Source organism: Arthrobacter tecti, from assembly GCF_054511355.1.
The window spans coordinates 1-46,415 of record NZ_JBTNCT010000026.1 but is presented as its reverse complement, the minus strand read 5'-3'; the positions used below and the strand labels follow the sequence as shown (position 1 = coordinate 46,415).

Genomic DNA, 46,415 nt, shown 5'->3' with positions numbered 1-46,415 from the left:
GTCCTTTCGAGTGGGATGTGAGAGTTTCCTCGAAGGACCCACGGTGACCGCGCCCCGTTCGGGCGGTACCGGTCACCAGCGGGCGTTACACCACTCTAAGGGGCACTACTCATACTCCGTCCCGGTCACCTCAGCCACCGGCCTGAACTTCCCGCCGCTCTTGTTGGAGCGTTCGATACGGTAAGACGTGGCATCTCGTGCTGGCAGCCACTTCAGCGACGGATTACCGTTGACGTTTTCCACGACGAGGCCCTGAACTGCCGCGAGAGGGACGCCCGCCTTGAGAGCTGCGTTGACGGATCCGGAAGCCGGCCCCAGACCGCTGGGGTTCTGGCCACGGACAGAGTATGTATACGTCTTCCCCAGGTCCAAGTCCAGGTCGATGTAGGCCGGTCCATTCTGCTGAGACAGTTCCTGGGGCGTCCCACCGTCCGCCGTCCGGCTTACAACGTAGCTCTCCGCGCCCTCCACCGGGCTCCAGGAGAGTTCCACATAGTTTCGCCCCTCTACCGTTTTGACGCCCGACGGGGCGACGGTCACAGGCGGAGGAGGAGTGGACACCCTGATGGCGTCGGCCATGATGTGCAGCGCCGGGCCACCGGTGGTGCCGGGCACGTCTGCTACCCGCAATTCAACGAACTCGTCGCTGCTTCCGTTGAAGGTCAGTGGACCGCGACCCAGCTGGCGCCACTGCCCACCGGATAGGCGGTGGTCGAGCGTGAACTCGGAGACCGTGCCAGCGTGGTGTACGCGGTACTTCACCTCGGGGGCGCGGTCCGCTCGTCCGTCCGGCAACCAAACGCCGACGATGTACTCGCCGGCGGCCGGCACTTCAAACCGCCAGCGAGCGACTCTCGAGGCGGCCGAGTGGACCGAGCGGTTAGTGGTCCGGTAGTTGGAGCCGTAATAGTTAGCGGCGAAGGAGGATGTAGCCCAGGTCCCCGTTATCTCGGCCTGCGGGTTGTCAACGATTATCTCGACATTCTCTGCTGCCGTGTTCATGCCTGCTCCGTCCAGAATTCGATCGAGTATGCCGGGACCTCAAGAGTGAGTGTCGCGCCGGTCGTGACACCAAGGTCTCCAGCCTCAAGGTCGTGGGCGTATCGGCTACCAGCAAACCCGGATTCGACACCCGTCTCGACCTTGAAGGTGTAGGGCTGAGCGGTGCGGTTGGTGACAACAAAGGTGCGCTGACCGTTGGGAGCGATCCAGGCCATGATCCGGTGATCACCGCTCACTGTCGGCTCATCCACCTCAACCCGTACCGAGTCCCACGGCATGTGCCGAAGGAAGCCGGCCAGTCCGTTCCAGTTCATCGGATTCCAGGTCCAGTGGCCCTTCGGCAAGTCGGGGAACTCGGAGAAATCGTCGTCGTCCCATGGCCGCCAGAACCCGAGTGAATACCCTACGCCTTCGGCGTTGTAGGTGGGCTTCAGCGCGTGCAGCCACACCCAGGTCGGCGAATCATGAAACACCATCCAGTTCATGATGGACTGCGCGGTGTTTACGGTGCACCACTTCGGGTCCGGCCAGGAGAAGTACTCAAATTCGTTGTTGTAGACAGCTCGGCTTTCCGTCTCCTCGCTGTAGTTGCTACGGCCAGGCAGCAGCTCGTTGGTGTTGGTACCGATTCGGTGCCAGGTCCACCCATCGACAAGGGCCAACGCATCCTTGTCCGCACGGATTTCCTCGCTGCCATAGCCGAACTGGCCACTCCAGCTATTGGCGTGGATGCGCACGTGAGGGAAGTTCTCACGTATGCGGCTGGCAACCGTGCGAAACGCGTTGTAGTACAGGTCCGCCGTGTAGGAGCAGGTTGAGTACGGCTGCTCCTGTGGTGGTTCGTTCTGCAGACCCCACCAGGACACGGGAAGATTGTGATCCTCGAGGTACCGCACGTCCTGAACAAGCGCATCAGCGAACTCGGAAAGGAAGTCCTGATCGCCGCTCTTGAGCGTCCCCCGGATGTAGGAGTCGGTGGTCTTCCACGCCGGGGTAGGCGACCAGTACTCCGCCATAATGCTCTCGGTTTTGCCGTGCTTGACCATTTCAGCGAGCTCATCCATCTGCTCGGGCCAGCGACCGATGACGTTCTTCTTGTCCTCGGTCAATCCGCGCAGGTATAGACCGAGGGCGAGACGGCAGTAACGGAAACCGCGGTCACCGCCGGCGCGAAGCATCTCGTTGTAGAAACGATGACGCTCGGAATTGACCAGATCGTGCGGAACAGATGTCTGCGCTTCAGGGAGTCCGTTGTTTCCTGAGCCGATGGAATCGCTCTGAATTTCGTAACCGAGGCCGAGGATAGTTTGCCGATACCGCTTCCATTGGATGCTGAACGCGTCACCCTCAGCAGCTCGGACGGGCCGATAGGGGCCGGATAGCACTAATGCGGAGGCCCCCGCTGTGCCTACTGCGCCGCCGACAAACGCGCGGCGACTCACGGTGCTTCTCATAACTGCTTGCTCTTCATTGGGCATACGAAGACGATAGACGGAATACGAAATACGCACAATGGGTTCGTCTTATATTTCTCGGATTCTTCTCGCGTCGTTCTGGCGTTCACCGGAGAACGGGGTGTGAAGACAGAAAGGGAGGGCGTGGAACGCATCTCGCATTCCACACCCTCCATCCGAACCGATAGACCTAGCGGTCCAGAGAGGTCCAGTTCACCTGCCAGGAGCTGAGAACTGCAGCTCCATTCGCGTTCACGGCCCGAACGATGTAATGGCCCTCCCTCGGCGCTTGCCGGTCCACGAACTCGGTCCCCGTCACCTCGCCGACTGTCCTGAACTTTCCGCCGCTCTTGTTGGCGCGCTCAATGCGATAGGACGTCGCGTCATGAGCTGCCCTCCACTTTAGCGAGGGGTTGCCACCGACGTTCTCGAGCACCAGCGCTTGAACCGCCTCCAGCGGAACCCCTTTGACTGGGCTGGCTGTTATGGGAGTGGACTGGGGCCCGACTCCTACTCCATTGATCCCCGCAACCCGATAGGCGTAGGTCTGACCTTGCGCAATGTCCAGGTCCAGGTATCCCTTCGCACTGGACTCACGCAGATCCTCGAATTCGCCGCCGCCTGCCTTCCTGCTTAGGACGTAGGAGTCGGCACCTGCCAACTCGTTCCAGTACAGCTCGATGTAGTTCCTGCCCGTCCGGCTGCGGAGGCCGGAGGGTGCGGAGGTCAACGGTGGCGGCGGCGTAGCGACACGGGCGGCATCGGCCATGATGTGGCCGCCGCTGACGACGTCAGCAACGCGCAGTTCGAGGTACTCTTCGCTCCCGCCGCTGAAGGTCAAGGGCCCTCGCCCCAGTTGCCGCCAGCGGCCGCCCTTCTGGCGGTGATCGAGCGTGAATTCAGAAACCTTGCCCGCATGGTGGAGCCGGTAAGGCACAACGTCGGCCCGGTCGCCCTGCCCATCGGGCAGCCATACCCCAACGACGTACTCCCCCGCAGCCGGCACGGTGAAGCGCCAGCGAACAACGCGCGGTTGCTCCGAGAAGGTACTGCGCCGGGTGGTCCGGTAGTTCGTGCCGTAGTAATTCGCGGCAAAGGATGACGTTGACCACGTACCCGTAATTTCCGCCTGCGGGTTATCGACAATGATTTCCACATCGTTCTGGGTGGTCACTGGCGCCTCGCTCTCTACTGATGTGGTGTTCATGCCTGCTCCGTCCAGAATTCGATTGAGTAGGCCGGCACTTCAATGCTGAGAGTCGACCCTGCTTTGGCGTCCAGCGCATCGGCATTGATGTTGTGCGCATAGCGGCTTCCAACGAAGGAAGCTCCGTCTCCTACCTCGACGGAATAGGTGTACGGCGTGTCGGTGCGGTTGGTGATAACGAAAGTCCGGTTGCCGTTAGGTGCAACCCACGCCATGATCCGGTGGTCGCCGTGCAATTCCGGCTCATCGACCTCAACACGAACTGAATCCCACGGCATATGCCGCAAGAAACCGGACAGGCCGTTCCAGTTCATGTAGTTCCAGTCCCAGTGACCCTTCTTGATATCCGGGAACTGCTCGAAATTGTCGTCATCATACGGACGCCAGAAGCCCAGCGAGTAACCCGTTGCTTCGGAGTTGTAGGTGGGCTTCAGCGCGTGCAGCCAGACCCAGGTGGGCGAGTCCTGGAAAACCATCCAGTTCATGATCGACTGGGCCGTGTTCACGGTCCGCCACTGCGTATCCCCGGGACTCCAGGGCTGGTACTCAAACTCGTTGTTATAGACAGCGCGGTCTTCGCTCTCACGCTGCATGTCGTTATTCATCTGGTAGTTGCTGTCATACCCGATATGGTGGTGAGTCCAGCTATCCACCGTTGCCAGCGCACCCTCATCGGCACGAATTTGGTCGCAGCCGACGCCGAACTGCCCGTTGAGGCTGTTGGCATGAATCCTGACATCGGGGAAGGCTTCCCGGATTCGCGTGGCCGTCGTGCGGTAAGCGTGGTAGTACATATCCGGGGTGAAGCTGGCCCCGGAGTAGCCGTCGCCAACGATGTTCGGTTCGTTCTGAAGGCCCCACCAAGAAACGGGGCAACCGTGATCCTCCAGATAGTGCACGTCCTGGACAAGCGCGTCGGCAAACTCAGAAAGGTATGCCTGGTCATCACTCTTGATCGTGCCACGCAGGTAGGAATTCGTGGTCTTCCAGGCGGGAGCGGGAGACCAGTATTCGACCATCATGCCTTCGGTCTTGCCGTGCTTCATCATCTCAGCCAGCTCGTCCATCTGCTCTGGCCAGCGACCGATGATGTTTTTCTTGTCCTCAGTCAGTCCCCGAAGGTAAAGACCCATCGCCAGACGGCAGTAGCGGAATCCACGGTCCCCGCCGGCGCGAAGCATCTCGTTGTAGAAGCGATGGCGTTCGGACTTTACAAGGTCATGAGGCACCGATGTGTTCTCATCAGGCAAGCTACTGTTGCCCGATCCGATGGAGTCGCTCTGAATCTCGAACCCGAGACCAAGGATGGTCTGGCGCTGTCGTTTCCACTGGACGACGTAGGAGTCGCCTTCTGCGGCATAGACCGGCGTGTGAGGTCCGGATAGCACAAGGGCTGCTGCCCCCGCTGTGCCTATTGAGCCACCGACAAAAGCACGGCGACTGACGGGATTACTCAGTAAGGTTTGCTCTTCATTGGGCATGACAAAGACGATATATGGAATACGAAATACTTACAAGGGTTTTGCAGGAAATGAAGAATTTGGTCTGGATGTGACTCACAAATGGTGCGGCGTCGTCGTTCCGGGGAAAGCGTGAACCTCGTAAAGCAAGACTGCGAACGCCTGTTTCGCCCGCAAGCACTTCAGAGACGAGTCAGCTCTGCACGGTCGACGAGTTGAGCCCGAGCAACGCACGGGATGAGTCTCGAAGCGTGCCCGCTCCCGTGAGGAGGTTCGCTCCGCCGTCGACGACCAGTTCACTGCCGGTGATCCTTCTGGCGGCGGGGCTGATCAGGAAATCCACGGCGGCAGCGATGTCTGCCGGCTCTACGAGCTGCCGGAGGGGAGTAGCGTCGGCAATGCGCGACCGGTCTTCCGGGTCTGACCGCGACCGTGTGTGTTCGGTCTCCGTCCACCCGGGGACCACCAGGTTGGCGCGGATGCCGCGATGACCGTACTCGGCTGCGACCTGCTTCACCAGTGCCGTGACACCGGCCTTCGCGGCGCCGTAAGCGGGGAAGCCGGGGATGGGGTTAGCCGCATGCACTGACCCAAGGATGCACAGAGCGCCGCCCTCATCGCCGAAGCAACGCAGAGATTCGCGCATGAGCAGGAACGTTGAGGTAAGGCACGAATCAAGGCACTGTGACCATTCTTCGGTGCTGAGCGACTCGAGGGATCCGCCGCTCGTGGTTCCGGCCGCGTTAACAACCGCGTTGAGCGTGCAGCCCTCGGTCAACTGGGCGAATGCCGCCTCAACGTCCGCCGCATCAGCCAGATCAGCCGCCCTGAAGCGGGTCGAACCGCCGAGTTCTTCCTGCAACGCTGCAAGTCCGTCAGCGTTCAGGTCGAGAAGCCCGAGGGAGTAGTTGGGGGCAAGTTGCCGCGCGATTTGCTGCCCGATGGAGCCTGCGGCTCCCGCGAGAATAACGAACGGCTTCTGCACCCCCAACTCCTCCTGATCGGAACTACTACTCCACAAAGTACGTCCTGACGATGTCCCAGTCGAGTTCAATACCAAGCCCGGGTCCCGTGGGAACCGCCAGCGATCCGTCCGTCATGCGGAACGGCTCAGTGGTGATGGTATCCCGCAACGGGTTCGGCAGCTGGTTGTACTCGTAGATCCGGAAGTTCGGGATAGCCGCGGAGAGATGAAGCGCCGCGGCCACACCGATCGCCGACCCGACTCCATGTGGGGCCACATCCACGTGGAACGTGCCCGCGAGTGCGGCAATCTTCACACTTTCGGTCAGACCACCCGCGCGTGCCAGGTTCGGCATGATGACATCGACGGCCCCGGCTGTCAGGAAGTCACGGAAGTCGTACCTGGTGAAGAGCGTCTCGCCGTTGACCAGCGTCATCGGCAGGGCATTCCGGAGCCGCTGATACCCGGCGATGTCGTCGACCTGCAGCGGCTCCTCGAACCAGGTGATACCCAGTTCAGTGAGCGCGTGGCCAACCCGAAGCGCCACATCAGAGGTGTAGGCACAGTTCAGGTCGACCAGCAGCTCAACCTCCGGACCGATCGCTTCCCGCACCGCACGGGCGTGTGCGACGTCGGTTTTCAACCCGCGGCCAAGCTTCAGTTTGAGTGCGTTGAAGCCGTTGGAGACAAACTTCAGGGCTGCTTCGGCGGACTGTGCCGGATCTTCCAGCATCGGCACCGGGCTGGCGTACACCGGAACGGTCCGGCGGTGGGGGCCGCCAAGCAGTTCGTACACCGGCCGCCCGAGGGCTTTACCCTTTGCGTCCCACAGTGCAAGGTCGATGCCGGCGAGGGCCTCAAGGAAGAATCCCCTAAGGTGCCCCCCGCCGCTCATCGAGCCGAACACCTTGGACCACACGTAGTCATTCGCCAGCACGCTTTCTCCGATGAGGAGCGGCGCGATGATGTCGCGGACAACCTGGGTAGTTACCTTCGGACTGGGAAGGCCGTAGCACTCACCGATTCCTTCGATGCCGGAACTAGTCCGGATCCGGATCAGTGTGGAGAACTGGCCCGAACGCTTCAGGGTACGGTGACTCGCAGCAGGGTGAACGAGCCACTCCGGAACTTCCTGGCCGGGGTAGAGATTCTGAAAGGAAGCCGTGAGCGGTATCGCTTCGACGGAAACGATGACGTGATCCCGGGAAAGCGCATCGCTCGCCTCAAGCAGCGCTGTATTTTCTAGTGACATCAGCCGACCAACGCCTGCATTTCTTCCGCAGCAGCATCAAGGGCATCCTGAGGGCTGGACTGACCCGTAAGCGCCGCCTGAATCTGCGTCGCCAGGATCGACTCCATCTGCGCATAGTTCTCAAACTGCCACAGCGGGTTTGGCTCCGCGCTGTTGGTGATGGATTCCTGCCAGGCGGTGCTGTAGGCGTCCTCGGCGAAGGCTGGATCTTCGAGTGCTTCTTCGACCGTGGGAGCCGAGCCGATCTGCTCGTAGCGGGTCAGGGCGATTTCCGGGTCGCTGCTTACGTAGCTGGCGAAGTCGGCTGCGGTCTGAACGGAGCCATTGTCGAAGACCACCAGCAGGCCGCCCCAGGTCAGCGACTGGGGAGTGTCGCCTTCCTCCACGACTGGCCGTGCCACGGGAACTGTAGCTTCGGCCAGGGCGGGATCTGAAGCCTGGTCCTTGATCGTGCCGCGCACCTGGTTTGCGTCGTCGAAGAAAGCGGTCATTTCCTGTGCGAAGAGCGTGCGTGCCTCAGGCCGTCCAACGTTGAGGCTGATGAGCTCGTCGTCAAGCAGGCCTTTGAGCCAGGTGAGGGCTTCAACTGCGCCTTCGTCGTTGACCGCAATGGTCTCGCCGTCGACAATCTTGGATCCGAAGGTCTTGAACCACGGGATGAAGTCCTTGACCTGCTCCGGCTTGGTGGCCAGAGCGTAAGGAACATAGTCAGGTCCCAGTTCATCCACCGCGCGCAGCGCTGCTTCGAACTCTTCGACGGTTACGGGAGCCTCGGAGACGCCGGCTTCCTCGAGCAGGGCGCTGTTCGAAACCAGGCCGATGGATCCTGTGTACCAGGGCAGGCCGAGCTGCTTGCCGTCAACTTGGCCGGTCTTCAGGGCAGCTTCGGTGTAGCCCGCACCTTCGACATAGCTGCTCAGGTCCACGAGGTTTCCAAGCTGTGCGAAGGAATTCAGATCAGCGATGTCAACCTGTGCAACACCGGCGATGTCGTTGCTCCTGGAGCGCAGGAGAACCTGGTTCCGGTATTCGGCGAACGGGTAGGAGGAGAAATCCACTGAGATGTCTTTGCCCTCGGTGAAGCTTTGCGCTTCATCCTCAAGCAGGGGCTTCTGGGCCTCTTCACCGTAGTACCAGCTGGTGAATGAGAAATCCTGATACTCGGCTTCTGCATCCGGGCTCGGAGCCGAAGCCTCGCCGGAGCCTCCACCGCAGGCGGCGAGCATCATGACGGAGAGTGCCGCGGTTGCGACTACCCCAATTTTCTTTGCCTTGCGGGCAGCTGTGAAATCGCTGCTCTTCTTTGATAGCGACATTGCGTTTCCTTTCGGTTGTTGTTAACCCTTGACCGCGCCCGAGCTAAGTCCCGCGACGAAGTATTTTTGTAGAGAGAGGAAGACGATGATGATCGGGATCGAAGCAACGAATGCCGCTGCCATCAATTCGGGCCACCGATTGCTGAATTCACTGAGGTAGGTGTTGACGAGGCCAGGAGGAAGCGTTCGGGTCATGTCGCCTGAAAGGGTCAGGGCGAATACGAAGTCGTTCCATCCGCGGATGAATGCGAAGAGACCGGCCGCGATCAGGCCCGGTGTCATCAGGGGCATGAGGATCTGGTGGATGATGGTCCACTGACTTGCGCCGTCGATCTTCGCGGCCTCGATAATCTCATCGGGAATATTGTCAAAGACACCCTTGATCATCCAGATACACAGCGGAAGCGTGAAGGTGGTGAACGCTATGATCAACGCCGGGTAGGTATTCAGCAATCCCAGCGAGCTGAAAAGCCCGTACATCGTGATGAGCAGCAGGATGTGGGGGAAGAGCTGCGAAGCCAGGATGATGAACATGAACGACTTGCGGCCGCGGTACTTGAACTTCGAGAAGGAGTACGCGCAGTACATGCCGATGAACACGCTGGCCACGGCTGTGATCGAAGAGACCAGGAAGCTGTTGCCCACGAACTTGAGCAGCTGGCCGCTTTCGAAGATGGTGCCGTAATGCTCGAACGTTATGTCGGTCGGTAGGAAGCGGGGCGGGAAAGCGAAGACGGCGTCGTTTTCCCTCACGCTCGTCACCACGAGCCAGTAGACCGGCGCGAGGGCGAAGAGTGTGATGAGAGTCAGCGAGATGCGGCGCAACCAGCTGATCGTTTTGGATTCACCGGTTGGGCTTCTACGTTTCCTGGAGGGTGGCTTTCCTACGGCCGTTCCGGGAGTGGTCCTTTCATCCTTCGCAGACGTTCCCTTAAGTGCTGCAGGCGAACTCATGCTGCACCCTCCGATCGATTCAGGTAGATGAAGACGGGCGGCAGGAGCAGGACCAGCCAGAGTGCCCCGATGGCGCCGGCCATGCCGAGGTCAAAGCCCTTGAATGCCATTTCATAAACGGCGAGTGAAAACGTTGTTGTGGCACCTGCGGGACCGCCGCCGGTCAGGACGTAGATGATGTCGAAGTGTTGGAAGTTCCAGATGAACTCCAGGAGAACCACGACAGAAGCGACGGGCCGAAGCCCTGGCCAGGTGATGTGCCGGAAGCGTTGCCAGGCATTCGCGCCGTCAACCCTTCCCGCCTCGCCGAGTTCTCCGGGAAAAGACTGCAGCGCGGCAAGGATCATGACCATCATCCAGGGGAATGTCGCCCAGGTTCGCGCGACCACGGCCGCGGTCATTGCGCCCGGGCCGGTGTCCAGCCAACCGATATTCTCGGAGATGAAGCCCGAGGCACGAAGCGCACCGTTGAGGACTCCGTAGTTGGCATCGAAGATCCAGAGCCACAGGAAGGAAACGACGACGCCGGGCAGGACCCACGGGAACAGAAGGACCGAACGCAGGGCTGAACGCCCGCGCATCTTCTGGTTGAGGCCAAGGGCAGCGATCAATCCAATCAGAAAAGGGGCCACGGTTGCCGGCAGGGCGAAAGTCAACGTTGTGACGGTGAGGGGCCACAGACTGTTGGTGAATGCTTCCCTAAGGTTCTCCAACCCGACGAATTCACCGGTTCCGGTAAGAAGGCTGGAGTCGAAGAATGCCTCAGTCAATGCGCGGATCAACGGATAAATGATGACCGCCAGCAGAAGCATGGCAGCGGGGACGGTCAGCAGGAACGGAAACAAGCCCGAATGACTCTTCCGTGGTGCTGGTCGTGTGGTTATGGTCGTCACTGACCTATCCTCTTTCCGTATGGGTGATTGCGTCTACGGTATACGATCTACCTTAGATGTCAAGATGTGGCATGATGTGGGTAACAAAGTTTGAGAGGGGACTTCATGAACTCCGTTGCTACAGGTGGGCCGCTCCTGGTCGAGACCAAAGCTTCGCTGGTGCGCAGCCGCATCGAGTCAGCAATTGTCAGCGGCGCGTTGAAGCCGGGCGACCGCATTGTGGTGGATGAGATCGCACGGGACCTTGGTATCAGCAAAATTCCAGTACGTGAAGCCCTGTTCAGTCTCCAATCTGCCGGTTTGGTGGTACAGACCCCGCATGCGGGCGTGAGGGTTGCGCCTCTGAAGCTTCGGGAGCTTCGTGCCGTGTATTTGCTTCGGGAGGAGACGGAAACACTCGTGGCCCGACTGGCAGCCGGCGCCATTACTCCCCGGGCAATCAAAGCTCTGCAGACAACTAACGATCAGATGGGCGAGTGTCTGCAGCGCGGCGAAATCGAGTCGCTCGCTGACTTGAACACGGAGTTTCATTTGCTGATTGCGAGAGCAACAACCTATGAATCGCTGGTTGAAGCGGTAACGGACTCCTTGCGCAAGGTGCGGCGTTATCGCGCAGTCGTATCGCGTCTGGCTACAGACTGGACCGCCGCCGTCAGCGAACATAACGAAGTCATCGAGGCGCTCAAGACCGGCGATCCCGACATTGCGGGTGCTGCCGTCCGCGCCCACGTCCAGAACCAGAGACAGATTGAGCTCGCGATCGAGTTAGCCAAGGAAGAAGCAAGTGCGCTCCAGTCCTGAGGTAATCACCATCGGGGAAACGATGGTTCTCGTTTCCCCTGCCTGTCCCGTCCCGTTGGCATCAGCCGAAGAGTTTCGACTTGATTGCGGTGGCGCTGAATCTACTGTCGCGCTGTACCTGGCGGAGGGCGGGCACAGTGTGGCATGGGTGTCCAGGCTCGGCTCCGGTCCCCTCGGGCAGCGGATTCTTGATCTTCTAAACCGCCACAATGTGGAGACACAATGGGTTGCAATCGATGATGGCGCGCCAACCGGCGTCTACTTTAAGGACCCGACTCCAAGCGGCAGTACCGTTCATTACTACCGTTCAGGATCTGCCGCATCTCGCATGACTCCAGCCGTTCTGGATGGGCTTCCACTCGATCAGGCCAACATCGTCCACTTCTCGGGTATAACACCCGCGCTCTCCGGTTCCTGTCGTGGGCTTGCCGACACAGTGACGACGACGATGGCCGGCCATCCGGGGCTGCTCTCCTTCGACGTCAACTATCGGCCGGGCCTATGGTCGATCGAAGACGCCGCCGATGTTCTTCTTAGGTATGCAGGCAGCGCGGACATCTGCTTTGTTGGTCGGGACGAGGCCGAACGCCTCTGGGGTACAACCACAGCCGAAGCGGTCCGCGAACTACTGCCACAACCTGCCCGCCTGGTCGTCAAGGACGGGGCGGTGGGCGCTACTGAGTTCAGTGCAAGCGGAGCTTGTTTCGTGCCCACCCCTGCCGTTGACGTCGTCGAGGAAGTCGGGGCCGGCGATGCTTTCGCCGCCGGGTACTTGTCCGGCGTGCTCACTGGCCGGGACAGCGAAGGCTGCCTCTCGCAGGGACACCGCTTTGCCGCCCGCGCCCTGACTACCACCGGCGACTTCAAACCACTCACAGTGAACGGAACTTTTCGATGACACTCACCTTCGATGAGCTCTTCTCTACGAAGCCGGTCATGGCCATCCTGCGTGGTTTCGGCCCGGACCTCACACTGGAGTTAGCGCGCAAAGCGTGGGACTTGGGTATCGACTGCGTCGAGATACCGATTCAGAGTCGCCAAGATTTGCAGGCCCTGCGCCAAGTGGCCGAAGCGGCCCAGGGCCACGGCCGGGTAGTGGGCGCCGGGACCGTCATCAGTGTAAAGCTCGTCGAACAAGCGCGACAGGCGGGCGCCGCATTCACTGTAAGCCCTGGACTCGACCTCGCAGTGGTTGAGGCGTCCGCGTCAATGGGCATGCCTTCGTTACCGGGCGTCGCGACACCAACAGACATCCAGATTGCGGCCCAGCACGGCCTGCGATGGGTCAAGGCTTTCCCTGCCTCAGTTCTCGGTGTCGGTTGGTTCCGTGCTATTCGTGGACCATTCCCGCAATTGAAGCTGGTCGCCACGGGAGGAATTGATGCACGGAACGCGCGCACCTATCTTGATGCAGGAGCCGACGTGGTCTCAGTCGGCTCTGCGCTCTCCGATCCTGAACAGTTGCCGCTCTTGGCGGAACTGACGGCTGGCACCGCACGCTGAATCAGCTGCTGATATGGTTCTACGCCCGCACCGCGCGGCACTTCGCGTAACGTCCGGCCGCGGGGTGTCGCTTCGCACCTCAATATGTCGCTCCACCCGTGGGCTCGGATCAGTTTCCGTAACGTTCACGAAATCGTTGACCGTATTTAGTATTCCATCTACTGTCTACTTATGCCCAAAGAAGAGCACACATTCCTGAGTAATCCCGTTGGCCGCCGTGCCTTCGTCGGTGGCAGTCTCGGCACCGCAGGTGCCGCTGCCATGGTTCTCGCAAGTCCGTCCCGGCCGGTACAGGCCGCTGAAGGCGACTCCTACGTTGTTCAGTGGAAACGGCACCGGCAAACTATCCTTGGGCTCGGCTACGAGATCCAGAGTGACTCGATCGGGTCGGGCAATAATGGCCTGCCCGACGCCCAGACATCTGTCCCGCATGACCTGGTGAAACCCGAGCGCCATCGCTTCTACAATGAGATGCTGCGGGCCGGAGGTGATCGGGGGTTCAGGTACTGCCGGCTTGCCATGGGCCTGTATTTGAGGGGCCTCTCTGAGGACGGCAAGAACATCGTCGGGCGTTGGCCGGAACAGATGTCTGAACTGGCCGAGATGGTCAAGCACGGCAAGACCGAAAGCATGATGGTCGAGTACTGGTCGCCCGCACCGCACTGGAAGTCCAACGACTCCTACATCGGCGGTACGTTGAAGAGCGGCGACCAGGGATTCCTCTCCGAGTTCGCTGACGCACTGGTTGGTGACGTGGAATTCCTGGAGCGCAACAACCTGCCGGTGTCATGGTGGGGTCTGCAGAACGAGCCCGAGTACTCCACTCCCTATAGCTCCTGCGTGTATGGAGATGATCTTTATTACAACGCCTTCCGTACGGCAGCCAGCCGGCTCCGGTCGCAGTTCCCCGGAATCCGCACCCACGTCAACAGCAATTACGGGCATACCGGTCCGGGCGGTGAGATGATCCTTGAGGATCCCGCAACACTTTCCCTGACGGATGCGTGGACCTGGCACCGAATCGGCTTCGACTCCAATGACCAGATCAACAAGGACTTCAGGGACGGGGCCGGACCTCGTGCCGCCTTCAGCAACGAGTTCGAGTATCAGCCGTGGAGTCCGGGAGACACGCAGTGGCGGACGGTCAACACGGCGCAGTCCATCATGAACTGGATGGTCTTCCAGGATTCACCGACGTGGGTCTGGCTGCATGCCTTGAAGCCCACGTACAACTCCGAGGCCACCGGCTACTCGCTTGGCTTCTGGCGCCCGTGGGACGACGACAATTTCGAGCAGTTCCCTGATATCAAAAAGGGTCACTGGGCCTGGAACGACATGAACTGGAACGGCCTGTCCGGGTTCCTGCGGAATATGCCGTGGGATTCCGTTCGCGTGGAGGTCGATGAGCCGGAAATCAACGGAGAGCACAGAATCATGGCGTGGCTTGCACCCAATGGCAAGCGCACCTTCGTGGTCACAAACCGAAGCGACCAGCCCTATACCTTCCAGGTGGACGTCGGGGAACGCGCAATGTTCAAGGGCAGCCGCTATGCACACGACCTGAACGCAGTTCGCGTCGGCGAGCAGCAAGGCCCTGCGCTCAGCCTTGACGTACCGGCATACTCGATCGAATTCTGGACGGAGTAACAATGACCACCACAATCCCAGAGACCACAGCCACGGCTGATGGAGATGTCGAGATCATCGTCGACAATCTTCAGGCCGATATCACAGGCGGCGCCTGGCGTACCTCCACGTTCCAGCCGAACTACTACGGCTCGAACTACCACTTCACTGACCGATCGGCTTTCTCGGCGACGTCCCGCGTTGCCCGGTGGCGTTTCAACGTTCCTGCTGCAGGGGAATATGTGGTCAGTGCCTGGCTGCCAAATGGAAGCGGGGACCGGGCGCCCGCAGTCAAGTATCGTGTCCACCACGGAGGGCAGATTTCTGAGTTCACCTTAGACCACCGCGAAAGCGGGGGCCGCTGGCGTCCGCTCGGAGGCCTGCTTCAGTTCGACGGCTCAGACAACGAGTTTGTCGAGCTACGGGTTGCGGATGTGCCGGGAGACCTTGGTGGCCCCACGACCTACATTCATGTAGACGCTGTCAAAGTTGCAACGCCTCCACCGCCCGTGAACACCGCTCCTTCCAATCTTGCTGTAGCCGAAGGACGCAACTACCTCGAGATCTCCTGGGACGCACTGGAAGACGCCGAAACCTACATCCTCAGCAGGTCGGTCGACGGCGGACAGACCGAAGTGGTCGCCGAAACGCCCAGCAGTGCTTACCTCGACCTCGACGTTCTGGTCGGCAAAACGTACACATACACAATCCGGGGTGTGAACGTCGTCGGTGACGGACCGGAATCGTCAGCGCTGAATGCTGCGCTCACTCCCGGTGCGCCGTTACAGGCAGTCCAGGGGCTCGCCATCTCCAACGCCGACCGGCGCCCCGTCCTTACCTGGGACGCAGCACGCGACGCGACAGCGTACCAAATCGAGCGAGCCAACAGGAGTGGCGGAAGGTACAGGGTGATCGGGGAGACAAGCGGCACCGAATGGGTCGATAGGTCCCGCCCGAGGGAAGCCTTCTACATCGTACGGTCCTTGAACCAGCACGGAGCTGCTGAGCTCAGCTCCTGGCAGGTGAGCTGGAACTGGGAGCTCAGCTAGCCCACTTCATCTCACTAGTGCCGGAAATGTTGAATGCGTCGATCATTCAACATTTCCGGCACCAGTAAATCAATTCGGCGATGATTGGCTGAACCACCAGCTATCGGGAGGCACAGTCCGGCGCAGACCCCGTTCGGAAGAAGCGGTGGCCGCTCTCACCACTCGATGCTGTCGAAGCTCTCCCGCAGCTTCAGTCCCCTCGTCGGATTGAGCAACTCCATCCAGGCAACCCGGCCGAGGAGATGCGCGCGGAAGTCGTGATGGCCCGAGCGGTTCTGGGACTCCGGTCCGTGCCGCACGCAGTTGTGCAGGATTGCCTTCAACCGTTCGTACTCCGGACGGCTCGCGTTGGCGCGTTCGTTGACCACGATTCCGGTGACCGTCTGGCGCACGCTCGAACCACGGACTCGCGTCTTGTGCACATTCACCAGGTGGCCTTCCGCTTCGATGATGCGCGTCGCGCCGCGCACGAAAGCATCCGCCCGGCGCGCCAGCTGGTCACCGCCGCTGAACGCGAGGTCATCGGCGTAGCGGGTGTACACCGCGCCGGCCGCGGTGGCCCAGCCTTGCAGCCGGAAGTCCAGTCTCCGCACGGCGAGGTTGGCAAGCGCAGGCGACGACGGCGCCCCCTGGGGAAGGTGCGGAAGCGCAAGTGCCCGGCGGAGTTCGAACCGTTCGCCCACGGCGCCTCCAGCGGGCGCGTTGCGCGCAATTCCCGGCGGCACCGAATGCGTGCAGAGCCCGGTCAGCGCGTGCGCCACCGGTTCGGCGAACCCGGCCTCACGGAAGATGCCATACACCCGTCCGGCGCGTACCCGCGTGAAGAACGTTGCCAGGTCCAGGTTGATTACAACCCTGGCGCCCTCATGGAAACGAGCTCCGGTTGCGGCGCTCCTTCCGGGCAGGAATCCGTGCGCCGCGCTGTGGACGCTTATGCCCTCAAGGATCCCGCGGAGCACAGTCCGCTGGAGCTCACGGAGCCTTGGTCTTGGGACTTCCAGCAACCGTGGCATCCTGCCCGGGCGTGACCGCCACTCGTACCGGTAGTGGTGCAGCCTTTTCGAGTGGGCACGACGGTTCCAGTGCCGGGTGTCCGCGAACCAGTCGAGTTCGCCTGGAGGGAGGCGAAGCAGCCGGGCAAGGTCGGAAAGGTCATTTAGGCCGCGCGGCGCCCGAACCGGGGTTGGCGCGAAGTGCGCAATCCGGATCGGGACGCCGTTTTTGGTCGCCCGGGCAACCGCGGCCCGGAAGGAGTCATTAAGTACGACGACGGCGGCCAGTTCCCGAGGCGCGTCAACTGGCGGTTGCCGGTAGAACCGCAGCACCTCCGTGGCCACCGGACCCAACCAACGTCGGCGTGCGCCGAGAACCTCGGCACCGGCCGCCAGGAGTCCGTTCTTCGACCAGTCACCCGTCGCGAGGAACGCGTGGGCGAGCGCGGTTGCAATCGCAACCGGGCTGGGGTGGGGCGTCCGTGCGAGGACGCGGGCGCCCGCCGTCGTCGTCATGATGTCCCCTCGCTCCCCCGTGTAAGGACGGTGACCCCGGACGACCTGTCTCTCCGTTCGGGTGCCTGACTGCGCGAAGCGCAGCGTCGCACCTGAGGCGCTCTGTGTGAGGTCTATCTGCGTCCCCCGGGGTAGCCCCGGAGAGGATGGAACACCGCGTGCGCCATCCGCCTCGTTTAGGGCCACCGCCCACGCTCACGCTAACGGATTGCGTCCTGCATAGGAACCTTTGTGCTCCGGGTGGACGACGCACGGCGGCGCGGATGCCTGAACTTAAGGACACTCCGAACCTGTACCGAAGTACAACAGCGCAAGTCGCAGCCCTCCGTAATGTCAATGGTGTCAAGAGAAACAAATGATCGCGAGGAGGGGAAATGCTTGGTCTTCAGTTACACGGTGTAAGCCGTAGCTTTGGCGGCCGTGAGGTTCTGCAGGACGTAGACCTGAATGTTGCACGCGGCGAAATCGTCGGTTTCATTGGCGGCAATGGTGCAGGTAAAACGACCACGATGCGACTTATCCTGGGGCTTCTTACCGCCTCACGTGGACACATCACGTGGGATGATGCACCCATTACCGCGGAGAACCGGCGCGCCATCGGCTATATGCCGGAGGAACGCGGTTTGTACCCTGAGATGACCGTCCATGATCAGCTCGTGCATTTCGCCCTCCTGGAGGGCAAATCCCTTCCCAGCGCCCGCGAAGTAGCTGCCGAATTGATTGATGCACTGGGACTCAGGGGCCGTGATCAGTCACCTGTTCAAGATCTCTCGCTCGGCAACCAGCAGCGAGTACAGCTCGGCGTCGCTCTGGTGGGGAATCCAGCGCTCCTGGTTCTTGACGAGCCGTTTTCCGGGCTCGACCCGCTGGCCGTGGAGACCATGGCCGATCTGATCCGCAAGCAAGCTGAGCGTGGCGTCGGAGTCCTATTTTCGTCGCACCAACTGGAACTGGTCGAACGCATTTGCGACCGCGTCTGTGTGCTCGACCACGGCCGGGTGGTCGCCAGCGGACGCGTCGACGATCTTCAGGGCGATTCCTCGTCTCGCTGGCGTCTGACGTTCTCCCAGGACGTCAGCGAGAACTTCGCCGCGGAGCTTTCGATCATCCCAGGCATCGTGCCCGCTCCCGTTCAGGACGATCCCAAATCGATCATGATTGCCATCGACGGGCGTGGACACGATATCCCGGCAAATGTTCTGCAGGCTGCGATCCGACGAGGTGGTCTCCGCAGTATCGAGCACATCCAGCGATCGCTGGCGAGCATTCTCACCGAACGGCTTGATGCCCGTTCTCTGAGCGAGGCAGACCCGGCCACTATGAACACGCCCCAGCTCTCAAGTATTGGAGGAGCACGATGACTCTCACCGCCACACGTACCACCGCACATGCTTCAACATCATCCGTCGATGCCGGTGCTGCCGGCATAATCATTCGACGCGAACTCCTAACTCGCCTCAGGAACCGCACCATTATCGTTGCTACTGCGGTACTGGCGGTCCTGGCCGGGATCGGCGCCGGCGTTGGGGGATGGTTTCTGGTCGATGCCCGCCAAGGCAGCACACTGGCGATCGACACGCAGATCCTCTTCGCTACTGCCATGATTTCTGCGCTCCTTGCCGCGCTGGTGTATTCGTCACAAAGCCTCGCCTCAGGAGTCGTGGAGGAAAAATCCTCCCGCATCGTCGAGATTCTCCTGACCAAGATCGGCGTCGCACCGCTCCTGGCAGGAAAGATGATCGGAGTCGGTCTCGTCACCTTCATGCAGCTTCTGGTCATCGGAGGAGCCGTGGCCGGCGGATTCACTGTCGTCGATGGGTGGTCCATTCTTGAGGTGCAACTCGGCCCGAGCCTGCTGTGGTTCCTGATCTGGTTCCTGCAGGGCTTCATGGTCTTCGCGACCCTCAGCACGCTGCTCGCGTCCACTGTGTCTCGCCAGGAAGATCTCGGAACGGCATCAACGCCGCTTTCGGTCCTTCAAATGGCATTACTGGTCATCGCGCTATACCTAGTGCCCCAATACCTCGAGAGCACCTGGGTACAAGTGCTCTCCTTCGTCCCACTGTTCTCGTCCTATCTGATGCCCATGAGATTCGCACTCGACGGCGTCACCACGGTCGAGATGGTGATCGCTGCAATCATCGCGGCAGTTGCAGTGCCAGTCCTGTTCCGCCTCACGACGCGGATCTACCGGAATAACGCTCTGCGCACCGGATCGCGGGTCTCATTCCGCCAGTCCATCACGTCCGACAACAACACCTGAGTCCATTCAGTAACAACCGAAAGGCCATCACCATGAACACCCACCACTCCTCGAAGACCGCAAGCGACAGCAATGTCAAGAAGCACCTCAAGAACGCGGCACTCCTTATCGTCGGCATTGTTATCGCGTACGCCGTCGTGACGCTGTTCTCCTAATCCCTTCCTCCCACATCAACAGAATTGAGTCCGTCATGACGCTCACGGCAATTCGCCCTAAGTGGCACACTGACCCAGCACTTCGGCGGGTGGTCGACGCTACAGTCGAGCTGCTTGCCACGCGAGGGCAGCACGAAGGCGTTACCGAGATCGCGCCTCCCGGCTTTGCAGGCCGCAACGGTGCGTGGATCATGACGCTCGACTCGGGTAAGCGGGTCTTCGCGAAGCAGATCTCGTTGGATAAAGCCGGTTCCACAGCGTTCGATCGGTCAATCCAGTTCGCATCTTTCGCGCAAATGCATCCACAACACGCCGCCGCCAGCGCACGGCTGATCGCAAGCGACGCAGAACACTCCCTGCTCGTCTTCGAGTACTGCCCAGGCACCAGCCTCGCCAAGCTCCTCGTCAACGAGCGTATACCTGCCAGCTTCTCCACAAACGTTGGAAAGCTTCTCGCGCGGCTCCACTCCGGGCCGATTGAGGGACTTCACGAAACGAACCACCCGAGTCCGCCCTTGCCTATGCTTCGATTCGGGATTCCGCAGGAGCGGTATGTGCAGTTCACTCTCGCGGAAATACGGTTCTGGTCTGACCTGCAGCACGACGCCAAGCTCGTCCAGGCCGCGACCGACCTGCGCGGCTGGGAGAGCGAGCACCAAACCGCACCCATCCACGGAGACCTCCGTCTGGACCAGTTCCACATGCGAGGCGAGGAGCTGCATCTCCTTGATTGGGAGGAGTTCGGGCGGGGAGATCCCGCTCGAGACCTCGGAACTCTCGCCGGCGAGTGGATCTATCGTGCAGTCCTCGACACGGTCACAAGCCGTGCGGGAGCCGGCGCTCCGCCCTTACGCTTCGACGCCGCGTCGGCCACACGACGCATCACCGAACGTATGCAGCATCTCGCACCGCAGATCCGGCAGATGTGGGCCGCCTACCAGGCACAGGCAACCCGCCCCGATACGGATCTCGCCATCCGGGCCACCGCACACCTCGGGTGGCATCTCGTGGATCGAACCATTGCCAGGGCATCCCATGTGGCCCAACTGCCTGGCATTGAACGGGCCGCCGCCGGTATCGGCCGCAAAATCCTGCTCGCTCCCGCCCGCTATACCGCTGCACTCGGATTTCAGGAGCCCTCATCATGATTACCGCCTCAGACACAACGTTCGCCTCTATGCTTGCCGGCACGAACCTCGCAGTCCACGGGTCGGGAACCTCGGCGATTGTCATGGGCGATCGCATCGAAGCAGCCAGTCCCGCGGAACTACGGTCACAACTTTCGGCTGCGATCTACACCAATCTCCATATCCGTCATCCTGGCATTGAGGGGCAGACAGATACGGTGCAGGACGCGGATCTTATCGCCCAATTGTGCGGCGCTGTCCCGCATCAGCAGATTGTCCAGGCCGTCACTGAATCAGATGTTCAGGCCTCGCTCGGCCCGGGCCATCGCACGGTCATGATGGACAGGCTTAAGGTCTTGGTCGCCGATGACAAGCTCGTACGAGATGACAGCGGCGTGGTTGTCGGAGCGCGGTTCTCGAGCTGGCGCACACGAACCACTCCCGGTTACGTCCTCGCGCTCAGCCAACGCAGCATCAGTGCGGGACCTGTGGTGCGGCTCTATCTCGCCCGTGACAGCGTCGAACAAACGCTGGCGGTGTGGAGTTTACTCCTGCGCGGTCTCGATGAGGCAGGTATCGCCTATCAGGCCAAGGCTCTGTCGAGTATCGCGGCGCATCCGCGTGCCGACGCCGTCGTCGTCTACACCGCCCGGCAAGACTTGGCAGCAGCAGCGGAGGCAACCACCCACGCCACCAAAGCAGCCCCATCGGCAACGCTGCCACCGTCCGTATTCACCCGCCGGCTCACAAACGACGTCACGACAGCGTACGAGCCGGTAGATCCGCGACCTGCGTATCAGCGCCTGAGCTTCGGTCAGCACCGCTCACGAGTGCTTGCTGATGCGCTGATAAGGGCCGCAGCCGAGGGACGCACCGTGACCTCCACCTGGGAAGAGGAAGCCCACGCGGCCCTCATTGATCCGCACACTCCAGGGCGGAATCTCAACAGCTAACCCACAGATTTCCCGGCACCGCCGGGGGAAACCATAAAACCGCCTCATCCTAGGCACCAACGAAAGGAATGACCATGACCGCCATCAACACCACCGACGTCCGGGCTCACAACCTCAACGACCTCGCCGAGGGCCACGACACCTTCACGACTGTTGACGAGATCGGTGGCGACGCTGCCACCGACGCTCCCGCCACCAGCCCCTTCTGCGTGGGGATCATCGTGGGCGCCACGCTGGGCGCCGGCTGCTGACCCCAGCCTCACCTCACTAATACCTAAACGCTAAAAGTCTCCAAGAACCGCAACTCCACACTCACAAACCAAACATCAAAGGAAAATACTATGTCGAACTCAGCCGCCCTCGCCGACCTCGCCGAAGGTCACGACACGTTCACTACTGTTGACGAAATCGGTGGCGACGCCGCCACCGACGCCCCCGCCACCAGCCCGTTCTGCGCAGGCGTACTTATCGGTGCCACGCTGACCGTAGGCTGCTGACACCCTTTTGGCACGGTCGGCGCTGGTCACAGATCAGCGCCGACCCCAACCAACGCCTTACGAGCGATTTCTCCAGGAGAAAGGGCACCAATGAACTCGAGCGCGAACGTTAACAGGCCCATGATCAGCAGTATGACACTCGACAAGTTCGGGTATGCCCGCGTGGTTATTGTCCTGACTGGATCCGCCATGACCCAGGTTATGCCGTACTGGATTGACTGGGCTCGCAGTACCGCGCCCGGCACCACATTTCGTGTCATCGCGCGCGACAGCGTGTACAGATTCACCACCCGCCACAACATCGAGTCGCGTCTTCGGTCGCAGGTGCAGAACGATCGCTGGGAAGACGAGATTATCGCCAGCCACGTCGAACTCGCCGAATGGGCTGACCTCATCCTCATTTACCCGGCGACCCTGGACTACGCCTCGCGGTTGGCGCACGGGATCACCGATAGTCCCTCGCTCCTGGCAGCACTCTCCACAGAAGCGGTGGTCTGCATCGCTCCCGCACTTCCACCGCGCGCGTGGGGTAATCCCGTGGTCAATGAGACGTTCCGTCTGCTGCGTCAGCCGGAGAACTTTATTGTGATTGACCCCGTTCCCGGTCCCAGCGAGTCCAGCGACTCTGCGCTGGCATGGATACCGCCAGCGCTACCGATCGTGCTGCGAACTCTCGAAGAGCGACGTACCCGCAATGAGCCGCCTGTTGCTGCCAGGAGCGCATGATGTCCTCAACGACCACCGATCCGGTGCGGCTTCGCGAGAGCAGCACCGGGCTGCTGCAGACGACCGTCACCGCCGGAAAGAACGGAGCGCTTTGGACCCACCATCTTGGTGAAATGGCCTCGTTCCCGTTCTCGTCGCTCTCTATCCGCCTCGACACGCCGCTAGACTCCATCACCTTCGGAATTGGTGACGCAACGCGGCGGGCCTATCAAACATCGACAACAGCGACTGTGCCGGATCTGCTGGCCACCGGGGAGAATGAAGCACTCTTCCTTGTCGGCCGATGGTGGGGGCAGGCCCTTAGCATGCTGCATGCGAATGCAGATGCAGATGCAGATGCAGACACAATGTCCATTCCACCACGCACACTCACGCGTGCGCAGGCGTGGACCGCCGGCCAATGGCCTGTCGTCGGTGGCATCATCGGCGACGACGGGCTTAGAACGATCCGAGCATGGACAGAGGACATGCTCAAGCAAGATCACAATCGTCTGGTCGTAGTCCACGGCAGCCCGGGGATGGCACACTGGACGGTTGCTCCGGATGGGTCGCGTGCCGCGTTGCTGACCGGGGAAGACACTGGGTTCGCCGACGCCTCTTATGACGCAGTGTGGGTTATGGGCGAGCTCGCCGAGTTGCACCACTTTTATCCATCTATCCGGCCGGGCATTGCCCGACTCCGACAAGGATTCCAGGACGGCCACGGCACGCTGCCTGATCCAGGGACCATGCGCGTCGGGATCGCCTTTCGCCTCCTCCAGCACGCCTACGACTGGCACCATTATGCGGGTGCGTCGATTGAAAATGCCCAGCTGGTCATACGCCTGGCGGACTCATACCTGCGCGGCCCCTCGACCTCGAACGGAGAGCCATCTTGAAAGTAGGCACATCCGCCCCAGCGTTCCAGATCCGTGGGCATCATGCCGAGCTTCGAAAGCTTCCCAACGGCGCCCGGGTTCTCGCGATTCACGATCCCCAGGCACGTAACAGTACTGTCGCTCTGTCCATCCATGCAGGTATGCGCGATGAGGTTCTGCCCGAGGAAAACGGCACGATGCACTTGATCGAGCACATGGTTTATCAGGACAGCGCAAGGCTCAGCGGGGAAGACCGGCAGCGTCAACTCGCTCGCTCCGGCTCGGTTCTGGGCGGTCACACGCATATGGATTACACGGAGTTCTACGAAACAGGCTCCACGGAAAGCATCCATTGTGTTGCCGACCGGCTTGTCGACCAAGTCTTCTTCCCGGTGTTCCGACAGGAACAGATCCGTCAGCAGATTGAGGCGGTTGCAACCGAACGGCGGCGTCGACTCGCACCAGCTCCCGGTCATCAGCTTCCCTGGCCGCATCTCACAGGAAAGTACTGGCGAGACCACGCCAACGCACATGACGGAAGCGGCGACACAGACCTTGCTGAACGGGTGAGCCCTGCAATTCTCCAGTCAATTCATCGACGCCTCTACCGCCCCGACAACACCGTCCTGGTAGCCCTATCACCCGAGAAACCTGACGAGACCGTTGCACAGCTGATGCGAGCCATTGGAGTGATCGAACCGGATAAAATTGACCGTCCCGTGAAAAGGCGCGTGCAAGGGCTGCCAGTGTCGCAGCGAATCGATCTGACTGAGGACACGCAAGGGAACCGGTCCAGACGTTTGTCGGCCACCGGCGCAGCCCCATCGTCCACGATCACCCCCGACGTGCTCGGTGATTTGCTCGTTGCCGAACTCCTCGCTGTGCAGGCGGGCCTCGACGCCAGCGCCGGATTGTTCGGACCAGGCGACATGACCGACGACGACCTCTTCGTCGTCGTCGATGACACGGCCTTCGATATGGACCCGGCTGAACGGATTCGAGCAGTCACTGTCGCCGATGAAGAACTTGTCCACCACATCGTGGCTCGTGCTGTGTCCCGTGCAGAGCATCTCACCAGCGACGACGCACGGCTGACGCGCACCGTTGCCCGGGATGTGCTTTTGCGCAACACAACCACATTTGCGACAACCCTCGTTGACTCGCTAACAGGTCTCCTACACACTCCCGACGACGCGCGATCCTTGATCCTCATCGCCAGCGAACGCCTCGCTGGTCAACCATTCGTCTGCCTGACACTTCGCTCCCAAACAGAAAGGCCCTCATGACCACCTCATTGCCCGGTCCCCTACGGCCTCTCATCGTGCTCGACCATCGATCTGCTTTCGCGACGGTTGCACTCGCCTGGCGGACTCGCCAGCAACCGAATGAGGCCGCCTCCGAGTCGCAGCTTCGCGCAGCGCTCGACCGGGCAGGGCGTGCCCGAAGTGTCCGGTTACGTCCCGTGCAGAGCACGTGGTCAAACACTTCCGGAGCCGCCCGCCTAATCGTCTCCCTCCCCGAGGACGGCTTCCAACCCTGGGGCGATAACGTCATCCAGGAGCTTCATTCCCGGCCGGAATCATTCAGCATGCCTGCGATCGCCGCCGTAGGCTCCGAGCGCGTCGCGGAATCTACACAGGCGCTGGCGGGGGATCTGCCCTCGAATGACCTCAAGATCAGCCCTGTCCCGAGCTCCATGAGACAGACGCGGCAGCAGGGCTTCGAGCAGACGGTCATCACCGGGGCTGACCCCTCACCTCATGCCGGGTACGCCGCCACCTTCGTCGCGCTCTGCGCCCTTCTGGCCGGCCCGAACCTCAACCTGCAAATTGCCCTTAACCGAGCCGGAAACCCATCAACAGTCTCCATCAGCCGCACCTTGGACCGCGGCTCGCCAAGCATCGTCTGGACCGTAATCTCCAAGGCGGAGCAAAGTCTTCACACTCTTGAACTCGTCTTAGAGATTGCCTGCGACCTCGCCCGTAACGCGATCGCCGGACCGGCTCCCGTGACCTCGTTCGCGCAAGCCAACGTGAACCGGCCGTGGACCTCACCGAGGGATGTTGCACAAGCCATGGTGGAGTACGAGGTTATGGGGTGGGGCGGTCATCTCATCCGTGAACCTGATACTGCGCTTCAAAACGTAGAGTCAGGGCTTAGACGGGCGTTTGAAGGACTGCTGATGCCTGTTGCCGACGTCCTAGGGAAGCCGATATCTCTCTGACAAACGTCTCCCCATCAGTAGAACAAACTAGTGGATTGAATTGAGGTCAACGAGGCCGCGCTGAATTGCCGTGACGAGGATCTGGACACGGTCGCGAACACCGAGCTTCTCCATCACCTTCACAAATCGAGCCTTGACGGTCGACTCGGTCACGAAAAGTTCGCGGGCTATTTCGCGATTACTCATGCCACGGGCCAGAAGAGAAATGACCTCCAGTTCCTTCTCAGTCAGAACCTCAATGAGACCTGCGTCGGGAGTGACCTGAGCGGGAACGGACTCCTCGAGCCCCTTCACAACAAACCTGGTGACTTCTGGCGACAGGACGGACTCACCCGCCAACACCGTGTGAATCCCGGAAATAATCTCCCGCGGCTTCGTGTCCTTGACAATGTAACCCGATGCGCCTGCCCGCAGAAGGTCCACGACATAGCGATCAGTGGAGAATGTCGTCAAGCCCAGGATTTTGATCTCCGGGTGTTCCGCATGAATCTGCGCCGTTGCCCCGACGCCGTCAAGCACCGGCATTTGCATATCCATCAAGATCACATCCGGACGCAAGGCGGCGGACTGCTGCACAGCAACTTGACCGTTCCATGCTTCGCCAACCACGACGAGCGATGGGTCGGCTGTCAGATAATCACGCAGGATCTCCCGGGTCATCGACTCATCATCGACCAACAGGATTCGCGTCATGTAAGTGCTCCTTGTGTCTTTTCGAGTGCGGTTCGCCTCTCCAACGGAATGGTCATCGTGGTCGACCAGATCCCCGATGTGGAATCAGTGAACACTCGTCCACCGAAGACCTCGCACCGGGCCCTCATAGCCTCGATCCCTGTCTGAGAGGAGGACACCGCGATGCCTGACGAGACACGGTTCGCCGAACTCAACGCGACGTGCTCTTCATCCACTGCAAGCCTCAGACGTACGTCCGCGTCGGAGTCTCCGTGCTTGAGGATGTTCGTACCCAACTCACGAACTGTTCGACGCAGGGCTTGCCGCAAGCTAGCCGGCACCATGGCAACGGAGCCTTCGATATCGAGTTGCACGCGGAAGCCGGCCCGTTCCACGGCATCTGCGACATTGCGAATGTCGTGAATGAGCGCCACCGCCGTCGTCGTCTCACCCGATGGGTCCGGCGCATCCAGTAGGCCACCTTCAGCGGGACGCTCGTTGGCATCGGCGACGGAGCCTGCGATTTCGATTTGGTCCTCGGTTTTGAGGAGAACGACGAGGCTCCGCAAATCCTGCAACGCCTGAAACGCGGCCTCACCGATACTCTCGAGGATCTTCGCCGTCTTGGCGGGATCTGCGACGAACTCAGCGCGCCGAGCCTGCATCGCGATGATAGTGACGTCGTGAGCGACGATGTCGTGCAGTTCGTGTGCCAGCCGCGTCCGCTCGAAGTTCCGGATCCGAGCTTGCTCTTCTGTGAGCCGAACGACTTTCTGCGCATCGCGTTCCGAACGAGCGCGGAAGGTATTCGCCCCGAGTCCTGCTGAAGCAGCGCATACGGCAAGCAAACCTAGGACCAGCACTCCGCTCGTCATATCCGGGTTGACGAGCCACACCAACGGAACCAGCACCAGAACCATGACCGAGAAGACCCTTGCGGGAACTATCGGGAGCGCGAACGTTACCAGCCCGACTGTAACGATCATCGGGAAGATCGTTGCGGACACCAGCAGTGGTGGCGCGCCCAAACTGAGCACCACGGCAAAGACCACCAGCCACGCAGCAGCACCAGGCAATGCACCGGCGAGCAGAGCGAGCAGCGGCATGTAGGGGAAGACCAGTTCAAACCAGCCCCTCGGGCTGGCTAAGTCGAGTTCACCGTGCAGTATGTCGCTGGCCACCAAGAACACGAACACCACGGCAAGCAGGGTCTTGCCCACCCATCCCCCTGGAATCGGACGCACCCCGTCTGCCCATCTCGCCCTTCTCTGTGCCATGTTCCCAGAGTAGTCGAGCGCTCGCCCCAGTTTAGGGAATACCGAACTTTAAGACCTGCACTTAAGTACAAGACTCAAATGATCTTTTGTATAGCCGTCATCACCAAATTCTTCTGGATTCTAGATACATCGCTGGTAACCAGCGATACAAGATTTCATATAGAAAGCAGAAAACCATGATGAAGCTCCTCGCTACAGTAACGCTCACTACCCACGCCCTTCTAGGAATTCCGAATTCCGCCGATGTCGAGGTTCATGACATGACGACTACGGCTTCGAAGAGCGATCCGGCAGCCATGGCCAGCGACGAGATGACAACCAACTCACGAGATTTTCTCTGTGAGATGTTCAAACTCTGCTAGTGCCAAAGAATCATCCAGTGCTATATCGGCCCGAGTCACGTGGTCCTCGCGAGAAAATACACCTACCGAGAGAAATGGTCCGCAAACGGAAAGAATCTGAGCGACCAAACCAATCAATAAACCTGCCATGAAAGAACAGCATCGTCCCGTCCGGTATTTTCCAGCGAGCGGACCTCAGTGCGCGCGTATTTGAAGGCCATCGCGAATCCAGCCGAGCGAATTAGCAAGTCCCACTCTCGGGAGATCAGCCGAATGCTGCAATTGGCAAGGATGGAGCCGCTTTAGCGCGGAAGATTCACGGCACTCCTCACGCGAAACTAGAGCGTGCTGCCCCGGCTCACTAGTTCCGGCTGGAAGATCACCTGACGGCTCTCGTGCGTCTTCTGGTCGATGGCCTCAAGCAGGAGTTCGACGGCGGTGCGTCCCATTAGTTCGGTGGGTCGGCGCACGGTGGACAGCGGCACGACCGCGGACTGGGCGAAGTCAATGTCGTCATAGCCGATCAATGCGAGGTCTTCCGGAATGCGAAGACCACGGATCAACAGCACTGCCTGCATTACGCCGATGGCGAGGAGGTCATTGGCGCAGAAGATGCCCTCCGGCAGGCCTTCACGTCCACGTTCGGCGAGAAGTTCACCGGCGGCGCGGCCGGCAAGGACAGTCATTGCCGCGGCTTCGACCACTTCGAGCTCAGCCTCGGGGTGTTCATCCACGGCCTGCTGCGCACCGGCAAGGCGGTCCGCCACCTGCTGGATATCGGTGGTTGCACCAACGAAAGCAATGCGGCGTCGTCCACGCGTCAGCATGTGCTTCACGGCCAGATATCCGCCGGCCACGTCATCCACTGACACGGAACTGACCCGCCGCTGCGGATCCGTCCGGTCAACGAGGACAACGGGCACACCGTGTGCGCGGAGTTGCTCAAGCCGTGAGTCGATGTTCCCAACCGGCGAAATAAGCACACCCCGCACGCGCTGCTGCTCAAAGACGTCCAGATAGCGACCTTCGCGGACGGCGTCGTGGCCGCTGTCCCCCAGCAGGACCGTGCTGTCTGACTCCGCGGCGCGATCCTCCGCCGCCCGGGCGAGCGAGGAGAAGAAGGGGTTGCTCACGTCGAGCACGATGAGCCCAATAGTCCGGCTGAGGCCCGCACGAAGCTGCCGCGCGGCGTCGTTCCTTACAAACCCGAGTTCCGAAATGACGCTGAGCACGCGCTGGCGCGTCTTCTCCGCCACCCGGTCCGGGTTGTTGAGCACGTTGGACACCGTGCCCACTGCCACCTGCGCCTGGTCCGCAACGTCTTTGATACTGACCATCTAAGGAACCCCATCCGTTTACTGCATTCTGCCTGCAACTGCTTGCAGGTACCTCATAGTGTTCAGAAATGTACAGCCGTTTGCTAATTGCTTGACACTCTTCACAGGCAAGGATACCTTTGAAACGACACAATGAATCGATTCAAAAACGATCCGCTGCATCGACTCTCCAATAGATGACTGTTTGGACCTCGAATCAGTCACCTATTGGAGAGTCGATGTGGACCTCACCAAGAACGACGACGACGACGCGCCGGCCCGGATGCCAGCCGCGGCAGATGTGGAGAAAGAGCAATGGTGGACCTAAGCCGCATAGCGCCGGTTCTGGAGAACCTCGCGATCGAGGTGCCGTCGTGGGCATACGGCAATTCAGGCACGCGGTTCAAGGTGTTCCAGACGCCCGGAACTCCGCGGACTGTGCAGGAGAAGATTGCTGACGCAGCCAAGGTCAACGAGCTGACCGGCCTGGCGCCCACCGTCGCGCTCCACATCCCCTGGGACAAGGTCGAGAACTACTCCGAGCTTTCCGGTTTCGCCCAGGAACGGGGCATCACACTCGGCACCATCAACAGCAACACGTTCCAGGATGACATCTACAAGTTCGGTTCCCTGACCCACAGCGACGCCGCTGTGAGGAACAAGGCGCTGGACCACATGTACGAGTGCATCGACATCATGAACGTCACCGGCTCCCAGGACCTGAAGATCTGGCTGGCGGACGGCACCAACTACCCCGGCCAGGGGGACATGCGCTCCCGCCAGGACTGGCTGCATGACTCCCTGCAAAAGGTGTACGAGCGCCTCGGCGATGACCAGCGCATGGTCCTCGAGTACAAGTTCTTCGAGCCGGCCTTTTATCACACGGACGTTCCGGACTGGGGTACCTCCTACGCCCACACGCTTGCCCTCGGCGAGAAGGCAATGGTCTGCCTCGATACCGGCCACCACGCTCCCGGCACCAACATCGAGTTCATCGTCGCCCAGCTGATCCGCCTCGGGAAGCTTGGTTCCTTCGACTTCAACTCGCGTTTCTACGCCGACGACGATCTCATTGTCGGCGCCGCTGATCCGTTCCAGCTCTTCCGCATCATGTACGAGGTGGCGCGCGGCGGCGCACTCGACCCGGCAAGCAACGTTGCCCTCATGCTGGACCAGTGCCACAACCTCGAAGAGAAGATCCCGGGCCAGATCCGCTCGGTGCTGAACGTCCAGGAGATGACCGCCCGCGCGCTCCTCGTTGACCGTGACGCGCTGACCAAAGCCCAGGAAGCAGGCGACGTCCTCGGCGCGCATGCCGTCTTCATGGACGCCTTCTACACCGACGTCCGCCCGTCCCTCGCCGAGTGGCGGAACTCCCGCGGCCTCCCCGCGGACCCCATGGCCGCCTACGCAGCCAGCGGATACCAGGAACAGATCAACGCCGACCGCGAAGGCGGCCAGCAGGCAGGATGGGGCGCGTAAGCATGACCAACCAGACAGTTCAGGAACTGATTGAGCGCTCCAACCGCCTCGGTGCCGACAAGCGCAACACGAACTACGCCGGCGGCAACACCTCCGCGAAAGGCACCGACACCGACCCCGTGACCGGCGAGAACGTCGAACTCCTCTGGGTCAAGGGCTCCGGCGGCGACCTCGGCACCCTCAAGGCTGAAAATCTCGCCGTCCTCCGCCTCGACCGGTTGCGCGCGCTGACCAATGTCTACCCCGGTGTGGACCGCGAGGACGAAATGGTCGCCGCGTTCGATTACACGCTGCACGGTAAGGGCGGAGCTGCCCCCTCGATCGACACGGCCATGCACGGCCTGGTCGACGCCGCACACGTCGATCACTTGCACCCGGACTCGGGTATCGCGATCGCGACGGCGGTCGACGGCGAAGCCCTCACCGAGAAGATCTTCGGCGACAAGGTGGTGTGGGTCCCCTGGCGGCGTCCCGGCTTCCAACTCGGCCTGGACATCGCCGCGATCAAGGCCGAGAACCCGCAGGCAGTCGGCACGATCCTCGGCGGTCACGGCATCACCGCCTGGGGCGATACCTCCGAGGAGGCGGAGAACAACTCGCTGTGGATCATCGAGACCGCCGAGCGGTACATCGCCGAGAACGGCGCCCCGGATCCCTTCGGCGAACCGCTGGACAGTTACGCCGCGCTCTCACCTGAGGAGCGCCGTGCCAAGGCGGCAGCCCTTGCGCCGGTCATCCGCGGGCTTGCCTCCACCGACCGGGCGCAGGTTGGGCACTTTACCGACGACGACGCCGTCCTGGACTTCCTGAGCGCATCGGAGCATCCGCGGTTGGCGGCTTTGGGGACGTCCTGCCCGGACCACTTCCTGCGCACCAAGGTCAAGCCGCTGGTCCTGGACCTGCCCGCGGGTGCGTCCATCGAGAACTCCATCAAACGCCTCAAGGAACTCCATAAGGAGTACCGTCAGGACTACCAGGCGTATTACGAGCGCCACGCCGACGCTGATTCTCCGGCGATGCGCGGTGCCGACCCGGCGATTGTCCTGGTTCCCGGCGTCGGCATGTTCTCCTACGGCGCCAACAAGCAGACCGCACGCGTGGCCGGCGAGTTCTACATCAACGCCATCAACGTGATGCGCGGCGCCGAGGCGATTTCCACCTACGCCCCCATCGATGAGTCGGAGAAGTTCCGCATCGAGTACTGGGCTTTGGAGGAAGCGAAGCTCGCACGGATGCCGAAACCGAAGTCCCACGCAACGCGTATCGCGCTGGTCACGGGTGCGGCGTCGGGCATCGGCAAGGCCATCGCCACCCGCCTCGCCGCGGAGGGCGCGTGCGTGGTGATTGCTGACCTGAACCTCGAGAATGCAGAGAAGGTTGCCGATGAACTGGGCGGTTGCGACGTCGCGATCGGCGTCCAGGCCGACGTCACCGACCCCGCGCAGGTACAGCAGGCGGTCGACGCCGCGGTGCTGGCCTTCGGCGGGCTGGACTTGGTGGTCAACAACGCCGGGCTTTCGATCTCGAAGCCGCTGCTGGAAACCTCCGAAAGGGACTGGGATCTGCAGCACAACGTCATGGCGAAGGGATCCTTCCTGGTCTCGAAAGCGGCCGCGAAGGTCCTCATCGACCAGGAGATGGGCGGCGACATCATCTACATCTCGTCCAAGAACTCCGTCTTCGCAGGCCCGAACAACATCGCCTACTCCGCCACCAAGGCAGACCAGGCACACCAGGTGCGGCTCCTTGCGGCTGAACTCGGCGAGCACGGCGTGCGAGTCAACGGCATCAACCCCGACGGTGTTGTCCGCGGCTCCGGCATCTTCGCCGGCGGCTGGGGCGCCAAACGCGCCGCGGTCTACGGTGTGGACGAAGAGAAGCTCGGCGAGTACTACGCCCAGCGCACCCTCCTCAAGCGCGAGGTACTGCCCGAACATGTGGCGAATGCCGCCGTCGTACTCACCTCCGCCGAGCTCTCGCACACCACCGGCCTGCACGTGCCGGTGGACGCCGGCGTGGCCGCCGCGTTCCTGCGCTAAGTTACGGCGATGAACGCAAAGCCCGCGGTCTACGCGGCGATCGACATAGGCGCTTCCTCCGGCCGGGTGATTCTCGGCCGGATGGGTGCTGACGGCCCTTCGCTGGAGGTTGTCCACCGCTTCCCGAACGGGGTACAGGAGATCGACGGCGCCCTGCGCTGGGATGTGGAGGACCTGTTCGAGCAGGTGCTGCACGGGCTCGCCCTCGCTGCAGAGCGGGCTGCGGCGACCGGCGAGCGGATCGTGAGCATCGGCGTCGACACCTGGGCTGTGGATTACGGCCTGGTGTACGACGACGGCGGCCTCGCCTCCCAGCCGCACAGCTACCGGGACTCCCGCACGGCCTCCGTTGTGGACGCCGTACATCGAAAGGTCCCGTTCGAGCAGCTGTACTCGGTGACCGGACTGCAATTCCTGCCATTCAATACCGTTTATCAATTGGCCGCCGAGCCGTCGCTCGAGGGCATGCAGGCGCTGCTGATTCCCGATTTGTTCGGATCTTGGCTCACCGGCCAGCGGCGCTGCGAGGCGACCAACGCATCGACCACCGGGCTGCTTGACGCTGCCGCGGGCCGCTTTGCCGGCAGCCTGTTCGACGCCCTGGACATCCCGCAGGACATCTTTCCCGAACTGATCCAACCAGGTGAAAGCCTCGCAAGCCTGCTCCCGGTGATCGCCGAGAAGACCGGCCTTCCGGCGGACACGAGGGTGGTTGCCGTCGGGTCGCACGACACGGCGTCGGCGGTAGCGGCGGTTCCAGCGCACTCCTCGAACTTCGCCTACATCTCTTCCGGCACCTGGTCATTGGTGGGCGTCGAACTGCCCGAACCGATCCGCACCGAGGCGAGCCGGCAGGCGAACTTCACCAACGAGCGCGGCGTTGACGGCACCATCCGCTACCTGCGCAACTGCGGTGGGCTGTGGCTGTTGCAGGAGTGCCTGCGGGAATGGGGCACTGCGGTGACCCTCGAAGAGGTCCTCGCAGAAGCTTCCGCACTATCCGCCGGCGGGCCCGTGATCGACGCCGACTCCGACGCCTTCATCGCCCCCGACAACATGCCGGACCGCATTCGGGAGGCAGCGGACGCCGCGCTGGAGTCTCCCGCCGCCGTCGTACGCTGCATCCTGGACAGCCTCGCCCAGGTGTACGCCCGCACCCTCGCGCGGGCAGCCGAGCTGAGTGGGCGGGCGATCGACGTGGTGCACATTGTCGGCGGCGGTTCACAAAACCGGCTGCTGTGTCAGCTCACCGCAGACGCGACCGGGCTGCCGGTTGTCGCTGGACCGGTTGAAGCAACGGCACTCGGGAACGTGCTGGTTCAGGCACGGGCCGACGGCGCACTCGGTTCAGATGCAACCCTCACCGACATTCGCGCCGCCGTCCGCAGAACCGCGCAGACTCACACTTACGAACCCAGCAAGACCCTGAGCAGCATCTAATTCAACGAAGAGGATTCCCCAGTGGCAGATCGCACCAAACCCATCCGCGCCGCCGTCGTCGGAGCCGGAGGTATCGCGCAGGGGCAGCACCTGCCAGGCTTACGGAGCCTTGGGAACCGGGTCGGGATTGCGGCGATCGTGGACATGGACGCCTCGCGGGCCGCCGAGGTCGCGGCTGAGTGGGGCGCGCCGTCGTCGTATTCCTCGGTGGCCGACATGCTGGCGGAGGTGCGGCCGGATCTCGTGGTGGTGTGCACTCCCCCGGGGTCGCACGCCGACGCCGTCATCCGCTCGCTCGACGCCGGCGCCTCGGTCTGGTGCGAGAAGCCGCCGACGCTGTCGCTGGCTGAATATGACGCCATCCTCGAACATGAGGGGTCCGGCGGGCCGTACGCATCCTACGTCTTCCAACACCGCTTCGGCTCTGCGGCGCAGCAGCTCCGCGCCCAGATTGGTGCGGGTGAACTGGGGGCACCGCTGGTGGGCATCTGCCACACGCTCTGGTACCGCGATACCGCCTACTACGACGTCGAGTGGCGCGGCAAGTGGGAAACCGAGGGCGGCGGGCCGGCGATGGGCCACGGTATCCACCAGATGGATCTGCTGCTCTCACTGCTGGGCGACTGGACCGAAATCAACGCCACCATGGCAACGTTGCATCATAACGTTGAGACCGAAGACGTGTCCTTTGCGCACGTGACCTTCGAGAGCGGCGCGATCGTGTCGATCGTCAACAGTGTGCTCTCGCCGCGGGAAACGAGCTACCTGCGCTTCGACTTCGCCGACGCCACCGTGGAGGTTGAGCACCTGTACGGATATGACAATTCGCACTGGAAATGGACGCCGGCACCCCACCTTGACGGGGGCGTCGCTTCCGCGTGGGCGCCGACCCAGAACCTCGCGAGTTCGCACGCCGTGCAGCTGGAGGAGCTTGTTGGTTCGCTGGAACGCGGCGAGCGCCCGGCAGCCTCGGGGCATGACGGGCGGAGGGTGCTTGAGCTGGTGGCAGGCCTGTACCAGTCGGCGTTCACCGGCCGGCGCGTGCGTCGCGGCGAACTCACACCGGATAATCCGTTCTACTGGTCCATGAACGGTGTTCGATCGAAGGAGTCCGCCGATGTCTGAGCTGTCCGTCCGCCGGCCCGGCAATAGCGAGCTTGTGGTGTCCTACGGGTCCGTGGACCTGGCGACCTACGTGTTCATCCCTGCCGCAACCCGTTCCGAGGCACCGAAACCGTACCTGCATCCGTTGCGTACGCTGAGCGGTGCGCCGCTGACCGGGTTCCGGCCGTGGGATCACCGCTGGCACAAGGGTCTGCAGATGACGTGGTCGCACGTTTCCGGGCAAAACTTCTGGGGCGGGCCGACGTTCTCACCGGAAACGGATTACCAGTGGCGGGACAATCTCGGGTCGATTGAGCACGACTCATTTGCCGCCGTGACTACCTCCGCTGACCGGGTGACTCTGACCGAGGCCCTGACGTGGCGCAACTCTGCCGGCGAGCGCTGGCTTTCCGAGGAGCGCTCAACCGTCTTCTCCGGCGTTGATGTGCAGGAGCAGTCCTGGCAGCTGGACTTCTCCACCGAGCTCACCAACGTTTCGGGCCGCTCGCTTGACCTCGGGAGCCCGACCACCCACGGCCGACCGAACGCCGGCTACACCGGCTTCTTCTGGCGCGGGCCGCGCAGCTGGACCGGGTGCTCCATCCTGGGGCCGGACGGCGCCGAGGGCGAGGCGATGATGGGCGCTTCCACCCCGTGGATCGCGCTGGCAGGCGAGCATGACGAGCTCGACGGCGGTGCCACTATCGTGGCGATGGCGGGGACGTCGTCGTCGTCGGTTCCGTTGAAGTGGTTCGTCCGCAGCGAGCCGTTCGCGGCGTTGGCGCCCTCGCCTTCGTTCGATGAGGAAATCTCCCTGGCGCCCGGGGAGTCGCTGCGGTTGCAGCACCGGTACGTGTTCGTGGACCGAATCTGTGGGCGGGACGACGTCGAGCGGATCGCGAAGGCTGCCTCACTGTGAGCGCTTCCCCGTTGTTTCCGGGCGCTGTGGGCATCAGCGACCTGCGCGTGTACGAGTGGGAGACCGAGGACGGGCATCACGGCGGCACACCGCATCTGCATACGGTGTCCAACGAGGGGTACGTGGTGGTCGGCGGATCGGGGGAGGTGCACACGCTGTCCTCGGCCGGTTATGCGCGGGATGTGCTTTCGGCCGGTTCCGTGCTGTGGTTCAGTCCGGGCACGGTGCACCGACTGATCAACTCGGGCGACCTGCACATCCTGACGGTGATGCAGAACTCCGGGCTGCCTGAGGCGGGTGATGCGGTGATGACGTTTCCGCTTTCAGTCGTGTCTGATCCGGACCGGTACCGTGCTGCGGCTGCCCTCCCCGACGGGACTGAGGCCGAGCGGGCTGCCGCGGCCCGGCGTCGTCGTGATCTTGCGATTGAGGGGTACGCAGAGCTGCTGTCCGCGCTTTCCGAGGGAAACCGGGGGCCTTTGGAGGCGTTCTACGCCGCTGCAGCCGCGCTGGTTCAGCCGCGTGTGGAGGAGTGGTCGCGGCTGTGGAGGGACACTGTGTTGGCGGACGTTGAGGCCACGCGTTCGCAGTTGGCCGCCCTGAGCTCCGGCGACGCTTCGCACCTGGGCGATGCCGCCGTCGTACGTGCTGTTCCACGTCCGGAACCGCGGGCGTTCGGAATGTGCGGGCGGCTGGGGATCTGGGACGCTGCGCAGCGCTGAGCCCGCCGGCTGCACCTGACCAACGGATCCGCGGCCTCCCTGCAGGATCCGTATCATCAGCCCAGCCCCGTATGCGGTGAGCCAACGAAGGTGAGCCAACGAACCTGGGCGGCTAGCGTCCCGGCCTTCCGCAAACGCGCCGATAATTGCCACGATCGTGGGGTCTTTCCGCGAATCCTGCACATTGTCGGCGCGTTTGGGCCCAGGCCCCTCGATAGGCTTGCACTATGCGCACCGTGAACGTTTCAATACCAGTGTGAGCCGGCACTCCGGCGCCGGTATCGGCGCACTGTTTGTGCTGGCTGCCGCCGGGCTGTGGGGGACCACGGGCACGGTGGCTACCTTCGCGCCCGACGTCGGCCCCCTCGCGATCGGCGCCGCGGCCATGGGAATCGGCGGCCTGCTGCAGGCGGCAATCGCAGCCCCTGCCCTCGCGCACGCCCGCCTCGAATTACGACGACGGTGGCCGTCGATCCTGATCGGCGCCCTCGCGGTCGCTGTCTACCCGCTCGCGTTCTACAGTTCCATGCGTCTGGCCGGGGTGGCTGTGGGAACGGTTGTCTCGATCGGCTCAGCGCCCCTCGCCTCTGCGGTCATCGAGCGGGTTGTCGACCGGCACCGGCTCACGCGGCGCTGGATGCTGGGTGCCGCCGTCGGGCTCGCGGGTGTGGTCCTGCTGTCCGCAATGGAACCGGGCGGTGAAACGCAGGACGGCGGGAGCACCGCCGTCGGGATTTTGCTCGGTCTGCTTGCCGGGCTGACGTACGCGCTGTATTCGTGGGCTGCGCATCGGACCATGCAGGGCGGTGTGCCGTCACGGGCTGCAATGGGAGCGATCTTCGGGCTCGGTGGACTCTTGCTGATGTCTGTCCTCCTGGCAACCGGCGGGCCGTTGCTTGCGTCCTGGACGAATGTCGCGGTTGGCGCGTACATGGCCGTGGTGCCGATGTTCCTGGGGTACGTGCTCTTCGGGCTGGGACTTGCGCGCGTCACGGCAAGCACCGCGACCACCCTCTCGCTGGCGGAGCCGGTGGTGGCGGCGCTGCTCGCCGTCGTCGTTATCGGTGAGCGACTGCCCGCAGCGGGGTGGGTGGGCGTGGGGCTGGTGATAGCGAGTCTGGCCGTCCTCACGGTCCCGTTGCGCCGGACCCGGATGCCGAACCCGCGGGCATCGGGCGATCTGCAGCACCTACCGTGAATGCATCCGGCGGACCCTTGTGGGCGGTGCTGCAGGACCAAGAGGGAAACGAGTTCTGTGTGTTTCCACCCGCGCGGACGAGGCGAGGATCGCACTGCACTAGTGAGAGGCCGGAAGGCGGGGATGCGAAAGTCATCTACACGTGTAGAATCAGGGGAAACTTCGTGTTACCTACTGCGCCCTTAGGAAGAGCAGGTGTCCCTTGACCGATTCGCTCGCCGACTATGAGCGCAGTTTCAGCGCGCCCGAGCGGTATCTGAACTTTGCAAGCTTCGGTCCGCCGTCGGACGCCGTCAGCACTGAAACAACGCAACTGCTGAAGCTCGCTGGCGAAGGTGCGGATCCCGCGCAGCTTCACGAAACCGACAATCGAGCTATCGCTGCGGTTAGTCGGTTGACCGGCTTCGGCACCGATTCGGTTGTGCTGACACCCAATACCACCTTCGGTCTTCTACAACTCGCGTTCGGTCTACCGCGGGGTGAAGTGCTTATCTCTGCGGGAGAATTCCCCGGCAACCTGTACCCCTGGTGGCGCGCCCAGGAGGCCGGCCTGCTGCGGGTACGCACGCTGGGTGACGGCTCGCCTGAAACTGCACCTGTCACGCCGGAGCGGATCGCCGCGTCCCTCACCGAAGACACCATCGCCCTCGCTGTCAGCGCTGTAGACTTCCGCACCGGCTTTCGCGCGGACCTGGCCGGCTTGCGCGAAGCCATCGGGGACCGCCTGCTGATCGTCGACGGCATCCAGGGCTTCGGCGTGATCGACGCCCCGTGGACCGCAGCGGATGCCCTGGTGGTCGGCGGCCAGAAATGGGTGCGCGCCGGCTGGGGTACCGGTTTCGTTGCACTCTCCGAACGCGGACTCAACAGGATCCGTCCTCTGGTCAGCGGTTGGTCCGGTGTTGAGAATGCCCACCAGTACGACGGCGTCCCCCACCCGCCCCTGCCCGGCGCACGCCGGTTCTCGGTCACCAACGGCTCGCCGATCGCTTCAGGCGCGTTCGCGTCCGCGCTCGAGTTGATTGAATCCGTGGGCATCGACTCGATCGAGGCACGCGTTTCCGAAAGCGTGGAGCACCTGCTGGAGGCGCTGACCATGCGGGGCGTCGCCGTCGTTTCGCCAATGGATGAGGAGCGCCGCGCCGGCATTGTGGTTGCCCGGATCGCGGAAGGCGCGTCCGCAGTCCACGCCCGGCTGCGCGGCGAAGGATTCAGCACTACACTGCACGGGCCCGACCGCATTCGCATCTCCGTCCATGCCACCACAACGACGGCGGCGCTCGACGCTGCGGCGGAGCTCCTGACCACCCCTAGGGATTTGTCAGCGCAAAAACGTACTCGACGTCCGGATCCGCTTCACCGCTGAACGTGATGAAGTAGCCAGGTTCGGGCACGGAGACGCTGAACCAGGTTGGCCCTCCGCACGTCAGGAGGGACATGCTTTCGTTGCCTGCGTTCGAGGCGCGGGAGAACGTAAGGCTCTCGGTTCCCCGGCACTGCGCGTGAACCTTGTAATCACCCACGGGAAGTTCCGTGTCCGGCCACCCAATCGTTCCCATGGTCGAGGAATCACCCTTGCCCTGCTGGATGATGTCCGCGGGATCCAGTCCCAGATCCAGCGGCGGAGGCGATGGCTGCCGCGGGCTCGCGACGATCTCCCGTGGTTCCTCCCTCAGGGCTCCCGAGAAGGCGCCGCCCATCCCGCATGAGCTCAGCAGCAGCGCCGTCGTCGTCGTCAATGCTGCAGCACCGGCCCACCGCTGACCTGAATTTCCCCCAGGGTTACGCATGACACAAGGGTATCCGGCGCGCCGCATAGGGTAGCGCGAACACCACCGTTGAATAAGGATGTTTAGGGTGAGCAACGAAAACAGTCGATGGACCAAGGCGACCGTCTACCCGGATATGTGGGTGAACCCGGACGAAGACCCCCGTAACACCGACGACGTCAGCCCCGACGGCGAACTGGAAACCCTGCAGGACTATCTCTCGGACTACCGGATGACCCTGCGGATGAAGTGCGAGGGGCTGAACGCGGAACAGCTCGCTCGCCGCTCCGTGCCGCCGTCCACCATGTCCCTTCTTGGCCTGCTCCGCCATCTCGCCGAAGTGGAACGCGACTGGCGCAACTGGGTTACCCCAGGCGTTCCGCTGCCGAAACTGTACGGCAAGCGTGATGCCGATTTCGACGGCGCGGTCGCCGACCAGGCGATAGTCGACGCCGCGTATACCGATCTTGCCCGCGAGCAGGAAGCGACTGACGCCGTGCTCGCCGGACACCCTGATCCGGGCAAGCGGGTGGGGAAGGACAGGATCGCCGTCAGGGAGTTGCTGATCCACAGGGTCGAGGAGTACGCGAGGCACTGCGGGCACGCCGATCTGTTGCGCGAATGCGTCGACGGCCGGGTGGGGCAGTGACAGGTTCTTCCCGCAGAGCCGGACACGCGAAACCGACCAAGAACCCAATCAGTTGGTGCGGGTCTCGATTTCGACGACGGCCCACGACAGCGCGGGCAGATTCAACCGGAGTTCGTCACCGGAAGCCAAGACGTCCTTCAGCGGAATCAGCCCCACGTGCTCGCCGCGTTCGAGGTTGTTGCTGGTGAAGCGGTCGTGCTCTTCGGGAACCTGCAGCACTTCGGCCCGGGTCACGCGGACGGCATTCAGTCCGCGCAGCGCGACCTCGACGTCGGCAGCTTCCTCCAGCGAACGGTTGGCGAGGAAGAACGCGGCGCGGCCTGTCTCCTCATTCCACGTCGCCGAGACGTCCACCAGGTCCGTGTCACCAAAACGCGCGTTCTCGTACCTGTCCGAATCCACGCGCGCCTGCAGGATCTGCCCCGTCGCGAGCTCGGCCATCCGCGCGAACGGCCAGAAAATGGTCTGCCGCCAGGCGGGACCATCCGGCTCGCTCATAATCGGCGCGATCACATTCACCAGCTGCGCCTGGTTGGCAATCTTCACGCGGTCACCGTGCCGCAGGAGCGAGTTGAGAAAGGTACCGACGACGACGGCGTCAGTCACGTTGTATTCGTCCTCAATGACACGGGGGTGCTCGCGCCAGCCGTGCCTGCCCACCTGGGCCGGGCTGTCGTCGTCGTTCGGCCGGGTGTACCAGACGTTCCACTCGTCGAAAGAAAGGTTGACGTGCTTGCGGTGCTTCCCCTTGGCACGCACAGCGTCCGCGGTCGCAACTACCGATTCGATGAAGTGGTCCATGTCCCGTGCACTCGCGAGGAAGCTGCCGGCGTCGCCGTCCTGCTCCTGGTAGTAGGCGTGGAGGGAGATGTAATCGACCTCATCGTAGGTGTGGCCGAGGACGGCCTGCTCCCACGCACCGAAGGTCGGCATGCCGGAGTTGGAACTGCCGCAGGCAACCAGCTCAAGCGACGGGTCGACGAAGCGCATGGCCTTCGCGGCTTCCTGGGCCAGGCGGCCGTACTCGTCGGCGGTCTTGTGGCCGATCTGCCACGGCCCGTCCATCTCATTGCCCAGGCACCAGAGCTTGATGTCGAACGGATCCTGATGCCCGTTCTTCGCACGCAGGTCGGAGAGGTAGGTGCCGCCGGGGTGGTTGGCGTACTCGACCAGCTCGCGGGCGGCGTCGACTCCACGCGTCCCGAGGTTGATCGCCTCCATGATTTCGACGCCGGCCTGCCGTGACCAGTCGACGAACTCGTGGAGGCCAAAGGCGTTGGTTTCCAGCGTGTGCCAGGCGCCGTCGAGCCGGCGTGGACGCTGCTCAACCGGCCCGACGCCGTCCTCCCAGTTGTAGCCGGACACGAAGTTTCCGCCGGGGTACCGGACCACGGTCGCGCCCAGCTCCTTGACCAGCTTCATCACATCCTGGCGGAACCCGTTTTCATCCGCCTCGGCGTGGCCGGGCTCGTAGATGCCGGTGTAGACGCAGCGGCCCATGTGCTCCACGAAGGAGCCGAAGAGCCGGCGGGGCACTTCCCCGACTGTGAAGTCTCGGTCGATGACAATGCGTGCGCGGGACATGTGTCTCCTTAGGCATGGGTTTCGGTCCATTGTATCGATTCAACACATCTATCGATAGAACCCGCATCGAGTCAGTAGAAATAACTAGAAACTCGCGGGAAGCTAGTCATTCCTGCTGAGTCGATGCGGCTACATTCGCCCGAACTTGGCACGAGTCAGGGCGAAAATGCCGTAGCAGATGAGCCCGACGGCGATCGCAATGAGGAGCGGAACACCGAATGGGTGTTCCGTAAGCGCCTTAAGGCTTCCGTCAAGTCCGGTGGAGCGCTGGGCGTCGTGCGTGATCACTGCCGCGACGAAGAGGATGCCCACCAGGATAAGGGAGGCCCCCTTCGCCACGTGCCCGATGACACCGAGCACCTCGATCAGTGCGCCCCGCCGGGTGTCCTCAAAATGCCGTAGCTCCGGCCGGAACTTACGCAGCAGCCCCTTGAAGACGAAGTAGACGCCGATGCCGAACACTGTTCCGCCCACCCCGATGATCACGAGGTTGCCCAGCACCGACCCCATGTACGCCGCTGTGAAATCCTGGGTGGATTCACTCGAATCGGTGCCGATCCCGAAACTGAAGCGCGCAAACGTGAACGCCACGCTGCCATAGATAATGGCGAGCGATCCGGACGAAATGGTCTTGGATAGCTGCTGCCCGGTGGGCAGGTGACGCGCCCTGAGAGTCGCCTCACTCAGCTGCCAGATGGCAAGGCCCAGGCAACCGATCGCGCAGACGCCCATGGTCCATGGTCCTGCAGCTCCGCCGGCGAGTTGTTCCAGCGCCCCTGTCGGTTCGGCTTCACCATCGCCGCCGAAAGCGATCTGCAGCGCGATGACGCCAATGAGGATATGGACCAGCGCAAGGACGGCAAATCCAAAACGTGCGACGACGTCGAGCGCTTTGGTATCCGAGGCCTCCTCGGCGGCGTCAGCGGCTTCGCCGGCCAGGCTGTCTTCGCCCGTTGACATCCCCACTCCCACCTCGAATTTCCAGTCTTTCAGCGTACCTCGAAGGGCGCTACCCAGGAGCACGGGCTTGCTGAAACTCGCATCTTTATTCGATAACCGAAGACTTTGTTTGATTTTCGGAGTAGGCTCCCTTCCATGCGAAACCTAAAAACCTGGGCGGACAACGGCAGCGCAAGTGCCGGAGACATCTTTCAATTAGTCCGAAACGGCACTGCTGCTTCCCGTTCTGCATTGGCTCGAATCACGGGACTCGCGCCCTCAACAGTGTCGCTGCGCGTCGACAGCCTCCTGGACGCGGGCCTGCTCGAGGAGTCGGGGGACAACGAGGCGTCCCGGGGCGGACGCCGGGCACGGGAGTTGAAGGTTGCGGGGGCATTCGGGCTGATTGCAGTTGCCGACCTTGGCGCGAACCATGCCTCAATAGCGATTGCCGATTTCAGCGGGCATATAGTGGCCGGCAGTGAGTCAGCTGTGGATACGTCCAAAGGCCCGGCTGCCACCGCGCAATGGCTATGGACGCAATTCCTGACAGCCATCGAAGAGTTGGGGCGGGATCCGCAAGAGCTTCGAGGGATTGCCATCGGCGTACCTGCGCCCATCGAGCGTTCAACGGGCAGGACCGTGCGCCCTGCGACCATGCCCGCCTGGCACAACGCGGATCTTCCCCAGCTCCTCGCCCAGCACACGCCAGTGCCGGTCTTCGTGGAAAACGATGCGAACCTCGTTGCCCTTGGGGAATTCGCTTCGTCAGGAACAGAAACGCAGCATCTTCTCGCGCTCAAACTGGGTACGCGCATCGGCTGCGGCATCATCACCGAGGGACAGCTCTACCGGGGCGGGGGCGGCGCCGCCGGCGAGATCAGCCACAACCTCGTTGCGGGTGAATCGAAGATCAGCTGCAGTTGCGCCGCCTACCCATGCCTCGAATCAGCAGCCAGCGGCCGCGCCCTAACGGCTGCACTCCAGGAAGCGGGTTACGACGTCAAGAACGCCGGGGACGTCATAGCCTTGGGGCACGATGGGGACACCGTTGCAACTGACGCGTTGCGTGAGGCCGGGAGCCAAATCGGCCGGGCACTTTCTTCGATAGTGAACTTCCTGAATCCAGAGGAAGTGGTTTTGGGTGGCAGCCTGGCTGCATCGCCCTCACTGGTCGCAGCTGTCCAGGCGGAACTCTTCCAGCTTTGCCTCCCACTGGTCACCGCTAACCTCAATGTCAGGGCGAGCTCACTGGGCACCGGCGCAGGAGTCCTTGGTGCCGTACACCTTGTCCTGGACGAGCTGCTCCTGCCCCAACAGGTGGATGCAATCCTGCGCAACCGGAACGGCGAGGGCCAGGACGTACCTGAACCGGCGCCGTTGCTGCACGCTTTCTAGGACTCCCGCCACACCCCGGTCTTGAAAAACCCTTCCAGCACGGCGAGTGCGGGCAACGGATCGAGGCCCCGCTCAGCCAGCCAGCCGTCGTCGTTATAGGAGCACGCGTACCGCTCACCGGAATCGCACAGGATCGACACGATGCTCCCCTGCCGTCCCTCTTCGCGCATCCGGGCGGCCAACTGCCACACACCCCACAGGTTGGTACCCGTAGAGGGGCCCGCCGAGATTCCGGTCAGCGCGGTCAGGTGCCGTGAGGCTGCGACTGAGGCCGCGTCCGGCACCTGGATCATGGTGTCGATGACGGCGGGGATGAAGCTCGGCTCGGACCGCGGGCGGCCGATCCCCTCGATGCGCGACGGCTTCCCGGCGGCCGTCGCGCCGGGATTGGCCCACGTCGGGTAGAAGGCTGAATTCTCGGGGTCGACGACGGCGAGACGCGTTGGGTAGCGGTTGTACCGCACGTACCTTCCAATGGTTGCGCTGGTTCCACCCGTTCCCGCTCCGACCACAACCCAGTCCGGCAGCGGGAAGCGTTCGTGCTCCATCTGCCGGAAGATCGATTCGGCGATGTTGTTGTTGCCGCGCCAGTCCGTGGCCCGCTCGGCGTAGGTGAACTGGTCCATGTAATGGCCGCCTGTTTCCGAGGCGATTTTTTCCGCGGCCTCATACACCTCGGAGGCGTCATCAACGAAGTGGCATGTTCCGCCGTACTGCTCGATCAGGGCAATCTTCTCAGGGCTCGTGGAATGCGTCATCACCGCGACGAACGGGAGGCTCAGCAACTGGGCAAAGTATGCCTCGGAGACCGCCGTGGAACCACTGGACGCCTCGACAATTGTGGTGTCCTTCCGGATCCAGCCGTTCACCAGTCCGAAGAGGAAGAGTGAGCGCGCCAACCGGTGCTTCAGGCTGCCGGTACGGTGCGTCGACTCGTCCTTCAGGTAGACGTCAATGCCCCACTCCTGGGGCACCGGTAGCGCCAGCAGGTGAGTATCGGCGGACCGGTTACCCTCGGCTTCAATGCGTCGGATTGCCTCATCCGACCATGCGCGGTCGCTCCTCGCGGAAATGCTCATATCAAAGACCTTACGTTCCTTCAGAAAAGCACGACGGCGACACCCGAGGTGGGTGCCGCCGTCGTCGTTATTCTCCTAGAGGTTCCGGTCAGCGAAGACCTTCATTGCATCCCTTACAAACTCGGCGCCTTCCCGTCCGCCGTAGTTCGCGCCGAAGCGATCGTCCGCGACGTACATTTCGCCGAGGCCCACGAAGTACTCCTTCGAGGGTTTGCCGGCCCCCGACGTCGGCAGACCCGGGACACCGGACAGCCACTCGTAGTGCCGGCGTGCGAGTTCCTGCGCTTCGTCGCTGTCGGGAGCAACGCCCTGCTGCGCGGACGCGGTCCAGTCGTTGCCGAGACGCGCGGTGCGATCCTTCCACTCCGTCCGCTCGGCCTCGGACATTCCGGTCCACCAACGGTCACCGGCCGCGTATGCGTGCTCGCCCCAACGTTCCTCGACCTCCTCCTTGTATTGGGTGTGGTCGAAGCCGTCAAACATGTTTTCAGCCATGAGCTTTTCACCTCCTTCCAATCGTTCGATGGTTTGCGAGACCGACGCGATCTGCCGCGCCAGCCTGTCCTGCTCCTGCTTCAGCCACTCGCCCGGGGTTTTCATGAGGGTGGGGTCGCAGGGTGTGTTTAAGCGACGAAAGGTGCTTCTGAGCTGGGAAAATAGTGTTGTTGACGCACTGTTCCACCGGCTGAAAGAAGC

The 46,415-nt window shown here is 62.3% G+C and carries 44 protein-coding genes and 1 pseudogene; 27 read left to right on the top strand and 18 right to left on the bottom strand.

Translation table 11 applies throughout. The annotated features are described in order from the left end of the window. Nucleotides 1-105: 105 nt before the first annotated feature. The 9 genes from ACX80C_RS18630 to ACX80C_RS18590 form a co-directional block, all read right to left on the bottom strand. Complete coding sequence (locus ACX80C_RS18630) at nt 106-1,002, bottom strand: golvesin C-terminal-like domain-containing protein (RefSeq protein ID WP_459327957.1); 897 nt, start codon at nt 1,000-1,002, stop codon at nt 106-108. Beyond that, the gene (locus ACX80C_RS18625; RefSeq protein WP_459327956.1) at nt 999-2,480 is read right to left on the bottom strand and encodes a glycoside hydrolase family 30 beta sandwich domain-containing protein; all 1,482 of its coding nucleotides are present in this window, start codon (nt 2,478-2,480) and stop codon (nt 999-1,001) included. The genes ACX80C_RS18630 and ACX80C_RS18625 overlap by 4 nt, the downstream gene beginning before the upstream one ends. A 166-nt stretch (nt 2,481-2,646) precedes the next feature. After that, entirely contained in the window at nt 2,647-3,663 is a 1,017-nt protein-coding gene (locus ACX80C_RS18620) for a golvesin C-terminal-like domain-containing protein (RefSeq protein WP_459327955.1), read from the bottom strand. After that, a complete protein-coding gene (locus ACX80C_RS18615; protein ID WP_459327954.1) occupies nt 3,660-5,144 on the bottom strand; it encodes a glycoside hydrolase family 30 beta sandwich domain-containing protein in 1,485 nt (494 codons plus the stop codon). Before ACX80C_RS18615 ends, ACX80C_RS18620 begins: the two co-directional genes overlap by 4 nt. Before the next feature lie 172 nt (nt 5,145-5,316). Next, the gene (locus tag ACX80C_RS18610; protein WP_459327953.1) at nt 5,317-6,108 is read right to left on the bottom strand and encodes an SDR family NAD(P)-dependent oxidoreductase; all 792 of its coding nucleotides are present in this window, start codon (nt 6,106-6,108) and stop codon (nt 5,317-5,319) included. Between the two features lie 25 nt (nt 6,109-6,133). Then, nucleotides 6,134-7,339: a mandelate racemase/muconate lactonizing enzyme family protein gene (locus ACX80C_RS18605; protein ID WP_459327952.1), complete on the bottom strand. Its 1,206-nt coding sequence runs from the start codon at nt 7,337-7,339 to the stop codon at nt 6,134-6,136. Then, nucleotides 7,339-8,655, bottom strand: a complete 1,317-nt coding sequence (locus ACX80C_RS18600) for a sugar ABC transporter substrate-binding protein (protein WP_459327951.1) — start codon at nt 8,653-8,655, stop codon at nt 7,339-7,341. The genes ACX80C_RS18605 and ACX80C_RS18600 overlap by 1 nt, the downstream gene beginning before the upstream one ends. A 21-nt stretch (nt 8,656-8,676) precedes the next feature. Continuing rightward, nucleotides 8,677-9,480: a carbohydrate ABC transporter permease gene (locus ACX80C_RS18595; protein ID WP_459327950.1), complete on the bottom strand. Its 804-nt coding sequence runs from the start codon at nt 9,478-9,480 to the stop codon at nt 8,677-8,679. A gap of 125 nt (nt 9,481-9,605) precedes the next feature. Then, nucleotides 9,606-10,502, bottom strand: coding sequence for a carbohydrate ABC transporter permease (locus tag ACX80C_RS18590; protein ID WP_459327949.1), 897 nt, complete (start codon nt 10,500-10,502; stop codon nt 9,606-9,608). Between the two features lie 105 nt (nt 10,503-10,607). Between ACX80C_RS18590 and ACX80C_RS18585 the strand changes: the two genes are divergently transcribed. From ACX80C_RS18585 to ACX80C_RS18565, 5 genes are all read left to right on the top strand, one after another. Next, entirely contained in the window at nt 10,608-11,303 is a 696-nt protein-coding gene (locus tag ACX80C_RS18585) for a GntR family transcriptional regulator (RefSeq protein WP_459327948.1), read from the top strand. Then, a complete protein-coding gene (locus ACX80C_RS18580) occupies nt 11,287-12,201 on the top strand; it encodes a sugar kinase (RefSeq protein ID WP_459327947.1) in 915 nt (304 codons plus the stop codon). Before ACX80C_RS18585 ends, ACX80C_RS18580 begins: the two co-directional genes overlap by 17 nt. Next, entirely contained in the window at nt 12,198-12,806 is a 609-nt protein-coding gene (locus tag ACX80C_RS18575) for a bifunctional 4-hydroxy-2-oxoglutarate aldolase/2-dehydro-3-deoxy-phosphogluconate aldolase (RefSeq protein ID WP_459327946.1), read from the top strand. The genes ACX80C_RS18580 and ACX80C_RS18575 overlap by 4 nt, the downstream gene beginning before the upstream one ends. Nucleotides 12,807-12,977: 171 nt before the next feature. Further along, nucleotides 12,978-14,453, top strand: a complete 1,476-nt coding sequence (locus ACX80C_RS18570; protein WP_459327945.1) for a glycoside hydrolase family 30 beta sandwich domain-containing protein — start codon at nt 12,978-12,980, stop codon at nt 14,451-14,453. A gap of 2 nt (nt 14,454-14,455) precedes the next feature. Further along, nucleotides 14,456-15,481, top strand: a complete 1,026-nt coding sequence (locus ACX80C_RS18565; protein WP_459327944.1) for a golvesin C-terminal-like domain-containing protein — start codon at nt 14,456-14,458, stop codon at nt 15,479-15,481. 155 nt (nt 15,482-15,636) lie between these two features. Here the strand turns inward: ACX80C_RS18565 and ACX80C_RS18560 are convergent, their stop codons facing one another. After that, complete coding sequence (locus ACX80C_RS18560; protein WP_459327943.1) at nt 15,637-16,989, bottom strand: reverse transcriptase family protein; 1,353 nt, start codon at nt 16,987-16,989, stop codon at nt 15,637-15,639. Between the two features lie 374 nt (nt 16,990-17,363). Between ACX80C_RS18560 and ACX80C_RS18555 the strand changes: the two genes are divergently transcribed. The 11 genes from ACX80C_RS18555 to ACX80C_RS18505 all read left to right on the top strand — a co-directional run bounded on the left by ACX80C_RS18555 (nt 17,364) and on the right by ACX80C_RS18505 (nt 25,791). After that, nucleotides 17,364-18,350: an ABC transporter ATP-binding protein gene (locus ACX80C_RS18555; protein ID WP_459327942.1), complete on the top strand. Its 987-nt coding sequence runs from the start codon at nt 17,364-17,366 to the stop codon at nt 18,348-18,350. Next, on the top strand, nt 18,347-19,252 hold the full coding sequence (locus ACX80C_RS18550) for an ABC transporter permease (RefSeq protein WP_459327941.1): 906 nt from the start codon (nt 18,347-18,349) through the stop codon (nt 19,250-19,252). Before ACX80C_RS18555 ends, ACX80C_RS18550 begins: the two co-directional genes overlap by 4 nt. A 32-nt stretch (nt 19,253-19,284) precedes the next feature. Continuing rightward, on the top strand, nt 19,285-19,407 hold the full coding sequence (locus tag ACX80C_RS18545) for a hypothetical protein (RefSeq protein ID WP_459327940.1): 123 nt from the start codon (nt 19,285-19,287) through the stop codon (nt 19,405-19,407). Between the two features lie 35 nt (nt 19,408-19,442). Further along, nucleotides 19,443-20,555, top strand: coding sequence for a class V lanthionine synthetase subunit LxmK (gene lxmK, locus ACX80C_RS18540; protein WP_459327939.1), 1,113 nt, complete (start codon nt 19,443-19,445; stop codon nt 20,553-20,555). Further along, nucleotides 20,552-21,487 carry a T3SS effector HopA1 family protein gene (locus ACX80C_RS18535; protein ID WP_459327938.1) on the top strand — a complete coding sequence of 312 codons (936 nt, stop codon included), beginning with the start codon at nt 20,552-20,554 and terminating at the stop codon, nt 21,485-21,487. The genes lxmK and ACX80C_RS18535 overlap by 4 nt, the downstream gene beginning before the upstream one ends. A 68-nt stretch (nt 21,488-21,555) precedes the next feature. After that, nucleotides 21,556-21,738, top strand: coding sequence for an LxmA leader domain family RiPP (locus ACX80C_RS18530; protein ID WP_459327937.1), 183 nt, complete (start codon nt 21,556-21,558; stop codon nt 21,736-21,738). Between the two features lie 90 nt (nt 21,739-21,828). Further along, nucleotides 21,829-21,984 (top strand): LxmA leader domain family RiPP, encoded by a 156-nt coding sequence (locus ACX80C_RS18525; protein ID WP_459327936.1) that lies wholly within the window; start codon nt 21,829-21,831, stop codon nt 21,982-21,984. A gap of 132 nt (nt 21,985-22,116) precedes the next feature. Then, entirely contained in the window at nt 22,117-22,710 is a 594-nt protein-coding gene (locus ACX80C_RS18520) for a flavoprotein (RefSeq protein WP_459327935.1), read from the top strand. Beyond that, entirely contained in the window at nt 22,707-23,588 is an 882-nt protein-coding gene (locus ACX80C_RS18515) for a hypothetical protein (protein ID WP_459327934.1), read from the top strand. Before ACX80C_RS18520 ends, ACX80C_RS18515 begins: the two co-directional genes overlap by 4 nt. Next, the gene (locus tag ACX80C_RS18510) at nt 23,585-24,853 is read left to right on the top strand and encodes a M16 family metallopeptidase (protein ID WP_459327933.1); all 1,269 of its coding nucleotides are present in this window, start codon (nt 23,585-23,587) and stop codon (nt 24,851-24,853) included. Before ACX80C_RS18515 ends, ACX80C_RS18510 begins: the two co-directional genes overlap by 4 nt. Then, entirely contained in the window at nt 24,850-25,791 is a 942-nt protein-coding gene (locus tag ACX80C_RS18505; protein ID WP_459327932.1) for a hypothetical protein, read from the top strand. Before ACX80C_RS18510 ends, ACX80C_RS18505 begins: the two co-directional genes overlap by 4 nt. A gap of 27 nt (nt 25,792-25,818) precedes the next feature. Here ACX80C_RS18505 and ACX80C_RS18500 read toward each other — a convergent pair whose 3' ends face one another. The 3 genes from ACX80C_RS18500 to ACX80C_RS18490 all read right to left on the bottom strand — a co-directional run bounded on the left by ACX80C_RS18500 (nt 25,819) and on the right by ACX80C_RS18490 (nt 29,418). Further along, nucleotides 25,819-26,484, bottom strand: coding sequence for a response regulator (locus ACX80C_RS18500; protein WP_459327931.1), 666 nt, complete (start codon nt 26,482-26,484; stop codon nt 25,819-25,821). After that, the gene (locus ACX80C_RS18495) at nt 26,481-27,740 is read right to left on the bottom strand and encodes a sensor histidine kinase (RefSeq protein ID WP_459327930.1); all 1,260 of its coding nucleotides are present in this window, start codon (nt 27,738-27,740) and stop codon (nt 26,481-26,483) included. Before ACX80C_RS18495 ends, ACX80C_RS18500 begins: the two co-directional genes overlap by 4 nt. A gap of 679 nt (nt 27,741-28,419) precedes the next feature. Next, nucleotides 28,420-29,418 (bottom strand): LacI family DNA-binding transcriptional regulator, encoded by a 999-nt coding sequence (locus ACX80C_RS18490; RefSeq protein ID WP_459327929.1) that lies wholly within the window; start codon nt 29,416-29,418, stop codon nt 28,420-28,422. Between the two features lie 184 nt (nt 29,419-29,602). On the opposite strand from ACX80C_RS18490, the gene ACX80C_RS18485 reads away from it, so the two are divergent. From ACX80C_RS18485 to ACX80C_RS18445, 9 genes are all read left to right on the top strand, one after another. Next, nucleotides 29,603-29,725 carry a hypothetical protein gene (locus ACX80C_RS18485; RefSeq protein WP_459327928.1) on the top strand — a complete coding sequence of 41 codons (123 nt, stop codon included), beginning with the start codon at nt 29,603-29,605 and terminating at the stop codon, nt 29,723-29,725. Next, nucleotides 29,713-30,879, top strand: coding sequence for an L-rhamnose isomerase (gene rhaI, locus ACX80C_RS18480; protein ID WP_459327927.1), 1,167 nt, complete (start codon nt 29,713-29,715; stop codon nt 30,877-30,879). The genes ACX80C_RS18485 and rhaI overlap by 13 nt, the downstream gene beginning before the upstream one ends. A 2-nt stretch (nt 30,880-30,881) precedes the next feature. Beyond that, nucleotides 30,882-32,918 carry a bifunctional aldolase/short-chain dehydrogenase gene (locus ACX80C_RS18475; RefSeq protein ID WP_459327926.1) on the top strand — a complete coding sequence of 679 codons (2,037 nt, stop codon included), beginning with the start codon at nt 30,882-30,884 and terminating at the stop codon, nt 32,916-32,918. 9 nt (nt 32,919-32,927) lie between these two features. Continuing rightward, complete coding sequence (locus ACX80C_RS18470; RefSeq protein ID WP_459327925.1) at nt 32,928-34,358, top strand: rhamnulokinase; 1,431 nt, start codon at nt 32,928-32,930, stop codon at nt 34,356-34,358. A 21-nt stretch (nt 34,359-34,379) separates the two neighbouring features. Beyond that, nucleotides 34,380-35,483 carry a Gfo/Idh/MocA family protein gene (locus tag ACX80C_RS18465; protein WP_459327924.1) on the top strand — a complete coding sequence of 368 codons (1,104 nt, stop codon included), beginning with the start codon at nt 34,380-34,382 and terminating at the stop codon, nt 35,481-35,483. After that, nucleotides 35,476-36,381 carry a DUF6807 domain-containing protein gene (locus tag ACX80C_RS18460; RefSeq protein WP_459327923.1) on the top strand — a complete coding sequence of 302 codons (906 nt, stop codon included), beginning with the start codon at nt 35,476-35,478 and terminating at the stop codon, nt 36,379-36,381. The genes ACX80C_RS18465 and ACX80C_RS18460 overlap by 8 nt, the downstream gene beginning before the upstream one ends. Next, nucleotides 36,378-37,103: a cupin domain-containing protein gene (locus ACX80C_RS18455; RefSeq protein ID WP_459327922.1), complete on the top strand. Its 726-nt coding sequence runs from the start codon at nt 36,378-36,380 to the stop codon at nt 37,101-37,103. Before ACX80C_RS18460 ends, ACX80C_RS18455 begins: the two co-directional genes overlap by 4 nt. A gap of 256 nt (nt 37,104-37,359) precedes the next feature. Further along, nucleotides 37,360-38,301 carry a DMT family transporter gene (locus ACX80C_RS18450; RefSeq protein ID WP_459327921.1) on the top strand — a complete coding sequence of 314 codons (942 nt, stop codon included), beginning with the start codon at nt 37,360-37,362 and terminating at the stop codon, nt 38,299-38,301. A 202-nt stretch (nt 38,302-38,503) separates the two neighbouring features. Then, on the top strand, nt 38,504-39,667 hold the full coding sequence (locus tag ACX80C_RS18445; RefSeq protein ID WP_459327920.1) for an aminotransferase class V-fold PLP-dependent enzyme: 1,164 nt from the start codon (nt 38,504-38,506) through the stop codon (nt 39,665-39,667). On the opposite strand, the gene ACX80C_RS18440 is transcribed toward ACX80C_RS18445, so the two are convergent. Further along, nucleotides 39,612-40,091, bottom strand: a complete 480-nt coding sequence (locus ACX80C_RS18440) for a hypothetical protein (protein ID WP_459327919.1) — start codon at nt 40,089-40,091, stop codon at nt 39,612-39,614. The genes ACX80C_RS18445 and ACX80C_RS18440 overlap by 56 nt on opposite strands. Nucleotides 40,092-40,158: 67 nt before the next feature. Between ACX80C_RS18440 and ACX80C_RS18435 the strand changes: the two genes are divergently transcribed. After that, nucleotides 40,159-40,719, top strand: coding sequence for a DinB family protein (locus ACX80C_RS18435; protein WP_459327918.1), 561 nt, complete (start codon nt 40,159-40,161; stop codon nt 40,717-40,719). A gap of 48 nt (nt 40,720-40,767) precedes the next feature. Here the strand turns inward: ACX80C_RS18435 and arfA are convergent, their stop codons facing one another. Beyond that, the gene (arfA, locus tag ACX80C_RS18430) at nt 40,768-42,303 is read right to left on the bottom strand and encodes an arabinosylfuranosidase ArfA (protein ID WP_459327917.1); all 1,536 of its coding nucleotides are present in this window, start codon (nt 42,301-42,303) and stop codon (nt 40,768-40,770) included. 129 nt (nt 42,304-42,432) lie between these two features. Beyond that, nucleotides 42,433-43,263: a DUF1206 domain-containing protein gene (locus tag ACX80C_RS18425; RefSeq protein WP_459327916.1), complete on the bottom strand. Its 831-nt coding sequence runs from the start codon at nt 43,261-43,263 to the stop codon at nt 42,433-42,435. Nucleotides 43,264-43,398: 135 nt separating this feature from the next. Between ACX80C_RS18425 and ACX80C_RS18420 the strand changes: the two genes are divergently transcribed. Continuing rightward, nucleotides 43,399-44,640: an ROK family transcriptional regulator gene (locus ACX80C_RS18420; RefSeq protein WP_459327915.1), complete on the top strand. Its 1,242-nt coding sequence runs from the start codon at nt 43,399-43,401 to the stop codon at nt 44,638-44,640. Here the strand turns inward: ACX80C_RS18420 and ACX80C_RS18415 are convergent. Next, a complete protein-coding gene (locus ACX80C_RS18415) occupies nt 44,637-45,719 on the bottom strand; it encodes a PLP-dependent cysteine synthase family protein (protein WP_459327914.1) in 1,083 nt (360 codons plus the stop codon). The genes ACX80C_RS18420 and ACX80C_RS18415 overlap by 4 nt on opposite strands. A 75-nt stretch (nt 45,720-45,794) precedes the next feature. Further along, a pseudogene (locus ACX80C_RS18410) lies at nt 45,795-46,304 on the bottom strand (TipAS antibiotic-recognition domain-containing protein); the annotation flags it as partial. Nucleotides 46,305-46,415 lie beyond the last annotated feature (111 nt).

Bases quoted from the DNA above. Each gene is read 5' to 3' on its own strand.
- ACX80C_RS18630 (WP_459327957.1), bottom strand. From the start codon at position 1,002: ATGAACACGGCAGCAGAGAATGTCGAGATAATCGTTGACAACCCGCAG.
- ACX80C_RS18625 (WP_459327956.1), bottom strand. From the start codon at position 2,480: ATGCCCAATGAAGAGCAAGCAGTTATGAGAAGCACCGTGAGTCGCCGC.
- ACX80C_RS18620 (WP_459327955.1), bottom strand. From the start codon at position 3,663: ATGAACACCACATCAGTAGAGAGCGAGGCGCCAGTGACCACCCAGAAC.
- ACX80C_RS18615 (WP_459327954.1), bottom strand. From the start codon at position 5,144: ATGCCCAATGAAGAGCAAACCTTACTGAGTAATCCCGTCAGTCGCCGT.
- ACX80C_RS18605 (WP_459327952.1), bottom strand. From the start codon at position 7,339: ATGTCACTAGAAAATACAGCGCTGCTTGAGGCGAGCGATGCGCTTTCC.
- ACX80C_RS18600 (WP_459327951.1), bottom strand. From the start codon at position 8,655: ATGTCGCTATCAAAGAAGAGCAGCGATTTCACAGCTGCCCGCAAGGCA.
- ACX80C_RS18585 (WP_459327948.1), top strand. From the start codon at position 10,608: ATGAACTCCGTTGCTACAGGTGGGCCGCTCCTGGTCGAGACCAAAGCT.
- ACX80C_RS18575 (WP_459327946.1), top strand. From the start codon at position 12,198: ATGACACTCACCTTCGATGAGCTCTTCTCTACGAAGCCGGTCATGGCC.
- ACX80C_RS18570 (WP_459327945.1), top strand. From the start codon at position 12,978: ATGCCCAAAGAAGAGCACACATTCCTGAGTAATCCCGTTGGCCGCCGT.
- ACX80C_RS18565 (WP_459327944.1), top strand. From the start codon at position 14,456: ATGACCACCACAATCCCAGAGACCACAGCCACGGCTGATGGAGATGTC.
- ACX80C_RS18560 (WP_459327943.1), bottom strand. From the start codon at position 16,989: ATGACGACGACGGCGGGCGCCCGCGTCCTCGCACGGACGCCCCACCCC.
- ACX80C_RS18555 (WP_459327942.1), top strand. From the start codon at position 17,364: ATGCTTGGTCTTCAGTTACACGGTGTAAGCCGTAGCTTTGGCGGCCGT.
- ACX80C_RS18550 (WP_459327941.1), top strand. From the start codon at position 18,347: ATGACTCTCACCGCCACACGTACCACCGCACATGCTTCAACATCATCC.
- ACX80C_RS18545 (WP_459327940.1), top strand. From the start codon at position 19,285: ATGAACACCCACCACTCCTCGAAGACCGCAAGCGACAGCAATGTCAAG.
- lxmK (WP_459327939.1), top strand. From the start codon at position 19,443: ATGACGCTCACGGCAATTCGCCCTAAGTGGCACACTGACCCAGCACTT.
- ACX80C_RS18535 (WP_459327938.1), top strand. From the start codon at position 20,552: ATGATTACCGCCTCAGACACAACGTTCGCCTCTATGCTTGCCGGCACG.
- ACX80C_RS18530 (WP_459327937.1), top strand. From the start codon at position 21,556: ATGACCATGACCGCCATCAACACCACCGACGTCCGGGCTCACAACCTC.
- ACX80C_RS18525 (WP_459327936.1), top strand. From the start codon at position 21,829: ATGTCGAACTCAGCCGCCCTCGCCGACCTCGCCGAAGGTCACGACACG.
- ACX80C_RS18520 (WP_459327935.1), top strand. From the start codon at position 22,117: ATGACACTCGACAAGTTCGGGTATGCCCGCGTGGTTATTGTCCTGACT.
- ACX80C_RS18515 (WP_459327934.1), top strand. From the start codon at position 22,707: ATGATGTCCTCAACGACCACCGATCCGGTGCGGCTTCGCGAGAGCAGC.
- ACX80C_RS18505 (WP_459327932.1), top strand. From the start codon at position 24,850: ATGACCACCTCATTGCCCGGTCCCCTACGGCCTCTCATCGTGCTCGAC.
- ACX80C_RS18500 (WP_459327931.1), bottom strand. From the start codon at position 26,484: ATGACGCGAATCCTGTTGGTCGATGATGAGTCGATGACCCGGGAGATC.
- ACX80C_RS18495 (WP_459327930.1), bottom strand. From the start codon at position 27,740: ATGGCACAGAGAAGGGCGAGATGGGCAGACGGGGTGCGTCCGATTCCA.
- ACX80C_RS18490 (WP_459327929.1), bottom strand. From the start codon at position 29,418: ATGGTCAGTATCAAAGACGTTGCGGACCAGGCGCAGGTGGCAGTGGGC.
- rhaI (WP_459327927.1), top strand. From the start codon at position 29,713: ATGGTGGACCTAAGCCGCATAGCGCCGGTTCTGGAGAACCTCGCGATC.
- ACX80C_RS18475 (WP_459327926.1), top strand. From the start codon at position 30,882: ATGACCAACCAGACAGTTCAGGAACTGATTGAGCGCTCCAACCGCCTC.
- ACX80C_RS18470 (WP_459327925.1), top strand. From the start codon at position 32,928: ATGAACGCAAAGCCCGCGGTCTACGCGGCGATCGACATAGGCGCTTCC.
- ACX80C_RS18460 (WP_459327923.1), top strand. From the start codon at position 35,476: ATGTCTGAGCTGTCCGTCCGCCGGCCCGGCAATAGCGAGCTTGTGGTG.
- ACX80C_RS18440 (WP_459327919.1), bottom strand. From the start codon at position 40,091: ATGCGTAACCCTGGGGGAAATTCAGGTCAGCGGTGGGCCGGTGCTGCA.
- arfA (WP_459327917.1), bottom strand. From the start codon at position 42,303: ATGTCCCGCGCACGCATTGTCATCGACCGAGACTTCACAGTCGGGGAA.
- ACX80C_RS18425 (WP_459327916.1), bottom strand. From the start codon at position 43,263: ATGTCAACGGGCGAAGACAGCCTGGCCGGCGAAGCCGCTGACGCCGCC.
- ACX80C_RS18420 (WP_459327915.1), top strand. From the start codon at position 43,399: ATGCGAAACCTAAAAACCTGGGCGGACAACGGCAGCGCAAGTGCCGGA.
- ACX80C_RS18415 (WP_459327914.1), bottom strand. From the start codon at position 45,719: ATGAGCATTTCCGCGAGGAGCGACCGCGCATGGTCGGATGAGGCAATC.